This is a genomic window from Geobacter argillaceus (assembly GCF_007830735.1).
Classification (GTDB): Bacteria; Desulfobacterota; Desulfuromonadia; order Geobacterales; family DSM-12255; genus Geomobilibacter; species Geomobilibacter argillaceus.
Genome location: NZ_VLLN01000030.1, coordinates 1 through 48915, shown reverse-complemented (window position 1 = coordinate 48915; position 48915 = coordinate 1). Strand labels below are relative to the sequence as shown.

Here is a 48915-nt window from a genome sequence, read left to right as displayed (position 1 = left end):
GTCCTCACCTCGATCCTGTGCGAGGCGCTGATGGTGGCACTTGGCATCGGCGTCAAGGTCGCCACCCTGCCGGTCATCGCGCTGGGGGTGGGGATCGGCATCGACTATGCGCTGTATCTGCTCAGCATGCAGCTCAAATACCAGCGGGAAGGGCTACCGCTGGGCGAGGCGTACCAGAAGGCGGTGCAGTTCACCGGCAAGGTCGTTGGGCTCGTTGGGATCACCCTGGCCGGCGGGGTCATCACCTGGTCCCTGTCGCCGATCAAGTTCCAGGCCGACATGGGAATCCTCCTGACCTTTATGTTCCTCTGGAACATGATCGGGGCACTCATCCTCATCCCGGCCCTCTCACACTTCTTTCTCAGGAATGTCCATGACGAGGTGGAGGTGACCGTAGCGGAGACCGTTGCTGAACCGGCACAGGCTGCTTAGCAGCTGTTCCGGATGAAAACCGTAATGCGGCCCAAAGAACCCGAGAGCGGAGATACCCATGAATAACGGCAAAACAATCCTGATCGTCAATCCCGGCTCAACGTCAACCAAAATCGGCATCTTTTCCGACGGGGAAATGAAGGTAAATGAATCGGTCAAGCATGACGACGCGGAGTTGAGGAAGTTCCCGACCATCTGGGATCAATACGATTTCAGAAGAAATGCAATTTTCAAGGTCCTCAAAGACAACGATCTCTCCATGGGGGAGATGGATGCCATAGCCTGCCGCGGCGGCAACGTCAAACCGCTTCCCGGCGGCATCTACAGGATATGTCCCAAGATGATCAAGGACATGAAGAGCGGCATCTACGGCGGTCACCCGATCAACGTCGGGGGGCTGGTGGCCTTTGATCTGGGAAACCAGTTCAACATCCCGGTCCTGACCGCTGACCCACCCATGACCGATGAGCTCTGCAGTTCGGCCCGGTATGCCGGGATACCACAGATCACCAGGCAGAGCAGCTTCCACGCCCTGAACCAGAAGGCCACGGCCCGCAAGATTGCGGCTGAACTGGGCAGGAAATACGACGAGGTCAACCTGATCGTCACCCACCTGGGGGGCGGCATCTCGGTGGGCGCCCACCGGAAGGGGAAGATCATCGATGTCAACAACGCCCTGGACGGCGACGGTCCCTTTTCGCCGGAACGGGCCGGGAGCCTTCCGGCCGGAGACCTGGTGAAGCTCTGCTTCAGCGGCGAGTACAGCAAGGCCGAGGTGCTGAAGCTGTTGACCGGTGGCGGTGGATTATACGCCTACCTGAGCACGACCAATGTCATCGAGATCGAGAAACGGATCGCGGACGGGGACCAGCAGGCGGCAGAGGTGTTCGAGGCGATGATCTATCAGGTGGCCAAGGAGATCGGCGCCTGCGCGGCAGTGCTCGAAGGAGAGGTGGACGCCATTGCCCTGACCGGAAGCCTTGTCTATTCCCAGCGGCTCCTGGACAGCCTGAAGAAAAAGATTTCGTTTATCGCGCCGGTGTACCTGAATCCGGGCGAGAACGAGATGGAAGCGTTGGCCGATGCGGCCATGCGCTACTTCAACAAGGAAGAAGAGTTGTCAATTTACCGGGGCACAGAAGACGAAGCGGACGAGGCACGCTGCACCGCGGCGTGAATCCACACAAATACCAACAAAAGGAGACGGTCACATGGGACGACTTACGGGAAAAGTAGCGATCATCACGGGCGGTGCACAGGGTATCGGCGCGGCATATGCGGTAGGACTGGCCAAGGAAGGGGCCAGGATCGTCATTGCCGACGTGCTGGACGGCCAGAAGGCGGTTGAGGCGGTCAAGGCAGCCGGCAGCGACGCGATCTACGTCAAGACCGACGTCAGCAGCCAGGCGCAGTGCGATGCCATGGCCAAGGCAGCGGTGGACATGTTCGGCTCCATCGACATCCTGCTCAACAATGCCGCCATCTTCGGCAGCATCGTGCTGAAGCCGTTCATGGAGTGCAGTTCCGAAGAATTCATGAAAGTGCTGGAAATCAACGTCCTGGGCCAGTTCCACTGCATGAAGGCGGTCTTCCCCCATATGAAGGCCAAGGGGGGAAAAATCATCAATATCGGCTCCTCCTCGATCAACGAGGGGGTTCCTGGCATGCCGCACTACGTGGCCTCCAAGGGGGCCATCATGGCGCTGACCCGTTCCATGGCGCGGGAGATGGGGGATTTCAAGATCAACGTGAACACCATCGCCCCCGGCTTCACCCATTCAGACGGCGGCAACAACTTCGACAAGATCAAGCAGCTGGATCTGCCCCCCCTGGAAGAGCTGCAGCTCCAGGCCCGCTGCATCAAGCGGGAGGCGGTGCCGGAGGACCTGATCGGCCTGGCCCTGTTCCTCGCCACCGACGACAGCGCCTTCATCACCGGGCAGATGATTGTCCACGACGGTGGCTTGTCGTTCCACTGACATTCTGTCCGAGAAGAGCGTTTTTTTCGGATTGAAAACTATCTAACCAATGCCTCCGAGCCTCGCAGCCTAAAGGGAGCAATCCCCATGGCTGCCGGCCATTGGGTTCCGTCGGAAACGGCGGGACCTCCCTTTTGAAAAGGAGACCAGAATCCGGCGTTTAACCGAACAAAACCAGTTAAACACGGAGACACAGAGGTCACGGAGAGAACCAACCAACATAGTGAAAAGTCTAAGTGCTTGCTCTGTGTTCTCTGTGCCTCTGTGTTTCAATTGCCTGTTTTCAGGTTCAACTGAAAGGGAGAAGGAAACCATGGACAAGATACTGCGTGTGAATATGTCGGACCTGAGCACCCGTACCGAAGGGGTGCCAAAGGAATGGGCCGGACTCGGCGGCCGGGCGCTCACCTCCACCATTGTTGCCAAGGAGGTCATTCCCACCTGTCACCCCTTAGGTGACAACAACCGGCTGGTCTTTGCACCCGGCATGCTGAGTGGCACCGCCGCCGCCAACACCGGCCGTTTTTCCGCCGGCGCCAAGAGCCCGCTGACCGGCACCATCAAGGAAAGCAACGCCGGCGGTCTCGCGGCCCAGCAGTTCGCCCGCCTCGGCATCAAGGCGCTGATCATCGAAGGGCTGCCAAAAGAAGAGAAGTGGTACTCCCTCCACGTCAATCAGGACGGGGCATCGATCGCCGAGGAGACCGAGCTGATCGGGAAGGGAAACTTTGCCGTCGTGGACACCCTGGAGGCACGGCTCGGCAAGAAGACCGGCGTCATTACCATCGGCCCGGCCGGTGAGATGCGGATGCTCAGCGCCAACATCTCCGTCAAGGATTCCGACAGCAAGCTCCGCAGCCACGGCCGCGGCGGTCTGGGCGCGGTGATGGGCTCGAAACGGATCAAGTTCATCTCCATTGACGACTCCAAGGCCCCCGCCGTCCCGCTGTTCGATGCCGAAAAGTTCAAGACCGCGGCCCGTGCCTTTGCCAAGGCAGTCATCGAGCACCCGGCCACCGGCGAGGGGTTGCCGACCTACGGCACGGCGGAAATGGTGAACATCGTCAATGCCGCCGGCGGCCTGCCGACCCGCAACTTTACTTTTGGCCAGTTCGAGAAGCATGAAGAGATCTCGGGCGAGACCCTGCGGGAAACGATCATCGCCCGGGGCGGCAAGCCCAAGCACGGCTGCCAGCCGGGCTGCATCATCCAGTGCTCCCAGGTCTACCACGACAAGGATGGCAACTACGTCACCTCCGGCTTCGAATACGAAACCATCGAGATCCTCGGGGCCAACGCCTGCATCGGCAACCTGGACGACATAGCCGCTGCCGACTACATCATGGACGACATCGGGGTCGATTCCATCGAGACCTCGGTTGCCTTTGGCGTGGCCATGGAAGGGGGCGTGCTCCCCTTCGGCGACGGCAAGGGGGTGCTGCGCATCCTCAAGGAAGATGTCGGCGCCGGCACGCCGCTGGGCCGGATCATCGGCAACGGCGCCGGCCACGTCGGCAGGACCTTCGGCGTCACCCGGGTGCCAGTGGTCAAGAACCAGGCCATCCCTGCCTACGATCCCCGCTCGATCAAGGGGATCGGCATCACTTACGCCACCAGCACCATGGGCGCCGACCACACCTCAGGCTACGCGGTCGGCACCAACCTGATGGGGGTTGGCGGCGGAGTGGTCGATCCGCTCAAGAAGGACGGCCAGGTGGAGCTGTCCCGGCACCTCCAGATCATCACGGTCATGCTCGACACCCTCGGGCTCTGTCTCTTTGTCGGGTTCCCGGCAGCGGACATGCCCACCTGCGTGCCGGCCCTGATGGACATGCTCAACGCCCGCTTCGGCACCGAACTTACCCCGGAGTGGATCGGCGGCCTCGGCGTCAACACCCTCAAGACCGAGCGGGCCTTCAATATCGCGGCCGGTTTCACCAACAAGGACGACCGCCTGCCCGAATTCTTCAGAGAACCGGTGGCACCGCACAATGCGGTCTGGGACTTCACCGATGAGGAAATAGATGCATTCTGGGATTTCTGACCGTCTCCTTTCGTGCGCATCTCCCCGTCCATTGAGATCAGTGGCCGGGGGAGATGAAGTCGAACTGATGAGAGGAACACGCTATGAAGCTTACCATCCAGCTGTTTGCCACCTTCAGGAATGGCCGCTTCAAGGAAGAACAGAAAGAATTTGCAGACGGTATCACCCTTGGGCAGGTAGTTGCCGAACTCGGCATCGCCGAAACCGAGGTCGGCATGGCGCTTGTCAACGGGCGGCATGCCTCCATGGGGCACGAATTGGACGATGGGCATCTCCTCGCCCTCTTCCCGCTCCTCGGCGGAGGTTGATGACCGGCAGTCTGCTTCACACCGCAGGTAACATGGATCTGAAAAGGGAGGTACCAGATGTTCGGAATAGGCATGCCGGAACTGATCGTTATCCTGGTCATCATGCTGGTTGTCGTTGGGCCGACAAAGCTCCCCCAGCTCGGCGCATCACTGGGAGGCGCCATCAGGGGGTTCAGGAAAGCAGCGACTGAAGAACCGGTCGTGATCGATCAGAAGCAAGAGCGCACGGAGCACTAAACCATAACGAGGTGAAACATGGAACAGGTCGAAAAGCACACCGGCTACCGGTGGCTGGTATTGTTGGCTGGGTGCATGGCTATTTGTTCGATATACGTGGACATGATCGCCTATGCTCCCATACTGGGTGAGGTCGCCGGCAAGCTGAAAATTGAGCTGGGTGCCGCCACCAATCTCATGATGGGCTTTGTACTGTCAGTCGCATGCGTGCTGATCTGGGGCGGAGTCGTCTGCGACAAATTCGGCATAACAGTGGCCATGGTTCTGGGCCTGCTCTGTTCGACCGTGCCCACGGCACTCATCCCATTGATTGGCGGCAACTTTACCGCTGTCATGCTGGCCCGCCTGGTGCAAGGGGCGTCGGTCGGGTTCGTATTCGCAACAATCGGTCCGATTCTGGCCCTCTGGTTCCCTCCCAAGGAACACGGGATGGCCAGTGGCCTGCTGATCGGCTCAATCTCCCTTGGCTGTGCACTCGGCGTTTTCGCATCGCCGGCCATCCTTGCCATGACGGGCGGTTGGGAAAAAACCGTCTTTATCCTGGGGACCCCGGGTTGGGTGGCAATCCTGCTCGTCATGGTGATAACCAGAAAGAGCCCGCCGAATCTCGGCATAGCACAAGCCCAGTCTCCATCCGCCCCGCCCCGGGATGAAATGAGTTTCGTGGGTGCCCTCGCCTGCCCCATTACCTGGTTGGGCTCCCTCATTGTCTTCTGCAACGCCTGGGCGATGTACTGTCTTTACAACCTGGTTCCCCCCTACCTGGCAGCCAATCCACCGATGGGACTCGGACTCGGAGCGGCGATGTCGGGAAAATTGTCCATTGCCGTAACAATCATCGGACTCTTTGCCACGATATTCGGCGGCATCTTCTTTGACAAGGTCGCCAAAGGGAATTCCAGAGTAGCTGCCATCATCGGCTTCCTGATCTCCGCCTGCGTCATTGTCATCCTGTTGCCGATGGTATCGCAAAGCATTGGCGTCCTGGCACTCTGTCTCTTGATTTCGGGATGGGGGATTCCGTTCATGGGCCCATCCCTCAGCGCCTTCATCGCCATGAATTATCCTCCCAGCATTGTCGGGAGAATGATCGGCTGGTGGTTCGGGTTCGGCACGTTTGGCGGCGCTGCCGGGCTGTATCTGGGGGGGATGTCCATCAGCAAGTCAGGGAACTTTTATCTGGCAATCGGCATGATTTCCATTGCCTCGATAGTCGGCGTATTATTGTCACTGTTTTTGAAGAGCAACCGGAAGCTGCCCGTTGCGTGTTAGCGGTCGAGTGCAAGGCATGAATCTATCGGATAAACCACCGGCCATACCGGTGGTTTATTTTTGAATTTGTTATTGACTTCTATGGACAATAACGTTACCTTGTGTGCAAGAGATCGACACAGATGATATCATTCCGTGAAAATATAGTATTTTTGGTTGCCAAGGCCCACCAGCGGTCCCAGGGCGTCCTGAAAGGACACCTTCAGCCGTTCGGGTTGACCCCGATGCAGTGCCTGTTCATGGAATCCCTCTGGGAAGAGGACGGGCTGTCGGTTGGTGAGATCGGGCGGCGGATTGCCCTGGATACGGCCACCCTGGCAGGGATTCTGGATCGGATGGTTACCGCCGGCTGGGTCCGGCGCGAGCCCGACCCGTTGGATGGGCGGGTTGCCCGGGTGTATCTGACGGAAAAGGCTCAGGCAGCCATCACCGACCTGGCGGCGGTCATCGAACGGACCAACAACGAACTGCTGACCAATCTGCACGTGGAAGAAAAACTGCTGTTCAAGCGTTTTTTGCGGGATATCAAGGATTGAACGGCTCTCCTATTTTTTTTGGCATTTAAATTGTATGCAAGATATTGTCAAGCAGTAAAACGTCATTGGTTATCAACAACAGAAGGAGATAAACCATGTACATGCCCGATTATGAGTATCACACCCCGGGAACTTTGGCAGAGGCCTGTGCGCTTCTGGGCGAGCTGGGGGGAAAGGTTACGGTCCTGGCAGGGGGGTCGGACGTGCTTCACAAGATGAAGATCGGAAACCTTGTTCCCGACCATCTCGTGTCGCTGAAAAACCTGAAAGAACTGCGGGAGATCCGCTACGAGCAGGGACGGGGAGTGGTGATAGGCGCCCTGGTAACCCACGACGGGATCTACCGGTCGCAACTTCTTCAGAAGCACTTTCTTTCGCTCCCCATGGCAGCGCACACCATGGCCAACACGCAGGTCACCAACATCGGGACCATTGGCGGCAACATTGTCAACGGCTCGCCGCTGGCAGACCTCCCCCCCATCCTGATCGCCCTCGGCGCCTCGGTGAAACTGGTGGGAAGAAGCGGTGAAAGGGTTCTTCCCCTTGAGGAGTTCATCGTCGGTCCGGGAAAAACGGTCATCGCACAGGACGAGATCCTGACCGAGATATCCATCCCCGACCAGCCGACCACCGGAAGCACTTACAATAAGTTCGGTCTGCGCAAATCCGGCGCCCTTGCCGTGGTCAGCGTTGCCACGGCAGTGACCGTTAAGGACGGGACCATTTCTGATGCCCGCATTGTCCTAGGCGCCGTCGCTCCGGTGCCGCTACGCGCCAAAAGCGCCGAAGCGTCGCTTAAGGGGAAAAAGGTTTCCGATGAGGCGATCGAGGAAGCGGCCGCCGCCGCGGCCGCCGACAGCCGACCGATATCGGATCTCAGGGGTTCGGCAGAATATCGGCGCGAGCTGGTTCGGGTGTTCACGAAACGCGCTCTCCGCAAAGCCATCGACGAAGGTCACGTGTAAGGAGGTAGGAGATGTCTAACGTTATAACTGATAAAGACGGGGTGAAGCGCTATCTTATCACCCTACAGGTAAACGGCGATGAGCACACCATCTTGGTCAAGGGGAATACCACCCTGACCAACGCGCTGCGCGACCAGCTCGACCTCACCGGTACGAAAAGGGGTTGCGAGCTGGGGGATTGCGGTTCCTGCACGGTCCTTTTTGACGGCAGGCCGATCAACTCCTGCATGAAGCTGGCGGTCGAGGCCGAAGGGCACGAGATCGTCACCATTGAGGGTGTCGCCGCCAACGGTGAACTCGACGCGATACAGCAGTCGATGATCAACCACGCCGCTGTCCAGTGCGGATACTGCACCCCGGGAATGGTGCTCTCGGCCAAGGCGCTTTTGACCCGCAACCCCCACCCCACCGAGCCTGAGGTGCGCGAGGCAATAGCAGGGAATCTCTGCCGCTGCACCGGCTACGTCCATATCGTGGAGGCGGTCCTTGCGGCATCCCGCGGCGTACTTGCCCCGGACGACGGGGCGCACGCCACTGCAGGAGGTGCGAAATGAGCAAGAACTATAACGTCATAGGCCATAGCAAACCGAAGATCGACGGACCCGAGAAGGTGAGCGGTGCCGCCAAATATACGGGGGACCTGAAATTTCCGAACATGCTCCACGGAAAGATCCTGACCAGCCCCCACGCCCATGCCCGCATCCTCTCCATCGACACCTCGGAGGCGGAGAAGCTCCCCGGGGTGAAGGCGGTCATCACCCACAAGGACGTGCCGACCCTGAAATACGGCCTGAGCCCGGCGCGGTGGGACGAGAACATCTTCTGCAGCGAAAAGACCCGCTTCGTCGGCGACAAGGTGGCCGCGGTCGCCTGCCTCGACGAGGAGACCTGCTACAAAGCGCTGAAGCTCATCAAGGTGGAGTATGAAGTGCTCCCGGCGGTCCTGGATTTCCTTACCGCCATGGACGAGGGGCAGCCCCTGGTTCACGAGGAGTATGCGCGCAACATCAACACCGAGATCCACCAGGAATTCGGCGACGTGGCCAAGGCCTTTGCCGAAGCGCATCATGTCCGTACCGACACCTTCATCGGCCAGCGCACCTACCAGTGCCCGATAGAGCCGCACTCCGCCATCTCCATGTGGGACGCTGGGAAGCTCACCGTCTACTCGAGCACCCAGTCCCCCCACTACTTCCAGCATTATATCGCCCGGGAGTTCGGCATGGACATAGGCGACGTCCGCGTGCTCAAGACCTTCGTCGGGGGCGGTTTCGGCGGCAAGCTGGAGCCGACCGGCCTGGAATTCGCCGGGGCGGTCCTGGCCAAGATCACCAGCCGTCCGGTGCGGATGTTCTACGACCGCGCCGAGATGTTCGCCCATAACCGCGGGCGTCACGCACAGCAGATGGAGATCACCACCGGCGTCGACAAGGACGGCAAGATCCTCGGGGCCTATGCCAACTTCAAGATGGACGGCGGCGCCTATACCAGCCTGGGGATTGCCAGCGCCTACTACGCCGGTGCGCTCCTCCCCATGACCTACGAGTTTGACAACTTCAAGTTCGACATGTACCGTGTCTACACTAACCTCCCCGCCTGCGGCGCCCAGCGCGGGCACGGCGCTCCCCAGCCCAAGTACGCCTTCGAGAGCCACCTGGACAACGTCGCCAAGGACCTGGGGATCGATCCCATGGATATCCGTATCCGCAACGCCCGGCGACCCGATACCGTCACCCCCAACGATTTCAAGATCAATTCCTGCCATATGAAGGAGTGTCTGGAGCGTGCGCGGGAGATATCGGGGTGGGATGAGAAGAAGAAAAACAAGATACCGGGGCGCGGTATCGGGGTTTCCACCGGAAGCTTCGTAACCGGCGCAGGTTATCCGATCTATCGTACCGACCTTCCGCATGCGTCGGCCTTTATCAGGGTCAACGAAGACGGCACCGCGGCCACCCTCTACACCGGGTCGGTCGATATCGGTCAGGGTTCCGATACGGTGCTCTGCCAGATGGCTGCCGAGGCGATGGGGTACCGCTACGAGCAGATGAAGATCGTCGCCGCCGACACGGAGACCACTCCGCTCGATTTCGGCGCCTACGCCAGCCGCCAGACCTACATGTCCGGCACTGCCGTCAAGCTCGCCGGTGAGGAGGTAAAGAAGCAGATCCTCGAAATGGCCTCCTTCATGCTCTCCCTCCCCCCCGAGGACTTGGACTGCGAGGACGGCATCATATTCTCCAAGTCCCGCGACGACAAATCCATCACCTTCCAGGAGGCGGCGCGCAAACACTTCGTCCTCAGAGGCCCCCTTATGGGCAAGGGCGTCTACACCCCCCCCAAGCTGGGTGGCACCTTCAAAGGGGCTGCGGTCGGCACCTCTCCGGCTTACAGCTTCGGCGCCCAGATCGGGGAAGTGCAGATCGATGCGGAAACCGGTGAAATTTCGGTGCTCGGCATCTGGGACGTACACGACTGCGGCAAGGTGATCAACCCGCGTCTGCTGCACGGTCAGGTGCACGGCGCCCTGTTCATGGGGATGGGTGAATCCGTCTGGGAAGAGGTGCTCTTCGACGACAAGGGAAAAATCATCAACGCCGAACTGGCCAACTACAAGATGCTGACCGCTATGGATATGCCTCCCATTGAGTCCGAGGTGATCGATAGCTACGAGCCCACCGGCCCCTGGGGAGCCAAGGAGGTTGGCGAGGGATCAACCAACCCGACCCTGGGGATGTTCAGTAACGCCATCTTCGACGCCATGGGGGTACGGGTGAACAGCCTGCCTCTCACCTACGAAAAGGTCTGGCGGGCGCTCAAGGAAAAGCGTGAGCGGGAGGCTGCAGAAAAGGCTTAGCAGTGACAGAGCCCCGGCCCTTGAGGGGGTCGGGGCTTTTCTGATATACAAGGAGCTTGGAAACTATGTGGGACTGGATCAGCAAACTCGATGAACTACGGCGACAGAATCAGCTGGCCGTGCTGGTGACGGTCATCAAAAGTACCGGTTCGACCCCGCGCAAGCACGGGGCCAAGATGATCGTCCTGCCGGACGGCACCTTTTTCGGCACGGTCGGCGGCGGGGTGCCGGAGTACTACGCCCTGGAGGATGCCCGCAAATGCTTCGACGAGATGCAAGGCGCCAGTTCAAAAGTTCCGTTGCAGCAGCGAGGGGAGTTCCCCGCCTGCGGCGGGACCATGGAGTTCTATATGGAGCTGATCAACGACACCCCCTGCCTCTATCTCTTCGGCGCCGGACATATCGGCCAGTCACTCTGCCAGGTGCTGGACGGGACCCCCTTCCGCATCCATCTGATCGACGAGCGCGATGAATGGATCAACGGTGCGGCCATTCCGGAGAGCGTCATCCGCCACCACAGCCACTGGAGCGATTTTATCCAGAACGCCGCCTGGTGCGACAAGCGGACCTTTGTCACCATCCTCACCTACAACGGCTCAGTCGACCAGCAGGTCCTGGAGGAAGTCCTCCCCCACCCGGCACGATTTGTCGGCATGATCGGCAGCAAGTCCAAATGGGCCGGGGTCCGGAACAACCTGGACGGCAAAGGGCTGGATCTCTCCAAAGTTCACTGCCCCGTCGGCCACGACAATGGCGGCAAGTCCCCGCGGGAGATCGCCATCAGCATCGCCAGCCAGCTCCTTGCCACCTATAACGGGCGTGAGTAACTAACGATGAGAGCTCTGAAGGATCGCGTCATCATCATCAGGGGAGCAGGAGAAATGGCCACCGGCGTGGCCTGTCGACTCTTTCGCGCCAACTTCCGGCGCATCCTCATGCTCGAAACCCCTTCCCCCTTGGCGGTCCGAAGGCGTGTCTCCTTCTGCGAGGCGGTTCACGAACAGACTGTGTCCGTGGAGGGGATCGAAGCGGTCAAGGTAAGTAACGAGCGAGAACTACAGCAAGCCTGGGCAACGGGACAAATCGCCGTTACGGTAGACCCGAAGGGGGAAAGCATCGCCCACTACCGGCCGGACCTGCTTATCGATGCCACCCTGGCCAAACGCAACCTCGGCATCTCCAAGGACGATGCCCCGCTGGTGATTGCGCTCGGCCCCGGTTTCTCGGCCGGCAGGGACTGTCACGTGGTGATCGAGACCAACCGCGGGCACGATCTCGGCCGCCTGATCAGAACCGGCACGGCCGAGGCGGACACCGGCATTCCCGGTGACATTGCCGGCTACACGGCGGAGCGGGTCCTTCGCGCCCCTGCCGCTGGCCTCTTCACCACGGAGAAGGAGATCGGCGACCCGGTTCGCAAGGGAGAGGTCATCGGCACGGTCGGCAGCGCCGAGGCGACCGCGCAGATCGGCGGCATCCTGCGCGGCCTGATCAGGCCCGGCTCCGAGGTCAAAAAAGGGCTGAAGATCGGGGATGTCGACCCGCGGGGCATCGCTGGCTATTGCGACACCATCTCGGAAAAGGCCAGGTCCCTGGGTGGGGCGGTGCTGGAGGCGATCCTGGCCGAGTACAACGTGTAAGTAGTTTGCTTCAAACGAAAAGGGTCGGTGCTTTTTTGAGCCGATATCGTTGCAGGCTCACGAATGTTCGTTTTCGCTTATCTTTTGCCACGTCCGTAGCTTATCCCGAGCTTTCTCATGCGACCCCGCAGTGTGTTGGCGTTGATCTTGAGGAGTTCCGCCGCGCCACCGGGGCCGTTAATCCTGCCATTGGCAATTTTCAGTACCCTGCTGATGTGAGAGGCCATAGCTTCGTCTAGCGCAAGGGGGAGTTCAAATGCCCCAGCGCCCTGCCCCGGTCCGGCCTTTCCTACAGCCTCGGCATGCAACGTATCGAACATCAGTTGCCCCCCCCGGTTCCGTATGATCTCCCTTTCCACCAGGTTTTCCATTTCACGGACGTTTCCCGGCCAACTATAGTTCATGAGCCGATCCAACGCACCGGGTGCGATGCCGGGCGGAACGGCTATCCCCATCTCCCGGCTTTTATGGGCGATAAAGTGTCTAACAAGCGGGGGAATATCTTCTTTCCTCTGCCGCAGGGGGGGCAGGATTATGGGAAAGACGTTCAACCGGAACCAGAGGTCTTCCCTGAACCGGTTTTCCGAAACCATCCCTTCCAGGTTGCGGTGCGTTGCGGCAATCACCCGGATATCTACGGAGATCGGTTTATTCCCCCCTACCCGTTCGACTTCACGGTTCTGGAGAACGCGCAGAAGCCGTACCTGGGCCTGAGGAGGGAGTTCCCCGATTTCGTCAAGGAAGATGGTCCCACCATCGGCCCGTTCGAAACGACCACGTTTTTCAGCAGTCGCGCCGGTGAACGCCCCTCTTTCGTGACCGAAAAGTTCAGAGTCAATCAGTTCTATCGGAATGGCGCCGCAATTGACCTTGATGAAAGGACCATCCTTACGCGGCGAGGCAAAATGAATCGCATTGGCGATCAACTCCTTGCCCGTTCCGGTCTCTCCCATGAGCAGCACGGTGTTGTTCAACGACGCTATCTGCCGAACCATCTCCATCACATTCCGCATCCCTGAATTCCCGCCAACGATCTCGTCTCCTGCCTGTGCCAGCAGTTCCTTTTTAAGATAGCGGTTGTCGTCGATGAGGGTGTCCCGGTACTTCACCACGGATTGATGCGCCAGGGCGTTTGCCAGGGCGATGGCAAACGGTTCCGAGACGGTCGCCAAAAGATCGATATGTTCGGATGAATATCTCCCGTCCCCCCGCGCCCGCAGGACCAATAACCCGATCACCTCTCCTTCGATCTGAAGCGGTAGCACGAGGTCGGAATTGCCCGAAAACTTGAGCATCGGATCGATAGCGCGAATGTAGTTCTTCCGATCGCTGGGCAGGACGATAAATGGCTTGCGCTTTTTCCGGAGCCATTCCCAAAGCCCTTCGGGTACCGGGACTATCTCTTCATGGGCCGTCTCCTCAACCGTAACGACGTGAGCTATCCTTCGTATTGCTCCCAGGTTCTGGTCCAGTATGTCGAGATAGATGTCATCCATGGGAAAAAAGTCCCGCAGGTAGACAAACGCATTTCTGAGAGCGGTCTCCAGGTTGAGGCTGCTGCATATTCTGCGTGTTACTTCCCGAAAAAACTCATCACGATTTACGATCATGGCGGTCCTCTCCTTCGGGCAATTATCATATTTGTCAACTTGTATACCTATTTATCAAATACATCAACAGCATACTGAGGTATTTGGTAACCAAACAAGCCCATCTACGTAACCAGCTTATTTAACAACACTTTTATATTGGCACAGAAAGAGCATTAATGAGGCCAGTGGCGTAAAACAGCGTTCGCTGTATTGGTGAGGATTAAGGCTCAAAAGGTAATCCTGAGTGTGATGGAGTCTTCTCTTACTTGCAAAGGAACTGCATACATTGCGGATTAGTTGGCATCGTTAGTCGGATACAAATACACCGAACATTGTTTGACCTGGAGATAACACAGCAACCGCGGCTCTTTGCTGCGAAAGGAGAGCTTGATGTTAGATCAACTGATTCACCTGAAAGTAAACGGTACGCTTCACACGGTGGCAGTGCCTCCGCACCGGACGCTTCTGGAGGTGCTCAGGGAGCAGTTGGGGTATACCGGAACCAAAAGAGCCTGTCGCGTTGGGGATTGCGGTGCATGCACGGTCATCATCGATGGCAAGGCGGTTCTGTCCTGCCTGACCCTGGCAGTGGAGGTCCAGGAAAAGGAGATCCTGACCATCGAGGCGCTGGGTGACGGCGACCGCCCCGACCCCCTCCAGCAGAGCTTTGTCGATTGCGGCGCCGTTCAGTGCGGGTTCTGTACGCCCGGGATGGTTCTGTCGGCCAAGGCGCTGCTTGACGAGAACCCGCAACCGGAACGGGAAGAGGTACGCCGGGCCATAGCCGGAAATCTCTGCCGCTGTACCGGATACGCCAAGATAGTGGAAGCAATTGAGGACGCCGCAACAAAGCTGTCCTGAAAACAACACCAATTTCCATACTATAGGAGAAGGTATGTCTGATTATGCTGTGTTAGGCAAGCGGTTGCCACGAGTGGACGGACCGGTCAAAGCTGCGGGGACCGCTCGCTTTACCGATGACCTGTCGCTGCCGGGGATGCTTCACGGCAAAATATTGCGCAGTCCCCATGCCCACGCGAGGATACTGCGGATAGATACCACACGGGCGGAAAAGCATCCGGGGGTTCGTGCGGTTATCGTGGGAGAGGATTTCGGCGATTACCGTTATGGATTGAAGCCCGACACGCGGGATGAATATCCTCTTGCCAGGGGCAAGGTTCGCTACCTGGGTGAAGAGGTGGCAGCAGTGGCGGCCATAGACGAAGAAACCGCCCTGGAGGCGCTGGAACTGATCCAGGTGGATTACGAGGTCTTGCCGGCTGTGACGGACCCGGAGGAGACCCTGCGGGAAGGAGCCCCCCTCATCCACGATGACAAGCCGGGCAATATCAGTGTCCATATGAAAACCAGCTTCGGTGATGTGGACGAGGCTTTCCGGCAGGCGGATTATATCCGGGAAGACCGCTTCTATAGCCAATCCGTCTTACACGGCTTTCTGGAACCGAATGCCGCTCTCGCTCTCTGGGAGGCGCCCAACCGGATCACCATCTGGGCCTCCAAGCAGAGCCCCTACTTCCTGTATCGCAACCTGTCCAACTGTTTCAATGTGCCGCTGAGCAACGTCCGGCTCATCCAGCCGTACATCGGTGGCGGGTTTGGCGGGAAAAACGGCGGGTACCCGGTCGACTTCTGCGCGGTGATGCTCTCCAAGAAGTCGGGTCGCCCGGTAAAGATCGTGCTCACTATGGAAGAAGTTCTCTCCTCGCACCGTCGCAGGCACCCGATGATCGTCTGGCTGAAAACGGGGGTCAAAAAGGACGGTACGCTGCTCGCTCACGACTGCCGCATCATCGCCGATGGCGGCGCGGGAACGGGGGTGGGACCCAGTACGATAGCCAATGCATTCTATTTTCTGAACCTCCCCTATGTGGTCCCCAACGTTCGATTCGACGGTATCCGCGCATACACGAACCGACCCATCTCAGTGGCACAACGGGGCAACGGCATCCAGCAGATACGTTTTGCCGCAGATGTTCAGCTTGACATGATCGCTGAAGATCTCGGTCTGGACCCGGTTGAGATTCGGGAGAAAAACGGAGCCTATACCGGCTACAAGACGACAAGCGGCATGCATGTCAAGAGCTGCGGTCTGCAAGAGACCATAACCGACGCGGTCAAGGCAGCAGAGTGGGAGACGCATTACCGCCCCTGGCGGGAGAAAAAGCACGAGCCGCTCGGCCGCATCGCGACGGGGGTGGGGATTGCCTGCAATTCGTTTGAATCCGGTGCGCGCCTGACCGGCCACAACTGCTGCACGGCAGTGATCAAGGTCCATGAGGATGGAACGGTATCGCTACTGACGGGATCAACCGATTCCGGCCAAGGTTCCGAAACCGTGCTTGCCATGATCGTGGCCGAAGTTCTGGGGACGCGCCTGGAGGATGTCTTTGTTCCCCAAACCGACAGCAGTGTCACGCCGGTTGATCCGGGCAGCTTCGGCAGCAGGGTGAGTTCCACTGCCGGTAATGCCGTATTGATAGCAGCCAAGGACGCCAAACAGCAATTGCTCAAGGTTGCTGCTGAACTGCTTAAGGCAGACCCGGACACCATCGAATTTCGCGACCGCAAGGTATTCGTCAGGGAAGCTCCGGAGAGGTTGCTACGCTTTCGGGATCTTGCCCGCCAGACCGTGGCGTGGGGCTCGGGAACCACGGTCATCGGCCAGGGGAGTTGGGGACAGAGCATTCCCCCCCTTAACTTCGAAACAGGAGAGGGAGACGCGGGCGGTGCCTACAGCTTCGGCACACAGGCCGCCTGGGTCGAGGTGGATACCCGGACGGGCAAGGTGACGGTACCGCGCATGGTGGTGGCGCACGATCTCGGCTTCGCCCTGAATCCTCTTGCCGTTGAGGGCCAGCACGAAGGTTCCATTGCCGGTGGGGTCGGCCATACTATTTACGAACATTGTGTCGAGGAAAATGGGCAGAATCTGACCCCTAACCTGACGGCCTACGGTCTCCCCACCGTCTATGATCTGCCCGAGGAGATGGTCTCGCTGTCGATCGAGACCATCGATCCGGTGGGGGCATTCGGCGCCAAGGAATCAGGGGAAGGAACCCAGGTCTCCACCATTCCGGCGATCGTCAACGCTATCCACAACGCTATCGGGGTCTGGATTACCGATCTCCCCGTCACTCCCGAGAAGGTGCTCAAGGCCCTGGGGGACAAGAAGGCGCAGGCCAAGGCAACTGCGGAGGGACAGCCATGAGATTGAAAAAATTCGAGCACTTCGAGCCGAGGATGCTCTCTGAAGCCTGCCAGCTCCTGAAAGACTTTGCGGGTAAGGCGGCAGTGATTGCCGGCGGCACCGACCTCGTGGTCCGCATGAAGTACGGTGTGGCAACGCCGGAGTGCCTTATCAACCTGAAGAAAGTGGAAGGCCTCAGCAGTATCAGTTCGGTCGGCGAAAACCTGCACGTGGGAGCCCTCGCCACCCTCACCCAAGTGCGGTGCTCCGACCTGGTGCAGGAACGTTACCCGATACTCGCGGAAGCGGCCCTCGCGGTCGGGGCCGCCCAACTCCAGAACATGGGGACCATCGGCGGCAACATCTGCCTGGAACCGCGCTGCTGGTACTTCCAGCAGAGGAGCTCATGGAGGCAGGCTCGACCGAACTGTTTCAAAAACGGCGGCGACGTCTGTTACATGGCCAAAGGCAGCACGCGCTGCTACGCGCTTTACTGTGGCGATACCGCTGCCGCGCTCCTGGCCCTGGACGCTAAGGTACGGCTGGTGAGCCTTGGCGGGGAGCGCACCGTACCGATTGAGGAGTTCTTTGTCGACAACGGCATGCGCCACACTGATCTGCAGCTCGGCGAACTGCTGGCCGAGGTCATCCTCCCCGGGCCGGGAGTGGGACAATGCGGCACCTACCTCAAGTACCGAAAGCGCGGTGCCCTGGACTTTCCCATCGTCGGCGTTGCCGCGGTCATCACCAAGGAGACTGCTGCCTCGCGGTTGCGCATCGCCGTCACGGGCGTGGGCTCCTCCCCAGCGTTGGTCGTCCCCCCGGCAGATTTCCCGGCAGAAACTGGATTGACGCACGAAATGATCGACCGCATGGCTGAAATCGCACGAAAACAGGTGAAACCGGTCTCGCATATGGAGGTATCCCCCAGCTACCGCAAAGAACTGGTCGGCGTGCTGGTCAGGGACGCTCTGGAAAAGCTGGCCGGGGCATGAGATTGGCCAGCTAACAACCAAAGGAGTACGAACGCATGTCAATACCGTTCATCAGTCGTCGCGACATTGACTTCCTCCTCCACGAACTGCTCGATGTCGAACAGTTGACCGCGCATCCCTGCTACGAAGAGCACAGCAGGGAGACTTTCAAGGCTATTCTTGACGTGGCCGAGCAGATAGCCAGGGAGAAGTTCCAACCGCACAATGCCGAGGGGGACAGGAATGAACCGGTGGTGGTGGATGGGCGGGTGCGGCTCATCCCCGAGGTGAAGGAGGCGCTGCAGGCGTTTGCCGAGGCCGGTTTTTTCAGCGCTTCCCACAGTGCAGAACTCGGGGGGATACAGCTCCCCACGGTGCTCAACAACGCGGTCCTCTCTTTTTTCAGTGCCGCCAATATCGCCACTGCCAGCTATGCCCAGCTGACCATGGCCAACAGCCACCTGCTGGCGGTCCACGCATCGGCAGAACAGCAGAGGCTCTATCTGGCTCCGATGATGACCGGCCGCTTCTTCGGGACCATGGCCATGACCGAACCGCAGGCCGGCTCATCGATTTCCGATCTGATCACCACTGCCGAACCGACGCCGCAGGGGCACTACCTGATCAGAGGGAATAAGATCTTCATCTCCGGCGGCGAACATGAGATGGCAGAGAACATCGTTCACCTGGTGCTGGCACGCATCAAGGGTGCCCCGGCCGGGGTGAAAGGGATCTCGCTCTTTATCGTGCCGCGCTATCGGGTCAATCAGGACGGCAGCGTGGGCGAAGACAACGACGTGGCGCTGTCGGGACTCATTCACAAGATGGGGTGGCGGGGGACGACCTCGACAATGCTCAATTTCGGCGAAAACGGCCGATGTTTCGGCTATCTGATCGGCGAACCGAACCAGGGGCTCTCCTACATGTTTCACATGATGAACGAGGCCCGCATCAATATCGGTCAGTTTGCCACCTGCATCGGTTACGCCGGGTATCTCTATTCCCTGGACTATGCCCGCAATCGTCCCCAGGGGCGTCTCCCCTCCGACAAGGACCCGCTCTCCAGGCAGGTCATGATCATCGAGCATGCCGATATCCGCCGCATGCTGCTCATGCAGAAGGCCTACGTCGAGGGCTCCCTCGCGCTGATACTCTATGCCTCGCTTCTCGTGGACCGGCAAAAGGTAGGGGGAGATCAAGAGACCCGCAAGGCGGGACTTCTGCTCGACATCCTCACCCCGATCGTCAAGGCCTGGCCTTCCAAGTTCTGCTTCGAGGCGAATAGTCAGGCCGTTCAGATCCTCGGCGGGTACGGATACACACGCAAGTATCCGGTGGAGCAGCTGTTTCGCGATAACCGCCTCAGTCAGATACATGAAGGGACCAACGGCATTCAGAGTATCGATCTTCTGGGCCGCAAGGTCTCCATGGAAAACGGCGCAGCCTTCAAGCTGCTGATGGAAGAGATCCGCTCAACCATTGGCGAGGCGGCTGGTGATGCGTTGTTGAGAACGTGGTCCCGGGAACTGGATCAGGCAGTGCAGCAGATGCAGGGGACCACGGAGAGGTTGTTGGAGGCAAGGGAACTGGCCGGGGCCGACCTTTTCCTGGCCAATGCCTCGCTCTATCTGGAGATGCTGGGACACGTTGTCATCGCCTGGATCTGGCTGCGCCAGGCACAGGCAGCTGCCCGGCAGTGCGAAACCGCCAGTGGGGCCAACCGCGATTTTTATCGCGGCAAGCTTCAAGCCTGCTCGTTCTTCTTCAACTGGGAGTTACCCAAGGTGCACCATCAGGCAAAGATACTCGGCAGCCTCGAACCGACCTGCTACGCAATGCAGGACAGCTGGTTCTGACCAGACAAGAACGGAGGCAGTTCACCATGGCGGCAGAACAATCGACTCAACTGCTGGAACGGATCAGGCATGAAAAACTCCGGTCCAAGGTCATGACGGCCGAGGATACGGTGGCGCTTTTCGAGAACGGCATGTATCTCGGGTTCTCGGGGTTTTCCGAGGGGCACCCCAAACTGGTGCCGGCAGTGCTGGCCGATCACGTGGAAAGCAAGGGGCTTGCCGGGAAGATGCGCTTCAATGTGTACACCGGTGCGTCCATCGGCGTGATCCTTGGGCAACGAGAAGACATCAAGATTAGCCGATTGTGCTGCTGTGATACTCCTTTCATTGTTGTGTGAGGGCCGGCCGACGGGCTGGCCCTGTTTTTTTGTAGTGATAAACAGGAAGCGGCAGAAAAAGGACAAAGCGAGGTGTACGTATGCTTATCGTTGTCTGCATCAAACAATCCTGCTACCTCGGCCGGCATAACGACATTTACCAGCGTGCCCGGTCTCAACTTCTTTGATAATTGCGATGAGTTGCATTATGCTTAAATCGTGATTTTTCACCTCAATCCTGACTCGTTATTTTAATAGAATGTCTATACCCAACACATCTTAATTCATTATAAAATTACAATCTACTACTTTACCTGAAAGGTATTGATAGGACATGGCGCTTAGAAAAACAGCAAGCGATGCTGATTTAATTACAGCAAAATCAATCAGACCCGAGCATTTGGGTGAGCAGGTCCAGTTTGGGGTCTCGATACTCGATCCGGATTTACGCTATATCCATGTTAACGATCGAATGGCATCGATTGACGGCATTCCGGCAGAACAACATATTGGCAAAACGGTTAAGGAACTTGATCTGCAGGTTGCATCGGCCATCGAGCCCCTGCTTTCGCGGAAGACCATTGATGACCGGCCCTTTGTGGAGTGCAAGGTTTTTGTGCACAACACATTTCCGGGACGGCCGTCGAAAGCCGTGTCCTGGCTGATCAGCTGTCATTGTCTCAAAACAGAAGACGGAACGATGATTGGTTACTGTCTCATTGTCCATGATGTAACAGAACAGAAGGTAAATGAGGCGGAGCAGACAGAACGCCTGAAGATCGAAGCTCTGCTCCTGGATGTATCGACTACATTCATCAACGTGCCCATTAGCGACGTGGACATCAAGATAGAGCGAGGCCTGCAAAAGGTCGTCGAGTTCTTGGGATTTGATAGGAGCAGCATTTGGGAGGTGCTACCCGGACGGATGCTACTCACGCATTCCTTTGCTTTACCGACAATCAAACGGCCGCCTCTCGATATTGACGGTTTGATCCCCGTTTGGATTAATTTGCTCCGCAAAGGAGAGATTTTCAGGGTTTCCGATGTCGACGAATTGCCTGACATATATTGGCGCGAGAAAAAATTCTGTAAGGACCAAGGCGGAATCAAATCGATTTTGTTCATTCCGACCAGTTCAGGCGGAACAGTCGTGGGCACCATCGTCTTCGTTTCTTACCGGGCCAAAAGAGAATGGCCCGAAGAACTGATCCAAAGACTGCGCCTCTTGTGGGAAATTTTCGCCAATGCCTTGGAACGGAAACGGGCCGACGAGAAGATTCAGAATGCACTGGCTGAAATCCAGCGGTTAAAAGACCGCCTGGAGGCGGAAAACCTCTATCTGCGCGATCAGATCAGCATCGAATATAAGCATGATGAGATCATCGGGAAGTCCGAGGGTATTCAAAACGTTTTGTTACAGTTGGGACAGGTCGCCAAGACCGATGCCACTGTGCTTATTTTGGGTGAGACGGGAACGGGGAAGGAGCTAATAGCAAGAGCCATTCATAACCAAAGCAACCGCAAGGCCCGCGCCATGATCAAGGTGAATTGCGCAGCATTACCGGCAGCGCTTACCGAGGCTGAGCTTTTCGGATACGAAAAGGGAGCCTACACGGGGGCGGTGTCGAGTCAAATCGGCCGTTTTGAGGCTGCCAACTGCTCAACCATTTTTTTGGATGAAATTGGTGAGTTACCTCTGGAGCAGCAATCGAAGCTGCTTCGCGTGCTTCAGGAAGGGCAGTTTGAACGGTTGGGGAGTCCGAAGCCGGTTGATGTAGATGTGCGGATCATTGCGGCGACCAATCGAGACCTTGCTCAGGCCGTCAGGGAAGGGAGGTTCCGCGAAGACCTGTATTATCGTCTGAATGTCTTTCCGATTTCAGTCCCTCCTTTGCGCGAGCGTCGGGAGGATATCCCGTTTCTTGTCTGGGCAATGATCGAGGAGTTCAGTCAGACCTTCGGTAAGGCGATAGAGCGTATCCCCAAAAAAAACATGGCTGCCATGGAGCGCTACCTTTGGCCCGGCAATATCAGGGAGCTACGGAATCTGGTTGAAAGGGCCATGATCCTTAGCAAAGGTACGACGCTCGTTGTTGACGTGCCGGACGGTTCCGGCACAACTGCCGCCCCCCCCATGACCATCGAAAGCCTGGAACGAAGCCATATCACCTCAGTGCTGGATAAAACAGGGTGGCGCATTCGTGGAAAAAACGGAGCAGCTGAAATCCTCGGGATGAAACCGACGACACTTCACGCGAGAATCAAAAAGTTAGGAATCAGGAGGAGCAACGCTCAATCTTAAGAGATAACGTGCCAGGAAACATAAAGCTCCTGCCTCCTAGACACAAACACGTATCCCCCCCGTCCAAATGATAATTCAACAGCCGAGAATATAGAAGCCTCTTCAAAGGATCAGTCTCATCAACAGACCATATATGGACGGCCCAACCAAATATGGTTTCTTCCCTACCGGTGGCTTCCTTTTTCATTAATCCCAATATGATTCAGCTCATTAGCAACTGACTGCAACGCTTTGCTTGCTGCTGTTATCATAGCTATCGACCAAATATGGTCGGCTATCTTTCTATCACGCCAATCAAGAAATAGTATTTTATTTAATATATTTTAAAAATCAATATGTTACATAGTATAATTAATTTAATTATCTAAAGGCACAACAAATGCAATACATCGTTTTTATAATATCTAGATTTCTAAAGCAATAACGGATAAGGCGAGAACGCTATTGGAAAAGGAGTTGGAGCATGTCAAAGCGGTTTTTCGTTGGTCTCGACATGGGATCATCTCGGACAAAGGTTGCGCTCCTCAATGCCGATCGGCAACTGGTCGGTTACGCGGTTAAGAAGTCGGGAACCGATTTCGCCGCAACCGCCAAGGCCTGCTTGGATGTTGCACTCGATATGGCCGGAGGAACCCGGAAGGAGATCGCCGGCGCCGTTTCTACCGGTTACGGTCGGACCAACGTCTCATTTATCACCGATAGGAGCAAGACAGAAATCGGCTGCCTAGCCAAAGGGTGTTACCACTATTTTCCCCAAGCGATCACCATCATCGACATCGGTGGCCAGGACAACAAGGTCATTAACCTTGATGCTGCTGGCCGACGCGGTAGTTTCAAAATGAACCGCAAGTGCGCGGCCGGAACCGGCGCCTTCCTCGAGGAGATGGCAGGGCGTCTCGATCTGCAGTTGGAAGAGATGAACGCCTTAGCCCAACAATCACGGGAGATGATCAAGCTCGGGAGTTTCTGTACGGTTTTCTCCGCCACGGAAGTTCTGGAAAGCATCCGGCACGGCAAGAAGGTGAGCGACATCGTCAAGGGGATCTTTTATTCGGTGATCCGACGCGTGCTGGAGATGGACGCTCTAACCGAGCAGGTGACAATGACCGGAGGGGTGGTGGAGCACAACCCTTATCTGGTCGAGATGGCCCAGGAAATGATTGAGCGGCCGGTGCTAGTTCCTGATTTCCCGCAGCTGGCCGGCGCGGTCGGCGCGGCACTGTATGCCGTTGAGGGAGAAGGAGATCCTCCGACTGAACCTGGGTGGGGAGGCGCGAAACTTATCTGGGCATTGCAATGAAATTGTGCCTTTTGAACATCAATTGTCGAGTCATTATCCGCAAGCAAGAGAACGGTTTCAATTCAAGAAATTCGTATCACTTCATGGCGTGCCCAGGTTACGGGGCGCGCTTACACAGGGGGAAACAATGATGGATGACAAAAAAACGGTCAGAAAGAAGATTCAGACCACCGACCAGATGAACAAGATCATGGCCGATTACTTTTACGGCCTGAACCAGGCGGCCACAACTGGAAGTCAGAAGGTCGCCTGGTGTACGAGCGTCGGACCCGTGGAGTTGCTGAGGGCGATGGGATTCGTGGTGTACTTCCCTGAAAACCACGCGGCCATGCTCGGCGCCACGCGGACTTCCAACGAGGTGATACCAACAGCGACCGCCATCGGCTACTCCCCGGATATCTGCTCCTACCTGACCTCAGACATCGGTGCCTATCTCAAGGGGATCACACCGCTTTCCAAGGCCTACCCCGGCATCAAGAGCGTACCCAAACCGGACGTCCTGGTCTACAACACGAACCAATGCAGAGACGTTCAGGACTGGTTCGCCTGGTACTCCAGAACGCTCGGCGTCCCATGCATCGGCGTTTCCTCCCCCAAATGCATAAGCGACGTGACCGCCGCCCATATCGACGATGTCACCCGCCAGATAGAGGCGCTGATCCCCACCCTTGTCTCGATCTCCGAGCAGAAGCTGGACTTGGCCCGGCTCAGGGAGGTGGTCTCCCTCTCCAGGCAGTGCACCGACATCTGGAAGGAGGTACTGGAGACGGCGACCGCCTCGCCGGCGCCGCTCACCTTCTTCGACAGCGCCATTCACATGGGGCCGGCCGTGGTCCTGCGCGGGACCCGGGAGGCAGTGGCCTATTACCGGCTGCTCCTTTCCGAGATGAAGGAGCGGATTGGCTCCGGAATCGCTGCGGTAGATGGGGAGAGGCTGCGGCTTTTCTGGGAAGGGCTGCCGGTCTGGGGCCGTCTACGCCAGCACTCGGAGATCTTTGCCGGCTTTAAGGCGAACATCGTTGCATCCTCCTACGGCAGCAGTTGGATTTTCCCGGCGCTCGACCCAGACGATCCGATCCGGAGCATGGCCAAGGCTTACCTCGAACTCTTCATCGTCCGCGCCGACGTTTACAAGGAAAAGCACCTCCAGGAAATGCTGGAAAAGTTCCGGGTCGACGGGATCATCTTCCACGACTCCAAGACCTGTCCCCACAACGCGAACACACACTACGGCCTCCCCCAGCGACTGGAGATGAAAACCGGGATACCCGCCCTGGTGATCTCCGGCGATGTCACTGACATGCGCTGCATCTCGGACGAACAGACCAAGACCAACATCGAGGCCTTCATAGAGCAGCTTGAGGAGGGGAAATAACATGCTGGATCCACTCTTTAAGCCGAAAGCGATCGCCATCATTGGCGCCTCCACCAAAGAGCTTTCCATCGGCAACGTCATCATAAAAAACCTGCAACATTACGGCTACACGGGAAAGATCTATCCCATCAACCCGACTGCGCCAGAGGTGCGCGGGCTCAAGGCCTACCGATCGCTGGAGGAGGTCCCGGGGCCGATCGATCTGGCCCATGTGATCATCCCGAGCACGCAGGTCCCCCAGGCCATTGTCGATTGCGGCGCCAAGGGGGTCAAGGCGGTGATCATCAACTCGGCCGGCTTTTCTGAACTGGGGGAGGAAGGGGACCGACTCCAGAGGGAGTTCCTGGGAAACGCCAAGGAGTACGGGGTTCGACTCTTCGGCCCCAACTGCCAGGGGATCATCAACTCCGATCCAACCTTCAAGGCCTACTGCAACTTCACCTACACCTATCCCAAGCCGGGCGGCATCTCTGTAGTGGCCTTGAGCGGCGGGGTCGGCTCCATCATTATGCAGGCCCTTTTCGACCTTGGGATCGGCATGCGCCTCTACGCCTCCAATGGCAATGCTTGCGACGTCTCCATCTCGGAGGTGGTGAGCTATTACGGCTCTGACCCGGGGACCAAGGCCATTCTCCTCTATACCGAAGGGTTTGCCAACCCGAGGGCATTCCTTGAGGCGGCCAAACAGGTGGCGCCCCGAAAGCCGATCCTTGCCATGAAAGCGGGGCGTACCGAGCAGGGGGCCAAGGCAGCCTCCTCCCACACCGGCTCCTTTGCCGGAGTCGACATCGCCACCGAGCTCATCTTCGAGAAAACCGGGATACTCTCCTTCTCGGACGAGGAGGAAATGGTGCGCGCCGCCATGGCCTTCGAGACCCAGCCGATCCCCGCCGGGAACCGTGTGGGGGTGATCACCAATACCGGCGGCCCTGCGGTCATCGCCACTGACGTGCTGGTGACGTGCGGGCTGAACGTCCCGCGCCTGTCTGATGCCTCCATCGCTAAGCTGAAGGAGGCTCTGCTCCCTGAGGCGGCGCTGGAAAATCCGATAGACGTGGTGGCAACCGCGAGCAGCAAGCACTTCCGGGCCGCCCTTGACGTGCTGATGGCGGAGGAGGGTATAGATAGCGTCTTCATGAACTTCGTAACCGCCCCCTTTGCCGATACCCATGCCATAGCGCAGGAGATCGTCGAGGTGAGCCGTCAGGGGAAGAAGCCGATCGTCTGCAACTTCATGACCAACCTGGTGCTGGAAAATTTCCAGGTCACCAACCAGATTCTCCGAGAGGGGGGAGTCCCCTGCTACACCAACCCGAGCGCCGCCGCAAGGGCGCTCGGGTCGCTGGCAAGGTACGGCAGGCTTAAGAGAAGGGATATCGGGGTTCCCGAAAGCTTCAGCGACGTGAATCCTGCCAAAGCCAAGCAGATCGTGGACGGTGCGCAGCGAGAGGGACGCAGCGTTCTCACTGCCGCCGAGGTTTACGGCATCTTCGGGGCCTACAGCGTCCCGGTCGCCGAATGGAGAATTGTGGAGACTGCGGTCGAGGCGGTCGTTGCCGCCGAATTGATCGGTTTCCCGGTGGTGGTGAAGGTGGACTGCGAGGAGATCGACCACAAGAGCGATATGGGCGGGGTGGCTGTGAATCTGAAGGACGCTACCGCCGTCCGTGCCGCGGTGGAGGATATGCAGCTGCGGCTCGGCTGCTACGGTGGCCTCAAGTTCTTCGTGCAGAAATTCCTTCCCGGGGGGCGCGAGCTGATCGTCGGTGCCACCGCAGAGCGGAAACTGGGGCATCTGGTGATGTTCGGGCTGGGAGGGATCTACGTCGAGGTCCTGAAAGACGTAGTGTTCAAAATCGCCCCCGTGACCCGGGTGGAAGCCCAGGAGATGCTGGCCGGGATCAAGGCCGCGGCCCTGCTTGATGGGGTGCGGGGTGACAAGGGGATCGACAAGGAAAGGGTTCTGAAGCTGATCCAGCGCGTCTCCATGCTCCTCACCGACCTCCCTATGATCAAGGAGATTGACCTGAACCCGATCCTCGCCTTCTCCGACTCAGTCTATGCAGTCGACGGGAGAATCAGGATCTAAGGAGAGGCAAAGATATTCCCCTTTGCGAAGTAGGGGGCAAGCGAGCAAGGAAGATCCTGACACCGCTGCAGACTCTGATCCCAGAGTAAAAGACCTCGATTAGTCCGTCTCCGTTGCTGGGATGCGGGGAGAAGCTGTGGTCTGAGTTCAGCGGCCATCTGCCGCTGTGGCGCCTCTCCTGTCCTCCTCCCGCAAGGAGTGGTGGAAGGGGGGCAAGGGGTTCCATCGAACGACTCTTCATCGAATGAGAAAGGAGAAAAAAGTGACCGCTACACTGACGCTCAAAAAAACCAAAGACTGGCGGGAGATATACGCTTCACGAGTGACTACCGCCGACGACGCCGTCAAGGAGGTGACCTCCGGCGACCGCCTTTTCCTGACCGGGAACGCCTCGGTACCGGCGCAGCTTTTGGAGGCCCTGGTGAAACGCGCGCCGAACCTCAAGAACGTCGAAATTTGCCAGGCGGTAACCATCTGCCCGTCGGACTACGCTGCGCCCGAAATGGACGGGCACCTCCGGATCAACTCCATGTTTATCAGCCCCAACGTCCGTCCGGCCATTCACGACGGGCGCGCCGATTTCACCCCGGTCCTTCTCTCGGAGTTCCCCCTGTTGTTCAAAAACGGCCATCTTCCGCTCGACGTGGCCATCATCAACGTAGCCCCCCCTGACGACAAGGGGTTCTGCTCGCTGGGGACGGAGGCGGGGCTCGCCCTTACGGCCGCCGAGTCGGCCAAGAAAGTGATTGCCCAGGTGAACTCGCTGGTGCCGCGGACCCTTGGGGATACCTTCCTCCACGTCTCACGGATGACAAAGATCATCGAGGCTGACGGAGTCCTCCCGGAAAGGCACATGGGAGAGGAGGGGGACCCGGAGGTCGTCGAGCAGCTGGCACGGCACATTGCGGAGCTGATCCCGGACGGCGCCACCATGCAGATGGGGATCGGCTCGCTTCCCGACGCGGTGTTGAAGCATCTCTTCAAGAAGAAGGATCTGGGGATACATTCGGAACTGATCTCCGACGGGGTGATAGATCTGGTCGACGCGGGGGTAGTGAACTGCTCTCACAAGACCCTCCACAAGGGGAAGATCGTCTGCGGCTTCCTACTCGGGACCAGGCGCCTCTACGACTGGGCCCACAACAACCCGATGATCGAGATGCACCGGACTGAGCATATCAACGACCCGTTCGTGATCATGCAAAACGACCGGATGGTCTCGATTAACGCCGCGATCGAGGTCGATTTCACCGGGCAGATCTGTGCCGACAGCATCGGCCCCAAGCTCTACTCCGCGGTTGGGGGCCAGCTCGACTTCGTCTACGGCGCCTCCCGGTCCAAGGGGGGACTCTCGGTCATCACCATGCCGAGCACGACCAAGATGAAAGACGGAACGGTGGTGAGCCGGATCGTTCCCCTTCTGAAACATGGATCCGGGGTGGTGACCAGCCGCAACCACGTCCGGTACGTGGTGACCGAGTACGGCGTTGCGGACCTGTACGCGAAGACGATTCGCCAGCGCTGCCAGGCGCTCATCAATATCGCGCACCCGAAGTTCCGGGCGGAACTGAAGGAGCGGGGAAAGGAGCTGAAATACCTGTAACCGCCCTTATTCTCCGGCGGGAAGGAAAGCTTCGGCGGCCAAGGCTGCAACGTAAAGCCATATCTAGGGGGAGTGTCATCTATGAAAAGAATAATTTCTGGAAACGAATCAATCGCTTTGAGTTTTGGCGATGCCGGCGGCGTTTTCGCCTCCGGTTATCCCGGGACGCCAAGCACCGAGGTACTGGAGGAAATGGCGCGTCTGGGAGCGGTCTACTGCGAGTGGGCTCCCAACGAGAAGGTCGGTTTCGAATCAGCCATGGGCGCCTCCATAGCCGGAGGCAGGGCGCTCGCCACCATGAAGCACGTCGGCGTCAATGTCGCCGCCGACGCGCTGATGAGCTTTTCTTACACCGGGGTCGGCGCGGGTTTCATCGTCATGGTGGCGGACGACCCAGGACAGCACTCGTCCCAGAACGAGCAGGACAGCCGCAACTACGCAAAGTTCGCCAAGGTCCCGATGTTAGATCCTTCCGACTCGCAGGAGACATACGACTTCGTGCGTACGGGGCTGGAGCTCTCCGAGCAGTTCGACACGCCGGTCTTCCTGCGCATGACCACCCGAACCGCCCATGCCAAAGGGTACGTCGAGCAGAGGGAGAAAATAACCCCTAAAGTCGGCGAGTGGGTTAAGAACGTTCCCAAGAACGTCATGCTCCCCAACTACGGCAAGATCAAGCACATTCAGGTCGAGGAACGTCTTCTCAAGCTGAAGGAGTACGCCGAGACGACCCCCCTGAACCGTGTTGAGATGAGGGGAACCGAAATCGGGATTCTCACCTCCGGCGTAGCCTATCAGCACGTCCGCGAGGCATTCCCCGACGCCTCGGTGCTCAAGCTCGGTCTGGTCCACCCGCTCCCGGAGGAGATGATCCGTGAGTTTGCCGGTAAGGTGCAAAGGTTCATGATCATCGAGGAGATGGACGCCATCTTCGAGGAGCAGATCAGGGCAATGGGGATCCGGATCGATCTGGGGAAAGGACCGATCTCTTACTGCCTGGAGGTCGATTCCGAGATCATCCGGAAGGCGGCCGGCGAGAAGGAGACCTCCGCGATGGCGCCGGTTCAGAACCTCCCGCAGCGTCCCCCAATCTTCTGCCCCGGTTGTGCCCATCGCGGTCTCTTCTCGATCCTCGCCAAACTAAAGGTCTTCGTCTCCGGCGACATCGGCTGCTACACGCTGGGAGCGCTTCCACCGATCGGCGCGATGCATACCTGCATCTGCATGGGGGCGAGTATCAGCGCGGCTCACGGCATGGCCAAGGTGAACGCCGTAGCCGGGAGGGCGGAGAAGCCGGTGGCTGTCCTTGGGGACTCAACCTTTTTCCACTCCGGCATGACCGGTCTTCTGAGCTTGGTCTACAACAACGGCAACGCCCTGGTCATCGTCATGGACAATCGGACCACCGGCATGACCGGCGGACAAGAGAACCCAGGGAGCGGCCAGGTACTGACGGGGAATCCGGCCAAGCAGGTGAACATTATGGAACTGGCGAAGGTGATGGGGGTCGAAAACGTCGTGGAGATCAACTCCTACGACCTGGTGGCTACCGAGGAGGCCATCAAGAAGGGGCTGGAGACCCCGGGCCCATACGTCCTGGTGGACCGGAACCCCTGCATTCTCCGCTACCGGGTGAAAAACCCGCCGCTCAAGGTGAACTCCGAGACGTGCACCGGGTGCCGAGCCTGCCTCAAGGCCGCCTGCGTGGCTCTGGGTCTCAGAGATTGCGGGGACAAACCGAAGGTCGCAATCGACCCAAATATCTGCAACGGATGCGGAGTCTGTTCTCAGCTTTGCAAATTCGACGCGATGTCCAAAGGTTAAGGAGCGGAGGGAACTATGAACATCTTCAATATCGTTATCTCTGGAGTCGGCGGGCAGGGGGTCCTCCTGGCCTCCAAGGTCTTTGCCGAAAGCGCACTCGCCAGCGGCCTGGACGCCAAACAAAACGAAGTGCACGGCATGGCCCAGCGCGGCGGGAGCGTCATCTCCTTCGTCCGGATCGGGGACAAGGTCTACTCCCCCGCCGTGATTGCCGGCACCGCAGACCTCCTCATCGCCTTCGAGCCTCTGGAGGCATTGCGGTACGTCCACTTCCTCAAGCCGGGCGGGAGGCTCGTCTACAACACGGGGACCATCAACCCGAGTACAGTCGCCTCCGGGATGGCCGTCTACCCGAAGGATGTTGAGGAGCAGATCGCGCGCTGCTGCACTAACTCCCACGCCATCGATGCCCTCTCCATTGCCAACAAGGCGGGGGACGTCAGGGCGGTCAACATGGTCATGGTCGGCTCCGTCATCAAAAACGTCCCGCTCGATGCAAAGGTGATCGATGGGGTGGTCAAGACGCTCTCAAAGGGGAAAGGCGTTGAGGTGAACCTGAGCGCCCTACGCGGCGGCGCTGCGGGCTGATCCAGAAGCGGGTGGCGTGATGCCGCCTGCAACCTCCATCATACTTACAGGAGCGCACGCTATGAAAGAACCATCCAGCTATAAACCGAAAAAATTTGCCGTGATCGGCGCCGGCCCCGTCGGCGGGGTGGTCGCCGCCTTCCTTGCTAAGGGTGGATACCAGGTCACCCTCTGCGACGTAATCCCCGCTCTGCTGGAGCCGGCCCTGAACCCCGGGATTATCATTAACGGGGCCGACAACCTGCAGGGGTGCGTGGCAAAGGTGACCACCCGGATTGACGATCTTATCAACGACCCCCCCGACGTCGTCATCGTCACCGTGAAGGCCACCGCGCTCCCCGTGGTCGCCTCCGCCCTGGAGGGTGTTATCGGCGAAGGGCGCTATGTCGTCAGCTGGCAAAACGGCATCGACACCGAGCTTGAGCTGGCCCAAAAGCTCGGGGCCAGGCACGTCATGCGGGGGATCGTCAACTACGGCTGTATGCCGCTCAGTCCCTGCCATGTCAAGGTGGCGTTCCACCACCGGCCTAACTATCTCCAGGAACTCGACCCGTATTCGGCGGAGGCCGCCGTTGCTATCTGCAAGGCATTCACCGACTGCGGGCTCGACACGCTCCATACCGACCGGATCGGGGACATGGTCTGGCGCAAGACAGTGCTCAACTCCTGCATGATGGCAATTTGCGCAGTGACCGGCAACACCATCGTCGAGACGGTGAAGGACCCGGTCCTCTTCGAGCTGGTTGACGCCATGATCAGGGAGGGGATCGCGGTGGCCCGGGCTAGCGAATTTATCCTCGGCACCGGCTTCTACTCCTACAGCCTTAACTACATCAAGAACGCAGGAAACATGAAGCCGTCCATGCTGCAGGACATCGAGGCGGGGCGTCGAACCGAGATCGACTATATCAACGGGAAGATTGTGGAATACGGCACGCAGGTCGGCGTTCCCACTCCGTACAATAGCATGATCCGCGGCTTGGTCAAGGCGATCGAGGCCAAAGCCGCAGGAAACGGCTGGCGGCACCCCGGAAACGAAAAGCCTTCATGAGGCAATCCTGAAGGGAGGGATGAGACAACCCTGTAGGAGTGAGCCTTCTTGCCGCGATGACAGCTGGACGCGGCATGAATGCTGCTCCAACAAATGTCTCACCTGCATTGGCAGGTTCGAGGTTCAATGGGAAAGTCAGTCCAACAAACGGACGGGAGGTCTACGATGAAAAGGTGTATCGCGGGCGCAGTTTTGGGAATGATGGCGATTTTTCTCTATGGCACTGCTTTTGCCGCCGGCACGATCAAAATCGGTGGATTGTTTGCCGTAACCGGTCCAGCCTCCTTTCTTGGGGACCCCGGTAAGAAGACCTTCGACATGCTGGTGAAGAGGATCAACGACAGCGGCGGTATAGACGGCATGAGGCTCGAGGCCGTCAGCTACGACACCGGCGGTGACGCCACCAAAGCGGTCCAGCTCGCCACCAAACTGATCAAGGACGACAAGGTGAGCGTCATCCTTGGCCCGACCACCACCGGCGAAAGTATGGCGGTCATCCCCGTGGCGGAGAGGGAGAAGGTCCCGATGATATCCTGCGGCGCCAGCATCAAGATCATTGACCCGGTGAAGCGCTGGGTCTTCAAGACCCCGGCCAACGACCATGTAGCGGTGGAGAAGATCCTGAACTACATGGCCGCAAAGAGTCAGAAGACCATCGCCCTTCTGACTGTCACCGACGGGTTCGGCGCCTCCGGCCGAGAACAGCTCAAGGCGATGGCCACCCAGAAAGGGTTCCGCATCGTGGCAGACGAGCTCTATGGTCCCAAAGACACCGACATGACCGCGCAGCTCACCAAGATCCGGGGCATCAAGCCGGACGCCATCATCTGCTGGGGGACCAACCCCGGTCCTGCCGTGATCACGAGGAACATCAGGCAGCTCGGCATCAAAATCCCTCTCTACATGAGCCATGGCGTCGCCTCCAAAAAGTACATCCAACTGGCAGGCGCAGACGCCGCCGAAGGGGTGATCCTTCCAGCAGGGAAGCTGGCGATCTACGAAGTCCTTCCCAAGTCGGACCCCCAGGCGAGTCTCCTTAGGGAGTACGATCTCGGTTACCGTAAGGCGTTCCACGACGAGGCATCAACCTTCGGCGGTTACGCCTATGACGCCTTTATGCTCATCGCCAACGCCATCAAAAGGTACGGCCATACGCCTGAACAGATCAGAAGCGGCATTGAACACGCTAGCAAGGTGGTGAGCGTCTCTGGCATCTTCAACATGTCCCCTAGGGACCACAACGGTCTCGACCACTCTGCCTTCGAAATGGTTCGCATCACCAAAGGGGATTGGGCCATCGCCAGATAAGCCACCCATCGATCCCATTTTAGCCGGGAGCCGGCAGATCACGGCAATCTGCCGGCTTCCTTTGAGCTGAACCTGTCGCTGGCTTCACCGATCGGGGGTACCTCATGCAGTTTGAGATGCTTCAGTACACGCTGTCCGGCCTGTCTAGCGGGGCAATCTATGCCCTGATCGGCATCGGGTTTTCCATCATCTACAACGCCACCGGCATCATCAACTTTGCTCAGGGTGAGTTCGTCATGCTGGGAGGGATGCTGAAGGTCTTTCCCCTGGAGCTGGTCAAACTCCCGATCTGGCTGGCGATAACCTGCGCCGTGGCCGCCTCCCCCCTGGCAGCTTTGCTTTTCGAACGCCTCACCATAAGGCCGCTCCGTCGCCCTTCCGCCATCAACATGATCATCATCACCATCGGCGGCAGCATTCTGATCCGCGGGCTGGCCATGCTGCTATGGGGGAAGGACACCCACAAAGAGGAGAGACCAAATGGAGATTAGACTTCTTGGCCATAGTATGCTCCGGATCAAGACTGAAAAAGGTAAGGTCATCGTCGTCGACCCTTGGATCGCGGGAAACCCTACATGCCCGAAGGAGTGGCAGACACCCCAGAAGTGGGAGGACGTGGATTTGGTGCTCTGTTCACATGCGCACTTTGATCATAGTCTGGGCTTTAAGGAGCTGCTGAAGGCGAACAGACGGGTGATGGGCGTGGTCCAGTACGAGCACTTCTTAAAAGAGTTTGCAGGGCGGGCATCCAATGTATTTCCCCTCAATTTTGGCGGCACCTACTCGCTTCTCAACGGCATCCGGGTGACGCTCGTCGCTGCCAACCACAGCTCTAGCTTCGGAGAGGAGCGCTCTTTCGAGTCGGCCGGGGTCCCCGCCGGCTTCGTCATCCGGCTGGAGAATGGGTACACCATCTACGTCTCGGGCGATACTTCTTATACCTCTGAGATGGAAACCCTCATCAAGCCCCTCTACAAGCCCGACCTTGCCGTACTCTCGACCGGGGACATTTTTACCATGGGGCCTGCCGAGGGAGCCTTTGCTGCCAAGGCCCTTGGAGTCAAGCACGCTATCCCGTATCACTGGTTCCCGAATCCGGAGGACGCCGCAGACCCCGAGGGAATGAGAGGTCTCATCCAGAGATTTCCTCCTCTAAACTTCATGTTGGAGCGTCACAGGGACTTTGCCTTGGAGCTCGCCCATTATTCCGGAATCGAAGCCGTGATACTGAGGGCTGGCGAGTCCTTCACGCCGCCCGCCAGAGCGGCGGTGGAATCACCCCTTTCGCCTTAGCCTTCGAAGCGCGCCTAAGCGTCACTACCTGAGGCAGTGAGGTCGGCTGATGTTGTGGTGAGCAAAGGCTGTTCTAATAGGGCAGCTCTGGCAGTAGCCCGTAAGCTGGTAGAGTTTCTTCTGGCAATAGACCGCCGTGGTACAGAATTCGAGATCAGGACGCAAGCTGCCTAACGGCACTGATCATAATCATAACATTGATGTCGTGACGATCTTTCCGCCAGGCCTTGCTTGATCGTGGACTGCACGAGCACAATAACTGCTGCGTGCCCTCTTTGGTGTTTCAAGGCTGGCGGATTGGCCCAAACTCAAACTTCCGTAAGGGGACATCCCCTAAGACAGCACATGGATGTCTGGTCGCCAGATCGGTCGACCCACTGCCAGAAGTACAAAAAACGCCGGTATGAAGGGTCTCAGAATAACCACCGGAAGAATTCCGTGAGGTGAAGGGAAACCTCCGCTTTCTCATTGACTCTACTTATCATGGATGTCCATTATTGACAGCCGCCATCAACGGAATAGCATCATTTTTTGTGTAACTTACCCTTCTGCGATCGGGCTCTTCCGATGCCAACGGTACCACCTCCCGCATCGACACCATGGAATGGGCCGCCAGCCGTTGATACAGCATGGTCCCCTTCGACTTCCAAAGTATCTCTTCTTCTTTCAGGGGACGGATCTCCTTTGCAGGCACCCCCGCAATCAGCATGTTCGCACCTGCCGACATACCCGACTTCACGAACGACATCGCGGCAACAAAGGAGTTCTCTCCAATGACCGCGCGGTCCATCACGACGGAGTTCATGCCGATCAGTGCGTTCCTCCCGATAGTACAGCCATGCAATATCGCTCCGTGACCCACATGGCAGTTTTCCTCCAGGAGTACATCCACCTCGGGAAACGAATGAATCACGCACGTGTCCTGAATGTTCGACCCTGCGCCGATCATGATGCGGCCCAGGTCCCCCCTCAGGCAGGCGCACGGTCCGATGTAGCAACGGGGACCGATTATCACGTCGCCGATGATGACGGCATCCGGATGCACGAATGACGTCGGGTCGATCACAGGTATAACCCCATCCATTTCATATACTTTGGCCATTCTCATCCCCTCCCCGGAAAATAAAGTAGCCCTATTCCCCCGGCAATGCCAGAGAAATAGGGCTACGATGAAATGTTTTGTACTGCCGTTCGGTCGGGTTATGTGCCCAGCATCAGCATGGCCCGTTTGGTGAGGGAGACTCGCAGGCGGAGGCTCCCGGTCAACCTCCTACTTCAACTGCTCCAGCATCTCTTCGACAGATCCGATGACATACTTTGACACGTCCCGGGCCTTGGGGTTGCGGGGGTCGCTCCAGTCGTAGAATCCTTTTCCGCTGCTTGCGCCGTACTCTCCGTTCTTCACCATGCGCATGAGCGTCAGGGGCGGATACATGCGGGGATCGTTGGACGCCTGATACATCTGGAGTGCGACCCGCAGCATGGTGGGAGCAGTGACGAAATCATGCAGTTTGAAGGTTCCCTGGGGGTGCCCCAAGCTGGTGTTCAAGCCGGTGTCCCCGTCTTCAACCGTGATCTTCCCCTGCTCCAGCAGCCGCACCGCATCCAGCATCTGGGGCACAAGCAGACGGTTTACCCAAAAACCCGGAATGTTCGGCGCCAGGAACGGGGCCTTATTCATGCCGAGCAGCGTCTGGCGCGTGAACTCAATCGTCTCGCTGCTCGTCTTGGCTCCCGGTACCACCTCTACGCCCGGCATCAGCGGTACCGGGTTCATGCCGTGGGTGACTATCGAGCGTTCCGGTCGGCCGCCAGCCTGAGCCATAGGGTCGATGTCGAGGCTGCTGCTGTTCGACCAGAACACCACAGATTCCGGAAGCTGCGGCAAGTACTCGGCAAGCACGGAACACTTCAGCTTCAAGTCCTCGTAGATCACCTCCAAAAATACGTCGCAACCTTTGGCTGCATCGATAAACGCGCCTTTATCATTGTGGATACAAATCTTCCCAATGGCATTTGATACAAAGTGGTCATCGTGCTTGAACTTCTTGGCAACTGTGACAGCAAGCTTCTCACAGCCAGCGGCAGTACCGGCGAGTGTCTGAGCGCTTGCATCGTAGCAGTGTACGTCGTGTCCGCTCATTGCACATTGCGTAATCCAACCGCGCCCCATAATTCCTGTACCCAGAATGGCAAATTTCATATTCATCCTCCTCCAGTGATTTAGATAACCCAGTGTCTTGTGACTAAGAGCTTGTCCGTAAATAAGCTTTGCGATCCCGCAACCCGTCTTCAGAGCATCTTTGCCCCGGCCTCAGTCATAAAATCCTCGACATAGCCCTGCTATGCCTGCAGTTTTGCTCAATCGGCCAAGTCAAATCTGCCCCAAAGCCGGACGCGCTCTTCGCGGCAGTTATTTACGGACAAGCTCTAAAGCGCCTGATCGTGAGTTCCCTGCTGTCATGAAACCAAATTAATAATTTGGTACCATAATACTTCTTTTTTCATGCACAACTCCCCTGCAAACGGCAGCTCAGATATACAGTATTCGCTTTTAGCAAGGCACATGCCAACGATTGCCGGCAGCACATGACGATATGCGCGGACCCTGTACAGATGTGGCTAACAGTTAGAATCAAAAGGTTTTTAGGGGGATGGCCAGGCAGATAGCCGGCTGGTCATTCAATGAGGAGGCAGGTACCGGAACTGCAACTACGACTCCTGCGTGAAACAAGTTTGCACTTGCCGGGAGATAATCGGAGAATTTACGGCGTTTCTTTTCAACTGTACAAATTGGGATGGAAAGATATTTTCACTTCTGTGACCGCTTTTCCAGCCCGAACGCCTTGATTTTTGCCCGCAACGTCGGGCGCGAGATCTGCAGGGCTTGACAAGTTTTGCCCAAGCTCCAGTTGTAGGACTCGAGCGCAAACAAGATGTAGTCACGCTCGGCTTCCGCCAGCGGTTTTACGGACCGCTCTATCGAGGGCCGGTACTGGTCGCCGTCGAGTGCCAATGCAATGTCCTCTTCGGACAGAACCGTCGACTTGGACATCAAGGCGGCGCGGGTCAAGGTGTTCTCCAGCTCTCGTACATTGCCCGGCCAATCGCGCCTCATCAATTCGCCAATCGCCTCATTTGAAAGGGTTCGGGACCGTAACGCAGAACGTGCCGCTACCTTTTCCAGTAAGAACTGCGCTAGCTCTGGAATGTCGGAACGCCGGTCCCTCAACGGCGGCATATGGATGGTTATGACCTTAAGTCTGAAGTAGAGATCCTCGCGGAATTTCCCTTCCGCAACCATGGCCATCAGATCTCTATTCGTGGCCGCGATGATCCTGGCGTTCGACTGGATGGGAGTAACGCCGCCGACGCGCACGAACTGGCCTTCCTGCAGAAAGCGCAGCAATCGGCTCTGCAGATGGAGCGGAAGTTCGCCGATTTCGTCGAAAAAGACTGTCCCATCGCCGGTGAGCTCGATGCGTCCGGCGTGGGTGCGGTCGGCTCCGGTGAATGCCCCCTTTTCGTAGCCGAACAGCTCGCTCTCCACAAGCGACGGCGCAAGGGTCGAGCAGTCCATCACGGTAAAGGGCTTATTGCTCCAGGGACTGTTGCGGTGGATCACCTGGGCAACCATGTCCTTTCCGGTGCCACTCTCCCCCTGTACCAGCACAGTGGCCCGCGCCCCGGACGCCAAGGCTATTTTCTTGAACACCTCCTTCATTGCCTTGCTCTTGCCTACCAGGTGCAGCGTGCCCACTGCCAAGGTCGGCTGTTTCGGCGACTCATCGGCAACAGCCGCAGGAGAGGCCATCCGCACCGCAAGCAGTCGTTTGAGAACGTTATCCATCTCATCGATATCTATCGGCTTGTGCAGATAGTCGAATGCGCCCGACTTGATCGCCTGGATGGTGCTCTCCATGTCCTGGTGGGCGGTGATCATGATGACCTCGGTTTCAGGGACCCGGGACCGGAGTTCCTTCAGGACCTCCAACCCGTCAATGTCGGGCAGCCGGATATCGAGGACCACCAGGTCAGGTCGGACCTTCCTGGCCAGCGCAATCCCTTTCCTCCCATTCGGCGCGGTGTGGACTTTCCATGCTCGTAGTTGGAAGAAAACCTCCATGGATTGGAGGATCGAGGGCTGATCGTCAATAACGAGAACCGAGTCTGCCATGCTCATTGCTCCAGGGGCAACCGCAGGCAGACATTAAGCCCTCGCGGCCGCCGGAGGCTCACGTCCACCGCTCCGCCGTGCGCCTCAACGATTTTTTTTACGTTGTCCAACCCCAGGCCAATGCGCCGATTCCGCTTCTCATCGAAGTAATACGGCAGGAGTTCTTTGGGAATGCCCGGTCCATTGTCAGCCACACATATCCGTCCCCAGTGCCGACCCCGGAACTCCATCAGGCCGGAGGAAACGTAGATATGTCCCCCCCTTGGCACTGCTTCGATTGCGTTGAAAAGAAGGTTCACCAGCGTCTGCTCGATGCGGTGGGGGTCCATCCTCAGCTGATCCAGCTCCGGGCTCAGCCGCAGCGAGGCGCGTACCTCCTTGTGGGCCATGCGGGACCGCAGCGCTTCCACGCAATCCTTTATGAACGGCCGCAGAAGCACAGTTTCCCGGTTAAGGCGAAACGGCCGTGCGAGATCCATCATCTCCAACACCGACCGCTCGATGCTCTCCACCTCCTTTTGCGAGATTTCGATCAGCCGATGGTAGGTGGGATTATCTTTGAGTTCAGCCGCAAGCATCTGCACGTTCATCTTGATGGCCGTCAAAGGATTGCGGATGTCATGCGCCAGCGAGGCCGCCTGCTGGGCCAAAGCATTAAGCATCTCCGCCTCTCTCGTCTTTTGCTCCAGCTCCCTGCGTTCACTGATATCTCTGCAGATGCCGAGGTTTGCCGCCTTCCCCTCGTAGAAAGAGAACTTGGCGAGCGTCTCGGTCGGCAGTTTTCTGCCATCAGGATGCAGTCGGAAATATTCCACAAGGCTGGACGCCTGGTTGGTTCGATTTTGCTCGTACGAACGTTCCACATCCGCTCTCGATTCCGGGGCAACGAGCTCGAGAAACGGCATCCCCACTATCCCCTTCATCGTACGGCCGTGCATGCCGCAAAATGCATTATTCGCATACACAATGATTCCTTCATGCAGGACGTAATAGCCGTCACGAATATCCTCCACAAGTGCCTTGTACTTGCTCTCGGACTCCGACAATTCGCGTGTTCTCTTCCTGACCTCGTTCTCGAGCACAACGGTCTGCTGCCGCATGTATTCTTCATGAAGCCCCTGGAAAAAATCGCTGAATTTCCCAACAGTCTGCGAGATGCAGGTACCCAGTCGAAAGATGGCTTCGTCACGCTCTTCGTCTCGCGCTTCCCTGATAAGTATTGGCGCGACCACCTGTTGATACATCATAAAGGCTTTTTGCACATCAGACAGCTTGAACCCCTGAGAGAGCCTCCTTCGCGCAATAAACGTGATAAAGGCGTCGAGATCGTCCCAAGCCCCTCCGTCGAGGACCAGGCGAAACGCAACTGTTGCCTGATTCACCAGCGGCCGTAGATCCGCCTCTGGTTCACGACAATAGGGACTCGACCTGTCAGTAAGCAGTCTGTGGACCCACGCGTCGAGGATCTCAGCGTGGTGCTCGCCCAGGGCTTTAAAAACGTCCATTGCAACCTCCGCTGTCAGATCCTCTACCCGACTTCCGCGACATCTTTTGGGCATTGAGAGGGACTGTGAAAGGAACTTTCCATGAACCTCGACACAATTAACCGAATATCCATCCCCTGGGATCAATAACAATGTTATGGAAAATTTTCAATGCCCACAAGAGGTATCGTTGAAAACTTTTTTCCATAACCCGCCCAAAAACGCTAAAAACAACCACTGTTTTTGTGGCATGGCACTTGCTATTCACCGTATATGCGAGCAATTAACCGGCCGTACGTCATTATCACAATGGAACAGACAGGGAGGACACAATATGATAGAAAATGGTTTTACTTTTTGGCCAAAAGATTCCGCTCAGCGGTACCGGGATGCCGGCTACTGGCAAGACCAAACGATCAGCGAACTGCTCGCAGATCGCTTTGAACGCTTCGCGGACAGGACCGCACTTATCTCCGAAGATGGGGCACGCTATTCCTATGCCGATCTGGACCGCCTGTCCACACGCCTGGCACTGCATTTCAATCGGCTGAGGCTCCGACCTTACGATCGGGTCATACACCAGATCCCCAACGGCCCCGTATGCGTCCTGACGTTTCTCGGGCTGCTCAAAGCTGGCGCCGTCCCCGTAATGACACTGCCTCCCCACCGGGAAGCAGAGATCGGTCACTTTGCCAAGCTGTCCGGAGCGCGCGGGTACGCCATAGCGAGTCAGGTACGGGAGTTCGATTTCCAGGAGCTTGCCGGCATTGTGCAGGAAGAGTGTCCTGACATGCAATTGGTTATGGTAACCGGGGGCACTCCCCGCCCCGGTTACCAGTCAATCGATGCCATGCTGCGCGACCCGATCGAGGAACGAACCGACACCGGAGTCCTGCCGCAACCCGACCCGGATCTCCCGGCCGTTCTGCTGCTTTCCGGGGGAACCACGGGGATTCCGAAACTCATACCGAGGACCCACAACGACTACGCATACAACTTTCTTCGCTGTGCCGAAGTATGCGGGCTTGACGAGGCGACCTCCATGCTCGTCGCCATTCCGCAGGCGCACAATTTCGCGCTTGCCTGCCCGGGGCTTTTGGGCGTTCTTTCCACCGGCGGTTGCGAACTCCTGTCGGCAAATACGACCACTGAGCACCTCATGGGGTTGATCGAACGGCACCGGTTAACACATTTCGTTGCGGTGCCGACCATGATTCTCGCCCTCCTCAACCACCCTGACCGACACAAATACGATCTCTCTTCCCTGCGGATGATCCTCACCGGCGGCTCCAAACTCAACCCGGAAGTAGCCCTGCGCCTGCGCCCCGAACTGGGATGCGAAGTGCAGCAGGTGCTGGGGATGGCGGAAGGCCCTCTCTACTGGACACGCCTGGACGATCCGGACGACATACGGCTCCTCACCCAGGGGCGACCCCAGTCCCCGGGAGACGAGTTCCGGATCGTGGATCCCGTAACCAACCAGGATGTGGCGCCCGGCGAGAGAGGCGAGCTCTGGTGTCGGGGACCACACACGATCCGGGGCTACTACCGTGCGGATGAATATAACTCCAAGGCCTTCAGCCCCGACGGATTCTACAAGTCCGGCGACCTGGTCCGGCTGCACCCGAGCGGCAATGTCGTTGTGGAGGGACGAAACAAGGACTGCATCAATCGCGGCGGCGAAAAGATCAGCGCCGAAGAGGTCGAGAATCACATCCTTGCCCACCCCGCGGTGCTCAACTGTGGAGTGGTGGCTATGCCAGATCCTCTCATGGGAGAGAAGGGCTGTGCCTATGTCGTCCTTATGCCCGAGTCGTCATTGACCCTCGATGGCTTGTGCGAATTCCTGACCACGGAAAGGAAGATCGCCCGGTACAAGCTCCCTGAGCGGTTGGAGATCGTCGCGACCCTGGCCCTCACCAATGTAGGCAAGATAAACAAAAAGGCCTTACGCGAAGATGTCGCTTCAAAGATGGTGATGCAGTGAGATCGGGAAAACGTACTCGTCAAAACAACAAGTCGGGAGGACTAAACATGACAGGACAAATGCAGTCTACACCTACTCCAAGTGGATTGACCGTCGCCCAATGGTGCGACAGGCTGACGTTCAACCGATTTCACGCCCTCGTCATGGCGCTCGCCGGCATGATCCTCGTGTTCGACGGTTACGACGCGCAGATCATAGCCTATGTGATGCCGCAGCTGATCAAGGAATGGCATCTGACCCCCCTGGTCGCTGGGTCCATGGCATCCTACGGCTTTGTCGGTCTCATGATCGGCGCAGCCGCCTTTGGCACTTATGCCGACAGGATAGGCCGAAAAAAGGGGCTGATGATTGCCCTGACCATCTTCTCCGTGTTCAGCGGAGCAGCCTTTTGGGCGCCAAACTTCCAGGTCTTCTGCATTCTCAGATTTCTCGCCGGCCTGGGAATGGGCGGCGCCATGCCCCTGACGATCACGCTAGTCACTGAATTCGCCCCAGCCAAGATTCGGGGTAAAGCAGTGAGTATAATGTTCGCAGGATTTACTCTGGGGTGGGCAGTGGCGGCTCTGGTCGCCATGATCGTGATCCCCCTCTTGGGATGGCGGATGGTTCTTCTCTTCGGGTTTTTGCCGATTCTCATTCTTCCGGTACTGAAGGCGTCCCTGCCAGAATCTGTACGCTTTTGGCATCAAAAGGCCGTTACGAGGACGCGGTCCTTGAAGTTCGGCAAATGGAAAAGGCAGCCGGACTGTCCCCGGCGGAATGGACCAAAGAGTCCTTCCAAATGAGCTCAGGTCAGCCCCATGGAAGATTGGGACAACTCTTCACTTCCAAGCTCGCTTTCATGATGGTGCTCATATGGGTCACATATTTTCTGAATCTCCTGGTCGTCTACGGACTCGCTACCTGGCTGCCTTCGCTACTCGTGAAGGCTGGATTCTCCCTGGTTAAAAGTTACAGTTTCGGCATGATTCAAGCCATGGGTGCCACTGTCGGTGGATTCTTCCTCGGCTGGATGATGGACCGGTTCGGCCGAAAGAGCGCGCTCGTATTTGCATACATGGCAGGGGGAATCGTCATCGCACTGTTCGGCATGGTGTCGAGTAACGCCGTCTTGTACCTTGTCGGTGCAGCGACCGGTGTGTTCGTGATCGGAGCCCAGATCGCCCAGCATGTAGTGACTGGCGAACTCTATCCGACGAACGTCCGATCTACCGGGGTGGGCTGGGCACTCACAGCTGGGCGGCTCGGCTCGATTGCAGGGCCACTCCTCGGCGGAGCGCTCCAAATGGCTGGCTTTACGTTCACCGAGTACTTCCTGGTATTCGCAGTCCCGAGCATCCTTTGCGCCGGACTGGTTTTGCTGTACCGGATCAATGTGAGGGACGAAGGACTCGAAACCGTCCATGAAAGACTTACCTCGGCGGAAGCATAGTTGGGACCCGAAGCCCTTGATACCGACCATGCCAGCCCCATGATGAATAATGTTCGGCCTGCCGTCCCGGGGGATACCTTGACGGCCCGGTCGGAACTGATTCACCTGGGTCGGCGCATGGCAAGCATCACCGTCACAATCCTCGACCAGAACCAGAAGCTGGTTGCCCACGGTACTGTTAGCCTGATGGTCCAGTAGGAGTTATGGCCACTGAAAACTGCAAAAGGCACTCGGTCTGAACCGGGTGCCTTTTACTTTATGAACGGCAATCAAACCTCCAGCCTGGGTCGGAATTCCACTCCGTTCACATTAAGGGAGTAAGCGGGCAGTACTCAAAGACAGTTTTCGGAGCCGCGATTAGGAAAGCCCTTCTTTACCTTTAAGGGACTGCAGCAAGTAGAGAAGAGCCGGGTTCTTGTTGCCCGGCAACCAGGTGGCTGTGATGAATATTGGTTCGATCTCGTCATTTAAAGGGATAAAAACAACATTCGGATGGGGCAGATTGGCAACGTCGGTCGGCAGCAAAGAAATCCCTTTTCCTAAACCGATCATCCCCAGGATTTCTATGATTGATAGGTGGCCGGGGTTTGTGGGACGGCCTGGTGGGTGAATAAGCAATGACCCATCGGAAACGCGGTGGAGTTCAGGGGCGATCTTCCTGGTTTTGCTGCAATCGTTCCATACGGTAGGCGATCTGCGATCGTGTCAGACCAAGGGCCCTTGCCGCAGCCGAAAGGTTGCCCTTGGCTTTTTCCACTGCTGCCTTGACCACCCTTGCTTCAATCTGGTCCAGGGTTATGGCGCCGGATAAAATCGCCTCACAGACATCGTTCCCCGGATCGAGGCTTTTGGCACCAAGACTGCCATCTCGATCCAGGCCAAGTTCCATGGCCTGATCGTCGTTATAGGACGAAAAGACCTGGTCCACTTCAATGCGCGTGCCGCTTTGGGCGAGAATGACGGCGCGTTCAATCATGTTTTGCAGTTCGCGGACGTTACCGGGCCATTGATAGGCAAGAAGCGCCCGCTTTGCCTTGTCGGTGAAGCCGCGCAGCTTCTTGCCGCGCACTGCGGAGTATTTCTCCATGAAGTGCTCGGCCAGGGGCAACACGTCCTCTTTCCTTTCCCTGAGCGGAGGAATGTTGATCTGGAAGGCATTGAGCCGATAGTAGAGATCCGATCGGAATTTCCCCTCCTTGACCAAAAGACGCAGGTCGATGTTGGTCGCTGCCACCAGCCGCACATTTACCTTGCGGGTCTTGTGGTCACCCAGCCGTTCGATCTCTCCTTCCTGCAACACGCGCAACAGCTTCGCCTGCGCCGGAAGCGGGAGGTCGCCGATCTCGTCGAGAAAAAGCGTGCCGCCGTTTGCCCGCTCGAAGCGTCCGGGTCGGGAGGAAACGGCTCCGGTGTAAGCGCCCTTCTCTACGCCGAAAAGCTCGGATTCCACCAGATCGTGGGGGATGGCGGCGCAGTTGATGGCGACGAACGGTGCATCGCAGCGGACGCTCATGTCATGCAAAGAGCGGGCAAAGACTTCCTTGCCGACGCCGGTCTCTCCCAGGAGCAATACCGAAATCGTGCTATCCTCCGCTGCCTGCGTCAGGAGCCCGTAGGCTGCACAGAATCCCTTGGAAACGCTTACAAGGTGAGAGGGAAGCTTTTCATTTTCGGTGATGGCTGAACGGAGCTGGATGACCTGAGTCTGCAGGTCAATGAGTTGCTCGGCAATGGACACCCGGTTGAAGAGGCGCGTGTATTCGGCCGCGTCTTCCCATTCCTCTATCGGCTTGCCGATGATGCGACAGCAGTTATCGCCCTTCCCAACACATTCGACCTCCTTGTACAGAATGGGGCGCCCGAAAAAGGCCGACGCATAACCGCAGGCATAACCGACTTGACTCCAGCAAACCGGTTCAGACTGGATTCCGTACTGTCGTTGATGCCACTGGCCTTCCCAGGAGTTTTCCCAAAGGTCCTCAGCATAGAACTTGTTCGTGACGGGGTCGTACTCCAGCTTGAGGGGGGTGCTCTTGACGATCCCTTCCAGCGTGTGAAACTGAGGGCCCTTTGTGAAATCTTCGATGCTGTTCGCGCTTTGGCCACAGGTGCGAATGACCTCGACATCGCGCACGCCCGACGCATAGCCCATGCGGATGAGAATTCCTTTTGCGCGGTCAATGCCGAGGGTCTCGATCAACTCCTCGCGGAGTGCTGCCTGTGCGTCCGCATGAACCAGGAGCATGCGGTGCTCGTGCAGCCAAATCTGACCAGTCCCTGCACAGAAATGGACCAGCGAGTGCAGATCAGAATCGTTCTCCTGGTTGGCTGTTCTTTTTGTGCTTTGTTGCATGGCTGTGGTCGCCCCTTGTCAGGCCCATCATGGTTGCTTACCGACATTAAAACACAAAATCAAAACATAGTTTATCAAACCAAGCATTGAAAACATATGAAAATTTAAAGGACTGAACGTTACAAGTCCGAAGTGTTTTAATCGTTTACGATCGTCACGAACTAGAATTATATAACAATATCACAAATCTCATACAAGCAGAAAAAGTGAACCCCATCCTTTTAATCCCCTGACAAAGCAGCAGATCCCTTGCCACAACAATGGCAATCAACGGCAATTTCAGCCCCCCCACCAGCCCCATCCCGCCCACATCACAGCAGCATTTCATAAAATTCTCAAAAAGGACACGCGGTCGACACGACTTTTCATAAAAATATCAATCCTGACTGTGGCGCAACAACGACACTCGGGCTATCAGGAGCACTGCACATACCGGATCAGCCAGCTAACCTACTGAAATAACAACAGCGCGCATTATAATCCCACAATGAAGCATGATTACAACCTTGTTTGGCATATCACATGCTCATTAACGAACAGATTGCTGAATTTCATAAAACCAACAACAAGCCGCTACCAAGGCATGCAACCGCAAACAAATAATGCATTAAATTTATAAAGTTACAAACAAATAGCGCCAAGCAACAGAAACGCCAGCAGCAAGACACAGACAAAACATTATCTCAAAATAAGCATCGATAAGAATTTGCTTATCCATAAAGCTCTGCTCATGTTTGTAAATTAATAACCCAAGAGGTGAACAATGGGAACAGACGAAAAGCATACGGGTTACAGGTGGTTCGTATTGGCGGCGGGATGTCTGGCAATTTGCTCGATCTACATCGACATGATCGCCTATGCTCCCATTCTCGGGGATATCGCAAAGAAGCTGCATGTCGAAATGGGCGCAGCCACCAACCTGATGATGGGGTTTGTGTTGTCCATTGCCTGCGTACTCATCTGGGGCGGGGTTGTCTGCGACAAGTTCGGCATAACCGTTGCCTTTGTCCTGGGTCTTCTCTGCTCCACCGTGCCGACCGCGCTCATCCCCTGGATCGGTGACAACTTTACGGCAGTAATGGCAGCCCGCCTGGTTCAGGGCGCATCGGTGGGTTTCGTCTTCGCCACGATCGGTCCGATCCTTGCCCTCTGGTTCCCTCCCGAAGAGCACGGCATGGCCAGTGGCCTACTGATCGGTTCCATTTCTCTCGGCTGTGCGATCGGCGTCTTTGCATCCCCCACCATTCTCGGGATGACGGGAAGTTGGGAGAAAACGGTCTTCACGCTCGGAACTCCGGGCTGGGCGGCAATCCTTCTCGCCATTGTGGTAACCAGAAAAAGCCCGCCAAATCTCGTCATGCAGGAAGCACAGTCTCCATCCGCACCCGCCAGGGATGAGATGAGTTTCCTGGGAGCCCTTGCCTGTCCCATCACCTGGTTGGGTTCTCTCATAGTCTTTTGCAACGCCTGGGCAATGTACTGCCTGTATAACCTGGTCCCGCCTTACCTGGCCGCAGATGCGCCGATGGGGCTCGGACTCGGAGCGGCAATGTCCGGCAGGCTGTCGATTGCGGTGACGATCATCGGCCTGTTTGCCACGATCGTCGGCGGGATCTTCTTCGACAAAATCGCCAAAGGGAATTCGAGACTGGCCGCCATAATCGGCTTTCTGATCTCCGCCTGTGTCGTCGTGATTCTGTTGCCGGTCATGTCGAAGAGCATCGTCGTCCTGGCGCTGTGCCTCCTGATATCCGGCTGGGGAATCCCCTTCATGGGCCCATCGCTCAGTGCCTACATCGCCATGAATTATCCGCCCGGCATCGTCGGCAGAATGATCGGCTGGTGGTTCGGTTTCGGCACCTTCGGCGGTGCTGCCGGTCTGTATATCGGGGGGATGACGATCGGCAGGACCGGGAATTTCTCTGTCGCCATCAGCATGATCTCTGTGGCGTCCATCCTTGGCGCCCTGCTGTCCCTGCTGCTGAAGAGGAAGCAGCCTGCCCTGTCCTGAATGCCCGGTGCGGGCCGATCGAATCGTGCAACAGACTGAGGAGAAGAGCATGGGTAACCACAGCGCTAAGTATCAGGTAAAGATTCTGGGGGTCGAGGACTATCAGGCCCTGGTGGCCTGCCAGAGCGCCTGTCCCCTGGCGACCGATACCAAGCGGTACGTACGGGCCATCACCGAAGGGGAGTACGAGAAGGCCTACCTCATCGCCCGCCAGACCAACCCCCTGGTCTCCGTCTGCAGCAGGGTCTGCACCGCCCCCTGCGAGAAGAACTGCCGTAAATCCGGTGAGGGGAGCCCGGTGGACATCCGGGCACTGAAGCGCTTTGCCTGCGACCGCCATGGCGTGGCCTCCCCCCGGGCGGTGGCGAAACGGTTCGCTGAGTTCTCGGAGCGGAACGAGTGGGTGAGCGACCGGACCGGCAACCATATCCTGACCATGTCGCGGCTGTTCCAGAAGGCCGCGGAGGCGAAGAAAGGTCCGGCCAAAGCGTCCGTCCGGGTGGCCATCATCGGCTCCGGCC

General features: G+C 57.6%; 41 protein-coding genes, 1 pseudogene and 1 riboswitch. Of the genes and pseudogenes, 35 read left to right on the top strand and 7 right to left on the bottom strand.

The window, feature by feature from the left end:
• From JN12_RS17690 to yqeB, 13 genes are all read left to right on the top strand, one after another.
• Positions 1-432: MMPL family transporter (locus JN12_RS17690; RefSeq protein ID WP_145025224.1), on the top strand; the 432-nt coding region annotated here is incomplete at its 5' end.
• A gap of 58 nt (positions 433-490) precedes the next feature.
• Positions 491-1609, top strand: a complete 1119-nt coding sequence (gene buk, locus JN12_RS17685) for a butyrate kinase (protein WP_145025222.1) — start codon at positions 491-493, stop codon at positions 1607-1609.
• A 34-nt stretch (positions 1610-1643) separates the two neighbouring features.
• Positions 1644-2411, top strand: a complete 768-nt coding sequence (locus JN12_RS17680; protein ID WP_145025220.1) for an SDR family NAD(P)-dependent oxidoreductase — start codon at positions 1644-1646, stop codon at positions 2409-2411.
• Between the two features lie 41 nt (positions 2412-2452).
• Positions 2453-2572: riboswitch (molybdenum cofactor riboswitch) on the top strand.
• 152 nt (positions 2573-2724) lie between these two features.
• A complete protein-coding gene (locus tag JN12_RS17675; protein WP_145025218.1) occupies positions 2725-4455 on the top strand; it encodes an aldehyde ferredoxin oxidoreductase C-terminal domain-containing protein in 1731 nt (576 codons plus the stop codon).
• An 83-nt stretch (positions 4456-4538) separates the two neighbouring features.
• Positions 4539-4763 carry a MoaD/ThiS family protein gene (locus tag JN12_RS17670; RefSeq protein ID WP_145025216.1) on the top strand — a complete coding sequence of 75 codons (225 nt, stop codon included), beginning with the start codon at positions 4539-4541 and terminating at the stop codon, positions 4761-4763.
• Between the two features lie 57 nt (positions 4764-4820).
• A complete protein-coding gene (gene tatA, locus JN12_RS17665) occupies positions 4821-5000 on the top strand; it encodes a twin-arginine translocase TatA/TatE family subunit (RefSeq protein WP_145025214.1) in 180 nt (59 codons plus the stop codon).
• Between the two features lie 18 nt (positions 5001-5018).
• Positions 5019-6272 carry an MFS transporter gene (locus tag JN12_RS17660; RefSeq protein WP_145025212.1) on the top strand — a complete coding sequence of 418 codons (1254 nt, stop codon included), beginning with the start codon at positions 5019-5021 and terminating at the stop codon, positions 6270-6272.
• A 122-nt stretch (positions 6273-6394) separates the two neighbouring features.
• Positions 6395-6808, top strand: coding sequence for a MarR family winged helix-turn-helix transcriptional regulator (locus JN12_RS17655; protein ID WP_145025210.1), 414 nt, complete (start codon positions 6395-6397; stop codon positions 6806-6808).
• A gap of 95 nt (positions 6809-6903) precedes the next feature.
• Positions 6904-7773: an FAD binding domain-containing protein gene (locus tag JN12_RS17650; RefSeq protein WP_145025208.1), complete on the top strand. Its 870-nt coding sequence runs from the start codon at positions 6904-6906 to the stop codon at positions 7771-7773.
• An 11-nt stretch (positions 7774-7784) separates the two neighbouring features.
• The gene (locus JN12_RS17645; protein WP_145025206.1) at positions 7785-8327 is read left to right on the top strand and encodes a (2Fe-2S)-binding protein; all 543 of its coding nucleotides are present in this window, start codon (positions 7785-7787) and stop codon (positions 8325-8327) included.
• Positions 8324-10630 carry a 4-hydroxybenzoyl-CoA reductase subunit alpha gene (gene hcrA / locus JN12_RS17640; protein WP_145025204.1) on the top strand — a complete coding sequence of 769 codons (2307 nt, stop codon included), beginning with the start codon at positions 8324-8326 and terminating at the stop codon, positions 10628-10630. Before JN12_RS17645 ends, hcrA begins: the two co-directional genes overlap by 4 nt.
• A 65-nt stretch (positions 10631-10695) precedes the next feature.
• Positions 10696-11457 (top strand): XdhC family protein, encoded by a 762-nt coding sequence (locus JN12_RS17635; RefSeq protein WP_145025203.1) that lies wholly within the window; start codon positions 10696-10698, stop codon positions 11455-11457.
• A 6-nt stretch (positions 11458-11463) separates the two neighbouring features.
• Positions 11464-12270, top strand: coding sequence for a selenium-dependent molybdenum cofactor biosynthesis protein YqeB (yqeB, locus tag JN12_RS17630; protein ID WP_145025201.1), 807 nt, complete (start codon positions 11464-11466; stop codon positions 12268-12270).
• A gap of 77 nt (positions 12271-12347) precedes the next feature.
• Here yqeB and JN12_RS17625 read toward each other — a convergent pair whose 3' ends face one another.
• Positions 12348-13880, bottom strand: coding sequence for a sigma 54-interacting transcriptional regulator (locus JN12_RS17625; RefSeq protein WP_145025199.1), 1533 nt, complete (start codon positions 13878-13880; stop codon positions 12348-12350).
• A 372-nt stretch (positions 13881-14252) separates the two neighbouring features.
• On the opposite strand from JN12_RS17625, the gene JN12_RS17620 reads away from it, so the two are divergent.
• The 16 genes from JN12_RS17620 (at position 14253) to JN12_RS17545 (ending at position 34950) form a co-directional block, all read left to right on the top strand.
• The gene (locus JN12_RS17620; RefSeq protein WP_145025197.1) at positions 14253-14723 is read left to right on the top strand and encodes a (2Fe-2S)-binding protein; all 471 of its coding nucleotides are present in this window, start codon (positions 14253-14255) and stop codon (positions 14721-14723) included.
• Positions 14724-14757: 34 nt separating this feature from the next.
• Entirely contained in the window at positions 14758-17091 is a 2334-nt protein-coding gene (locus JN12_RS17615; RefSeq protein ID WP_145025195.1) for a xanthine dehydrogenase family protein molybdopterin-binding subunit, read from the top strand.
• Positions 17088-18065 (top strand): FAD binding domain-containing protein, encoded by a 978-nt coding sequence (locus tag JN12_RS17610; RefSeq protein ID WP_145025193.1) that lies wholly within the window; start codon positions 17088-17090, stop codon positions 18063-18065. Before JN12_RS17615 ends, JN12_RS17610 begins: the two co-directional genes overlap by 4 nt.
• A 35-nt stretch (positions 18066-18100) precedes the next feature.
• On the top strand, positions 18101-19900 hold the full coding sequence (locus JN12_RS17605) for an acyl-CoA dehydrogenase (RefSeq protein ID WP_145025191.1): 1800 nt from the start codon (positions 18101-18103) through the stop codon (positions 19898-19900).
• A gap of 26 nt (positions 19901-19926) precedes the next feature.
• Positions 19927-20238: a sugar phosphate isomerase family gene (locus tag JN12_RS17600; RefSeq protein ID WP_145025189.1), complete on the top strand. Its 312-nt coding sequence runs from the start codon at positions 19927-19929 to the stop codon at positions 20236-20238.
• 313 nt (positions 20239-20551) lie between these two features.
• Entirely contained in the window at positions 20552-22519 is a 1968-nt protein-coding gene (locus JN12_RS17595) for a sigma 54-interacting transcriptional regulator (RefSeq protein WP_145025187.1), read from the top strand.
• 463 nt (positions 22520-22982) lie between these two features.
• The gene (locus JN12_RS17590) at positions 22983-23819 is read left to right on the top strand and encodes an acyl-CoA dehydratase activase (protein ID WP_145025185.1); all 837 of its coding nucleotides are present in this window, start codon (positions 22983-22985) and stop codon (positions 23817-23819) included.
• 127 nt (positions 23820-23946) lie between these two features.
• Positions 23947-25194 (top strand): 2-hydroxyacyl-CoA dehydratase subunit D, encoded by a 1248-nt coding sequence (locus JN12_RS17585; RefSeq protein WP_145025183.1) that lies wholly within the window; start codon positions 23947-23949, stop codon positions 25192-25194.
• 1 nt (position 25195) lies between these two features.
• Positions 25196-27283 (top strand): acetate--CoA ligase family protein, encoded by a 2088-nt coding sequence (locus JN12_RS17580; RefSeq protein WP_145025181.1) that lies wholly within the window; start codon positions 25196-25198, stop codon positions 27281-27283.
• 262 nt (positions 27284-27545) lie between these two features.
• On the top strand, positions 27546-28886 hold the full coding sequence (locus JN12_RS17575; protein WP_246125912.1) for an acetyl-CoA hydrolase/transferase family protein: 1341 nt from the start codon (positions 27546-27548) through the stop codon (positions 28884-28886).
• 81 nt (positions 28887-28967) lie between these two features.
• Entirely contained in the window at positions 28968-30710 is a 1743-nt protein-coding gene (locus JN12_RS17570; RefSeq protein ID WP_145025177.1) for a thiamine pyrophosphate-dependent enzyme, read from the top strand.
• 15 nt (positions 30711-30725) lie between these two features.
• Positions 30726-31298, top strand: a complete 573-nt coding sequence (locus tag JN12_RS17565; protein ID WP_145025175.1) for an indolepyruvate oxidoreductase subunit beta — start codon at positions 30726-30728, stop codon at positions 31296-31298.
• A gap of 61 nt (positions 31299-31359) precedes the next feature.
• Entirely contained in the window at positions 31360-32349 is a 990-nt protein-coding gene (locus JN12_RS17560; RefSeq protein WP_145025173.1) for a ketopantoate reductase family protein, read from the top strand.
• 165 nt (positions 32350-32514) lie between these two features.
• On the top strand, positions 32515-33657 hold the full coding sequence (locus JN12_RS17555; protein ID WP_145025171.1) for an ABC transporter substrate-binding protein: 1143 nt from the start codon (positions 32515-32517) through the stop codon (positions 33655-33657).
• Positions 33658-33761: 104 nt separating this feature from the next.
• Complete coding sequence (locus tag JN12_RS17550; protein WP_145025168.1) at positions 33762-34148, top strand: branched-chain amino acid ABC transporter permease; 387 nt, start codon at positions 33762-33764, stop codon at positions 34146-34148.
• On the top strand, positions 34138-34950 hold the full coding sequence (locus JN12_RS17545; protein ID WP_145025166.1) for a metal-dependent hydrolase: 813 nt from the start codon (positions 34138-34140) through the stop codon (positions 34948-34950). The genes JN12_RS17550 and JN12_RS17545 overlap by 11 nt, the downstream gene beginning before the upstream one ends.
• A gap of 481 nt (positions 34951-35431) precedes the next feature.
• Here the strand turns inward: JN12_RS17545 and JN12_RS17540 are convergent, their stop codons facing one another.
• The 4 genes from JN12_RS17540 to JN12_RS17525 form a co-directional block, all read right to left on the bottom strand.
• Positions 35432-36052, bottom strand: a complete 621-nt coding sequence (locus JN12_RS17540) for an acyltransferase (protein ID WP_145025164.1) — start codon at positions 36050-36052, stop codon at positions 35432-35434.
• Positions 36053-36220: 168 nt separating this feature from the next.
• Positions 36221-37153, bottom strand: coding sequence for a 3-hydroxyacyl-CoA dehydrogenase family protein (locus JN12_RS17535; protein ID WP_170242040.1), 933 nt, complete (start codon positions 37151-37153; stop codon positions 36221-36223).
• Between the two features lie 609 nt (positions 37154-37762).
• Positions 37763-39127: a sigma-54-dependent transcriptional regulator gene (locus tag JN12_RS17530; RefSeq protein WP_145025160.1), complete on the bottom strand. Its 1365-nt coding sequence runs from the start codon at positions 39125-39127 to the stop codon at positions 37763-37765.
• Between the two features lie 2 nt (positions 39128-39129).
• Complete coding sequence (locus JN12_RS17525; protein ID WP_170242037.1) at positions 39130-40632, bottom strand: ATP-binding protein; 1503 nt, start codon at positions 40630-40632, stop codon at positions 39130-39132.
• Between the two features lie 313 nt (positions 40633-40945).
• Between JN12_RS17525 and JN12_RS17520 the strand changes: the two genes are divergently transcribed.
• The 4 genes from JN12_RS17520 to JN12_RS17505 are packed head-to-tail and all read left to right on the top strand — an operon-like array spanning position 40946 to position 44228.
• Positions 40946-42598, top strand: a complete 1653-nt coding sequence (locus tag JN12_RS17520) for a (2,3-dihydroxybenzoyl)adenylate synthase (protein ID WP_145025155.1) — start codon at positions 40946-40948, stop codon at positions 42596-42598.
• Between the two features lie 47 nt (positions 42599-42645).
• Positions 42646-43383: an MFS transporter gene (locus JN12_RS17515; protein WP_145025153.1), complete on the top strand. Its 738-nt coding sequence runs from the start codon at positions 42646-42648 to the stop codon at positions 43381-43383.
• Positions 43380-44030: an MFS transporter gene (locus JN12_RS17510; protein ID WP_170242035.1), complete on the top strand. Its 651-nt coding sequence runs from the start codon at positions 43380-43382 to the stop codon at positions 44028-44030. Before JN12_RS17515 ends, JN12_RS17510 begins: the two co-directional genes overlap by 4 nt.
• On the top strand, positions 44031-44228 hold the full coding sequence (locus tag JN12_RS17505; protein ID WP_246125911.1) for a PaaI family thioesterase: 198 nt from the start codon (positions 44031-44033) through the stop codon (positions 44226-44228).
• A 159-nt stretch (positions 44229-44387) separates the two neighbouring features.
• On the opposite strand, the gene JN12_RS17500 is transcribed toward JN12_RS17505, so the two are convergent.
• Complete coding sequence (locus JN12_RS17500; protein WP_145025149.1) at positions 44388-44582, bottom strand: type 2 periplasmic-binding domain-containing protein; 195 nt, start codon at positions 44580-44582, stop codon at positions 44388-44390.
• Positions 44583-44673: 91 nt separating this feature from the next.
• Positions 44674-46383: a sigma-54-dependent Fis family transcriptional regulator gene (locus JN12_RS17495; protein WP_145025147.1), complete on the bottom strand. Its 1710-nt coding sequence runs from the start codon at positions 46381-46383 to the stop codon at positions 44674-44676.
• Between the two features lie 763 nt (positions 46384-47146).
• Here JN12_RS17495 and JN12_RS17490 point away from each other — a divergent pair.
• Positions 47147-48394 carry an MFS transporter gene (locus JN12_RS17490; RefSeq protein WP_145025146.1) on the top strand — a complete coding sequence of 416 codons (1248 nt, stop codon included), beginning with the start codon at positions 47147-47149 and terminating at the stop codon, positions 48392-48394.
• Positions 48395-48443: 49 nt separating this feature from the next.
• A pseudogene (locus tag JN12_RS17485) lies at positions 48444-48915 on the top strand (FAD-dependent oxidoreductase); the annotation flags it as partial.

Bases quoted from the DNA above. Each gene is read 5' to 3' on its own strand.
- JN12_RS17530 (WP_145025160.1), bottom strand. From the start codon at position 39,127: ATGGCAGACTCGGTTCTCGTTATTGACGATCAGCCCTCGATCCTCCAA.
- JN12_RS17635 (WP_145025203.1), top strand. From the start codon at position 10,696: ATGTGGGACTGGATCAGCAAACTCGATGAACTACGGCGACAGAATCAG.
- JN12_RS17495 (WP_145025147.1), bottom strand. From the start codon at position 46,383: ATGCAACAAAGCACAAAAAGAACAGCCAACCAGGAGAACGATTCTGAT.
- JN12_RS17570 (WP_145025177.1), top strand. From the start codon at position 28,968: ATGAAAAGAATAATTTCTGGAAACGAATCAATCGCTTTGAGTTTTGGC.
- JN12_RS17555 (WP_145025171.1), top strand. From the start codon at position 32,515: ATGAAAAGGTGTATCGCGGGCGCAGTTTTGGGAATGATGGCGATTTTT.
- JN12_RS17580 (WP_145025181.1), top strand. From the start codon at position 25,196: ATGCTGGATCCACTCTTTAAGCCGAAAGCGATCGCCATCATTGGCGCC.
- JN12_RS17650 (WP_145025208.1), top strand. From the start codon at position 6,904: ATGTACATGCCCGATTATGAGTATCACACCCCGGGAACTTTGGCAGAG.
- JN12_RS17610 (WP_145025193.1), top strand. From the start codon at position 17,088: ATGAGATTGAAAAAATTCGAGCACTTCGAGCCGAGGATGCTCTCTGAA.
- JN12_RS17585 (WP_145025183.1), top strand. From the start codon at position 23,947: ATGATGGATGACAAAAAAACGGTCAGAAAGAAGATTCAGACCACCGAC.
- JN12_RS17600 (WP_145025189.1), top strand. From the start codon at position 19,927: ATGGCGGCAGAACAATCGACTCAACTGCTGGAACGGATCAGGCATGAA.
- JN12_RS17490 (WP_145025146.1), top strand. From the start codon at position 47,147: ATGGGAACAGACGAAAAGCATACGGGTTACAGGTGGTTCGTATTGGCG.
- JN12_RS17680 (WP_145025220.1), top strand. From the start codon at position 1,644: ATGGGACGACTTACGGGAAAAGTAGCGATCATCACGGGCGGTGCACAG.
- JN12_RS17535 (WP_170242040.1), bottom strand. From the start codon at position 37,153: ATGAAATTTGCCATTCTGGGTACAGGAATTATGGGGCGCGGTTGGATT.
- JN12_RS17595 (WP_145025187.1), top strand. From the start codon at position 20,552: ATGGCGCTTAGAAAAACAGCAAGCGATGCTGATTTAATTACAGCAAAA.
- JN12_RS17520 (WP_145025155.1), top strand. From the start codon at position 40,946: ATGATAGAAAATGGTTTTACTTTTTGGCCAAAAGATTCCGCTCAGCGG.
- JN12_RS17655 (WP_145025210.1), top strand. From the start codon at position 6,395: ATGATATCATTCCGTGAAAATATAGTATTTTTGGTTGCCAAGGCCCAC.
- JN12_RS17510 (WP_170242035.1), top strand. From the start codon at position 43,380: ATGAGCTCAGGTCAGCCCCATGGAAGATTGGGACAACTCTTCACTTCC.
- JN12_RS17515 (WP_145025153.1), top strand. From the start codon at position 42,646: ATGACAGGACAAATGCAGTCTACACCTACTCCAAGTGGATTGACCGTC.
- buk (WP_145025222.1), top strand. From the start codon at position 491: ATGAATAACGGCAAAACAATCCTGATCGTCAATCCCGGCTCAACGTCA.
- JN12_RS17670 (WP_145025216.1), top strand. From the start codon at position 4,539: ATGAAGCTTACCATCCAGCTGTTTGCCACCTTCAGGAATGGCCGCTTC.
- hcrA (WP_145025204.1), top strand. From the start codon at position 8,324: ATGAGCAAGAACTATAACGTCATAGGCCATAGCAAACCGAAGATCGAC.
- tatA (WP_145025214.1), top strand. From the start codon at position 4,821: ATGTTCGGAATAGGCATGCCGGAACTGATCGTTATCCTGGTCATCATG.
- yqeB (WP_145025201.1), top strand. From the start codon at position 11,464: ATGAGAGCTCTGAAGGATCGCGTCATCATCATCAGGGGAGCAGGAGAA.
- JN12_RS17675 (WP_145025218.1), top strand. From the start codon at position 2,725: ATGGACAAGATACTGCGTGTGAATATGTCGGACCTGAGCACCCGTACC.
- JN12_RS17620 (WP_145025197.1), top strand. From the start codon at position 14,253: ATGTTAGATCAACTGATTCACCTGAAAGTAAACGGTACGCTTCACACG.
- JN12_RS17545 (WP_145025166.1), top strand. From the start codon at position 34,138: ATGGAGATTAGACTTCTTGGCCATAGTATGCTCCGGATCAAGACTGAA.
- JN12_RS17525 (WP_170242037.1), bottom strand. From the start codon at position 40,632: ATGGACGTTTTTAAAGCCCTGGGCGAGCACCACGCTGAGATCCTCGAC.
- JN12_RS17500 (WP_145025149.1), bottom strand. From the start codon at position 44,582: ATGATCGGTTTAGGAAAAGGGATTTCTTTGCTGCCGACCGACGTTGCC.
- JN12_RS17560 (WP_145025173.1), top strand. From the start codon at position 31,360: ATGAAAGAACCATCCAGCTATAAACCGAAAAAATTTGCCGTGATCGGC.
- JN12_RS17550 (WP_145025168.1), top strand. From the start codon at position 33,762: ATGCAGTTTGAGATGCTTCAGTACACGCTGTCCGGCCTGTCTAGCGGG.
- JN12_RS17615 (WP_145025195.1), top strand. From the start codon at position 14,758: ATGTCTGATTATGCTGTGTTAGGCAAGCGGTTGCCACGAGTGGACGGA.
- JN12_RS17565 (WP_145025175.1), top strand. From the start codon at position 30,726: ATGAACATCTTCAATATCGTTATCTCTGGAGTCGGCGGGCAGGGGGTC.
- JN12_RS17660 (WP_145025212.1), top strand. From the start codon at position 5,019: ATGGAACAGGTCGAAAAGCACACCGGCTACCGGTGGCTGGTATTGTTG.
- JN12_RS17540 (WP_145025164.1), bottom strand. From the start codon at position 36,052: ATGGCCAAAGTATATGAAATGGATGGGGTTATACCTGTGATCGACCCG.
- JN12_RS17625 (WP_145025199.1), bottom strand. From the start codon at position 13,880: ATGATCGTAAATCGTGATGAGTTTTTTCGGGAAGTAACACGCAGAATA.
- JN12_RS17605 (WP_145025191.1), top strand. From the start codon at position 18,101: ATGTCAATACCGTTCATCAGTCGTCGCGACATTGACTTCCTCCTCCAC.
- JN12_RS17645 (WP_145025206.1), top strand. From the start codon at position 7,785: ATGTCTAACGTTATAACTGATAAAGACGGGGTGAAGCGCTATCTTATC.
- JN12_RS17590 (WP_145025185.1), top strand. From the start codon at position 22,983: ATGTCAAAGCGGTTTTTCGTTGGTCTCGACATGGGATCATCTCGGACA.